The organism is Mesorhizobium sp. ORS 3428, from assembly GCF_001854785.1.
In the GTDB taxonomy this organism is placed as follows: domain Bacteria; phylum Pseudomonadota; class Alphaproteobacteria; order Rhizobiales; family Rhizobiaceae; genus Mesorhizobium.
In genome coordinates, this window is record NZ_MDFL01000135.1 from 1 (window position 1) to 54,992 (window position 54,992).

54 protein-coding genes and 1 pseudogene are annotated in these 54,992 nt (G+C 65.3%); 23 read left to right on the forward strand and 32 right to left on the reverse strand.

The genetic code is table 11. From position 1 onward, the window contains the following. The 3 genes from ORS3428_RS22865 to ORS3428_RS22875 all read right to left on the reverse strand — a co-directional run. Positions 1–304: hypothetical protein (locus tag ORS3428_RS22865; protein WP_071100563.1), on the reverse strand; the 304-nt coding region annotated here is incomplete at its 3' end. Positions 305–456: 152 nt separating this feature from the next. Beyond that, positions 457–777, reverse strand: a complete 321-nt coding sequence (locus ORS3428_RS22870) for a hypothetical protein (RefSeq protein WP_071100564.1) — start codon at positions 775–777, stop codon at positions 457–459. A gap of 212 nt (positions 778–989) precedes the next feature. After that, the gene (locus ORS3428_RS22875; protein WP_071100565.1) at positions 990–1,295 is read right to left on the reverse strand and encodes a hypothetical protein; all 306 of its coding nucleotides are present in this window, start codon (positions 1,293–1,295) and stop codon (positions 990–992) included. 269 nt (positions 1,296–1,564) lie between these two features. On the opposite strand from ORS3428_RS22875, the gene ORS3428_RS22880 reads away from it, so the two are divergent. Continuing rightward, positions 1,565–1,918: a cupin domain-containing protein gene (locus ORS3428_RS22880; RefSeq protein WP_071100566.1), complete on the forward strand. Its 354-nt coding sequence runs from the start codon at positions 1,565–1,567 to the stop codon at positions 1,916–1,918. A gap of 214 nt (positions 1,919–2,132) precedes the next feature. Here the strand turns inward: ORS3428_RS22880 and ORS3428_RS22885 are convergent, their stop codons facing one another. The 3 genes from ORS3428_RS22885 to ORS3428_RS22895 all read right to left on the reverse strand — a co-directional run bounded on the left by ORS3428_RS22885 (position 2,133) and on the right by ORS3428_RS22895 (position 5,510). Beyond that, positions 2,133–4,091 (reverse strand): acyltransferase family protein, encoded by a 1,959-nt coding sequence (locus tag ORS3428_RS22885; RefSeq protein WP_071100567.1) that lies wholly within the window; start codon positions 4,089–4,091, stop codon positions 2,133–2,135. A gap of 357 nt (positions 4,092–4,448) precedes the next feature. Further along, positions 4,449–4,931 (reverse strand): RidA family protein, encoded by a 483-nt coding sequence (locus tag ORS3428_RS22890; protein WP_071100568.1) that lies wholly within the window; start codon positions 4,929–4,931, stop codon positions 4,449–4,451. A 357-nt stretch (positions 4,932–5,288) separates the two neighbouring features. Beyond that, a complete protein-coding gene (locus ORS3428_RS22895; RefSeq protein WP_071100569.1) occupies positions 5,289–5,510 on the reverse strand; it encodes a hypothetical protein in 222 nt (73 codons plus the stop codon). 288 nt (positions 5,511–5,798) lie between these two features. Between ORS3428_RS22895 and ORS3428_RS22900 the strand changes: the two genes are divergently transcribed. The 3 genes from ORS3428_RS22900 to ORS3428_RS34260 all read left to right on the forward strand — a co-directional run bounded on the left by ORS3428_RS22900 (position 5,799) and on the right by ORS3428_RS34260 (position 7,678). Next, a complete protein-coding gene (locus tag ORS3428_RS22900) occupies positions 5,799–6,731 on the forward strand; it encodes a hypothetical protein (protein WP_071100570.1) in 933 nt (310 codons plus the stop codon). Between the two features lie 81 nt (positions 6,732–6,812). After that, a complete protein-coding gene (locus ORS3428_RS32625; protein ID WP_108723145.1) occupies positions 6,813–6,905 on the forward strand; it encodes a putative RiPP precursor in 93 nt (30 codons plus the stop codon). Between the two features lie 650 nt (positions 6,906–7,555). Further along, positions 7,556–7,678: a hypothetical protein gene (locus ORS3428_RS34260; RefSeq protein ID WP_274534822.1), complete on the forward strand. Its 123-nt coding sequence runs from the start codon at positions 7,556–7,558 to the stop codon at positions 7,676–7,678. Between the two features lie 255 nt (positions 7,679–7,933). Here the strand turns inward: ORS3428_RS34260 and ORS3428_RS22905 are convergent, their stop codons facing one another. Then, on the reverse strand, positions 7,934–8,827 hold the full coding sequence (locus ORS3428_RS22905; RefSeq protein WP_071100604.1) for a LysR family transcriptional regulator: 894 nt from the start codon (positions 8,825–8,827) through the stop codon (positions 7,934–7,936). A gap of 136 nt (positions 8,828–8,963) precedes the next feature. Here ORS3428_RS22905 and ORS3428_RS22910 point away from each other — a divergent pair, with 136 nt between their 5' ends. The 4 genes from ORS3428_RS22910 (at position 8,964) to ORS3428_RS34325 (ending at position 13,476) form a co-directional block, all read left to right on the forward strand. Next, positions 8,964–10,418: an MFS transporter gene (locus ORS3428_RS22910; RefSeq protein ID WP_071100571.1), complete on the forward strand. Its 1,455-nt coding sequence runs from the start codon at positions 8,964–8,966 to the stop codon at positions 10,416–10,418. A gap of 352 nt (positions 10,419–10,770) precedes the next feature. Then, positions 10,771–12,348: an alpha/beta hydrolase gene (locus ORS3428_RS34100; protein ID WP_244508073.1), complete on the forward strand. Its 1,578-nt coding sequence runs from the start codon at positions 10,771–10,773 to the stop codon at positions 12,346–12,348. A gap of 118 nt (positions 12,349–12,466) precedes the next feature. After that, entirely contained in the window at positions 12,467–12,910 is a 444-nt protein-coding gene (locus tag ORS3428_RS22920; protein ID WP_071100572.1) for a helix-turn-helix domain-containing protein, read from the forward strand. 230 nt (positions 12,911–13,140) lie between these two features. Continuing rightward, positions 13,141–13,476 carry a hypothetical protein gene (locus tag ORS3428_RS34325; protein WP_338011955.1) on the forward strand — a complete coding sequence of 112 codons (336 nt, stop codon included), beginning with the start codon at positions 13,141–13,143 and terminating at the stop codon, positions 13,474–13,476. A 41-nt stretch (positions 13,477–13,517) separates the two neighbouring features. On the opposite strand, the gene ORS3428_RS22930 is transcribed toward ORS3428_RS34325, so the two are convergent. The 5 genes from ORS3428_RS22930 to ORS3428_RS33385 all read right to left on the reverse strand — a co-directional run bounded on the left by ORS3428_RS22930 (position 13,518) and on the right by ORS3428_RS33385 (position 17,648). After that, a complete protein-coding gene (locus ORS3428_RS22930) occupies positions 13,518–13,973 on the reverse strand; it encodes a MaoC family dehydratase (protein WP_083355266.1) in 456 nt (151 codons plus the stop codon). A 2-nt stretch (positions 13,974–13,975) separates the two neighbouring features. Then, entirely contained in the window at positions 13,976–15,280 is a 1,305-nt protein-coding gene (locus ORS3428_RS22935; RefSeq protein WP_157895985.1) for an NAD(P)/FAD-dependent oxidoreductase, read from the reverse strand. 11 nt (positions 15,281–15,291) lie between these two features. Next, positions 15,292–16,518 carry a flavin-containing monooxygenase gene (locus ORS3428_RS22940; protein ID WP_071100574.1) on the reverse strand — a complete coding sequence of 409 codons (1,227 nt, stop codon included), beginning with the start codon at positions 16,516–16,518 and terminating at the stop codon, positions 15,292–15,294. A 65-nt stretch (positions 16,519–16,583) separates the two neighbouring features. Next, positions 16,584–17,162, reverse strand: a complete 579-nt coding sequence (locus ORS3428_RS22945) for an OsmC family protein (protein ID WP_071100575.1) — start codon at positions 17,160–17,162, stop codon at positions 16,584–16,586. Positions 17,163–17,411: 249 nt separating this feature from the next. Then, complete coding sequence (locus ORS3428_RS33385) at positions 17,412–17,648, reverse strand: DUF1127 domain-containing protein (protein ID WP_071100576.1); 237 nt, start codon at positions 17,646–17,648, stop codon at positions 17,412–17,414. Between the two features lie 222 nt (positions 17,649–17,870). Here ORS3428_RS33385 and ORS3428_RS22955 point away from each other — a divergent pair, with 222 nt between their 5' ends. Further along, positions 17,871–19,283, forward strand: a complete 1,413-nt coding sequence (locus ORS3428_RS22955; RefSeq protein WP_071100607.1) for an NfeD family protein — start codon at positions 17,871–17,873, stop codon at positions 19,281–19,283. Next, positions 19,280–20,053, forward strand: coding sequence for a slipin family protein (locus tag ORS3428_RS22960; protein WP_071100577.1), 774 nt, complete (start codon positions 19,280–19,282; stop codon positions 20,051–20,053). The genes ORS3428_RS22955 and ORS3428_RS22960 overlap by 4 nt, the downstream gene beginning before the upstream one ends. A 354-nt stretch (positions 20,054–20,407) precedes the next feature. Here the strand turns inward: ORS3428_RS22960 and ORS3428_RS22965 are convergent, their stop codons facing one another. From ORS3428_RS22965 to ORS3428_RS22975, 3 genes are read right to left on the reverse strand one after another with little or no spacing between them, the layout of a single operon-like run. After that, positions 20,408–22,696, reverse strand: coding sequence for a xanthine dehydrogenase family protein molybdopterin-binding subunit (locus ORS3428_RS22965; RefSeq protein ID WP_071100578.1), 2,289 nt, complete (start codon positions 22,694–22,696; stop codon positions 20,408–20,410). Continuing rightward, the gene (locus ORS3428_RS22970; protein WP_071100579.1) at positions 22,693–23,676 is read right to left on the reverse strand and encodes an FAD binding domain-containing protein; all 984 of its coding nucleotides are present in this window, start codon (positions 23,674–23,676) and stop codon (positions 22,693–22,695) included. The genes ORS3428_RS22965 and ORS3428_RS22970 overlap by 4 nt, the downstream gene beginning before the upstream one ends. Continuing rightward, the gene (locus ORS3428_RS22975; RefSeq protein WP_083355262.1) at positions 23,673–24,173 is read right to left on the reverse strand and encodes a (2Fe-2S)-binding protein; all 501 of its coding nucleotides are present in this window, start codon (positions 24,171–24,173) and stop codon (positions 23,673–23,675) included. Before ORS3428_RS22975 ends, ORS3428_RS22970 begins: the two co-directional genes overlap by 4 nt. A 462-nt stretch (positions 24,174–24,635) precedes the next feature. Here ORS3428_RS22975 and ORS3428_RS22980 point away from each other — a divergent pair, with 462 nt between their 5' ends. Next, positions 24,636–25,259, forward strand: coding sequence for a TetR/AcrR family transcriptional regulator (locus ORS3428_RS22980; protein ID WP_108723142.1), 624 nt, complete (start codon positions 24,636–24,638; stop codon positions 25,257–25,259). 139 nt (positions 25,260–25,398) lie between these two features. Here ORS3428_RS22980 and ORS3428_RS22985 read toward each other — a convergent pair whose 3' ends face one another. The 3 genes from ORS3428_RS22985 to ORS3428_RS22995 are packed head-to-tail and all read right to left on the reverse strand — an operon-like array spanning position 25,399 to position 30,426. Continuing rightward, a complete protein-coding gene (locus tag ORS3428_RS22985; protein ID WP_071100580.1) occupies positions 25,399–25,779 on the reverse strand; it encodes a response regulator in 381 nt (126 codons plus the stop codon). Beyond that, entirely contained in the window at positions 25,776–29,372 is a 3,597-nt protein-coding gene (locus ORS3428_RS22990) for a CheR family methyltransferase (protein WP_071100581.1), read from the reverse strand. Before ORS3428_RS22990 ends, ORS3428_RS22985 begins: the two co-directional genes overlap by 4 nt. Continuing rightward, entirely contained in the window at positions 29,326–30,426 is a 1,101-nt protein-coding gene (locus ORS3428_RS22995) for a chemotaxis protein CheB (RefSeq protein WP_071100582.1), read from the reverse strand. The genes ORS3428_RS22990 and ORS3428_RS22995 overlap by 47 nt, the downstream gene beginning before the upstream one ends. Positions 30,427–30,579: 153 nt before the next feature. Here ORS3428_RS22995 and ORS3428_RS23000 point away from each other — a divergent pair, with 153 nt between their 5' ends. Next, the gene (locus tag ORS3428_RS23000; RefSeq protein ID WP_071100583.1) at positions 30,580–31,410 is read left to right on the forward strand and encodes an aldo/keto reductase; all 831 of its coding nucleotides are present in this window, start codon (positions 30,580–30,582) and stop codon (positions 31,408–31,410) included. A 136-nt stretch (positions 31,411–31,546) separates the two neighbouring features. Here the strand turns inward: ORS3428_RS23000 and ORS3428_RS23005 are convergent, their stop codons facing one another. Next, positions 31,547–31,870, reverse strand: a complete 324-nt coding sequence (locus ORS3428_RS23005) for an endonuclease domain-containing protein (RefSeq protein WP_244508074.1) — start codon at positions 31,868–31,870, stop codon at positions 31,547–31,549. A 334-nt stretch (positions 31,871–32,204) separates the two neighbouring features. Between ORS3428_RS23005 and ORS3428_RS23010 the strand changes: the two genes are divergently transcribed. The 5 genes from ORS3428_RS23010 (at position 32,205) to ORS3428_RS23030 (ending at position 36,770) form a co-directional block, all read left to right on the forward strand. Beyond that, positions 32,205–33,209: a LacI family DNA-binding transcriptional regulator gene (locus tag ORS3428_RS23010; protein WP_071100611.1), complete on the forward strand. Its 1,005-nt coding sequence runs from the start codon at positions 32,205–32,207 to the stop codon at positions 33,207–33,209. Between the two features lie 282 nt (positions 33,210–33,491). Then, entirely contained in the window at positions 33,492–34,283 is a 792-nt protein-coding gene (locus tag ORS3428_RS23015; protein ID WP_071100584.1) for a 3-methyl-2-oxobutanoate hydroxymethyltransferase, read from the forward strand. An 8-nt stretch (positions 34,284–34,291) separates the two neighbouring features. Then, positions 34,292–35,302 (forward strand): sterol desaturase family protein, encoded by a 1,011-nt coding sequence (locus ORS3428_RS23020; protein ID WP_071100585.1) that lies wholly within the window; start codon positions 34,292–34,294, stop codon positions 35,300–35,302. 137 nt (positions 35,303–35,439) lie between these two features. Next, positions 35,440–36,387, forward strand: coding sequence for a substrate-binding domain-containing protein (locus ORS3428_RS23025; RefSeq protein WP_071100586.1), 948 nt, complete (start codon positions 35,440–35,442; stop codon positions 36,385–36,387). Between the two features lie 68 nt (positions 36,388–36,455). After that, positions 36,456–36,770, forward strand: a complete 315-nt coding sequence (locus ORS3428_RS23030; RefSeq protein WP_071100587.1) for a MocE family 2Fe-2S type ferredoxin — start codon at positions 36,456–36,458, stop codon at positions 36,768–36,770. Between the two features lie 105 nt (positions 36,771–36,875). On the opposite strand, the pseudogene ORS3428_RS31780 reads toward ORS3428_RS23030, so the two are convergent. Next, positions 36,876–37,010, reverse strand: a pseudogene (locus tag ORS3428_RS31780) (DUF559 domain-containing protein); the annotation flags it as partial. 177 nt (positions 37,011–37,187) lie between these two features. Then, positions 37,188–37,487: a hypothetical protein gene (locus tag ORS3428_RS23035; RefSeq protein WP_071100588.1), complete on the reverse strand. Its 300-nt coding sequence runs from the start codon at positions 37,485–37,487 to the stop codon at positions 37,188–37,190. Between the two features lie 184 nt (positions 37,488–37,671). Here ORS3428_RS23035 and ORS3428_RS23040 point away from each other — a divergent pair, with 184 nt between their 5' ends. Both ORS3428_RS23040 and ORS3428_RS23045 read left to right on the forward strand, forming a co-directional pair. Then, positions 37,672–38,571, forward strand: coding sequence for a VOC family protein (locus ORS3428_RS23040; protein ID WP_071100589.1), 900 nt, complete (start codon positions 37,672–37,674; stop codon positions 38,569–38,571). Between the two features lie 53 nt (positions 38,572–38,624). After that, positions 38,625–39,227, forward strand: a complete 603-nt coding sequence (locus ORS3428_RS23045) for a sulfotransferase family protein (protein ID WP_071100590.1) — start codon at positions 38,625–38,627, stop codon at positions 39,225–39,227. 141 nt (positions 39,228–39,368) lie between these two features. Here the strand turns inward: ORS3428_RS23045 and ORS3428_RS23050 are convergent, their stop codons facing one another. Then, on the reverse strand, positions 39,369–40,100 hold the full coding sequence (locus ORS3428_RS23050) for a DUF2270 domain-containing protein (protein WP_083355264.1): 732 nt from the start codon (positions 40,098–40,100) through the stop codon (positions 39,369–39,371). A gap of 110 nt (positions 40,101–40,210) precedes the next feature. Beyond that, on the reverse strand, positions 40,211–40,417 hold the full coding sequence (locus ORS3428_RS31785; protein ID WP_083355265.1) for a hypothetical protein: 207 nt from the start codon (positions 40,415–40,417) through the stop codon (positions 40,211–40,213). 181 nt (positions 40,418–40,598) lie between these two features. Between ORS3428_RS31785 and ORS3428_RS23055 the strand changes: the two genes are divergently transcribed. After that, positions 40,599–42,878 (forward strand): cation:proton antiporter domain-containing protein, encoded by a 2,280-nt coding sequence (locus ORS3428_RS23055; protein ID WP_071100591.1) that lies wholly within the window; start codon positions 40,599–40,601, stop codon positions 42,876–42,878. Positions 42,879–43,076: 198 nt separating this feature from the next. On the opposite strand, the gene ORS3428_RS23060 is transcribed toward ORS3428_RS23055, so the two are convergent. After that, the gene (locus ORS3428_RS23060) at positions 43,077–44,288 is read right to left on the reverse strand and encodes an MFS transporter (RefSeq protein WP_071100592.1); all 1,212 of its coding nucleotides are present in this window, start codon (positions 44,286–44,288) and stop codon (positions 43,077–43,079) included. Positions 44,289–44,769: 481 nt separating this feature from the next. On the opposite strand from ORS3428_RS23060, the gene ORS3428_RS23070 reads away from it, so the two are divergent. Further along, on the forward strand, positions 44,770–45,189 hold the full coding sequence (locus ORS3428_RS23070; protein ID WP_071100594.1) for a VOC family protein: 420 nt from the start codon (positions 44,770–44,772) through the stop codon (positions 45,187–45,189). A gap of 96 nt (positions 45,190–45,285) precedes the next feature. Here the strand turns inward: ORS3428_RS23070 and ORS3428_RS23075 are convergent, their stop codons facing one another. Further along, positions 45,286–45,510 carry a hypothetical protein gene (locus ORS3428_RS23075; RefSeq protein ID WP_071100595.1) on the reverse strand — a complete coding sequence of 75 codons (225 nt, stop codon included), beginning with the start codon at positions 45,508–45,510 and terminating at the stop codon, positions 45,286–45,288. A gap of 121 nt (positions 45,511–45,631) precedes the next feature. After that, positions 45,632–45,859: a DUF1127 domain-containing protein gene (locus ORS3428_RS23080; protein WP_071100596.1), complete on the reverse strand. Its 228-nt coding sequence runs from the start codon at positions 45,857–45,859 to the stop codon at positions 45,632–45,634. 166 nt (positions 45,860–46,025) lie between these two features. Between ORS3428_RS23080 and ORS3428_RS23085 the strand changes: the two genes are divergently transcribed. Further along, positions 46,026–47,447: a LuxR C-terminal-related transcriptional regulator gene (locus tag ORS3428_RS23085; RefSeq protein WP_071100597.1), complete on the forward strand. Its 1,422-nt coding sequence runs from the start codon at positions 46,026–46,028 to the stop codon at positions 47,445–47,447. Between the two features lie 157 nt (positions 47,448–47,604). Here the strand turns inward: ORS3428_RS23085 and ORS3428_RS23090 are convergent, their stop codons facing one another. The 6 genes from ORS3428_RS23090 to ORS3428_RS23115 form a co-directional block, all read right to left on the reverse strand. Next, positions 47,605–48,498, reverse strand: a complete 894-nt coding sequence (locus tag ORS3428_RS23090; RefSeq protein ID WP_071100598.1) for a carbohydrate ABC transporter permease — start codon at positions 48,496–48,498, stop codon at positions 47,605–47,607. Between the two features lies 1 nt (position 48,499). Continuing rightward, positions 48,500–49,351: a carbohydrate ABC transporter permease gene (locus tag ORS3428_RS23095; RefSeq protein WP_443136870.1), complete on the reverse strand. Its 852-nt coding sequence runs from the start codon at positions 49,349–49,351 to the stop codon at positions 48,500–48,502. A 193-nt stretch (positions 49,352–49,544) separates the two neighbouring features. Continuing rightward, the gene (locus tag ORS3428_RS23100; protein ID WP_071100600.1) at positions 49,545–50,870 is read right to left on the reverse strand and encodes an ABC transporter substrate-binding protein; all 1,326 of its coding nucleotides are present in this window, start codon (positions 50,868–50,870) and stop codon (positions 49,545–49,547) included. Between the two features lie 37 nt (positions 50,871–50,907). After that, positions 50,908–51,984, reverse strand: coding sequence for an ABC transporter ATP-binding protein (locus ORS3428_RS23105; RefSeq protein WP_071100601.1), 1,077 nt, complete (start codon positions 51,982–51,984; stop codon positions 50,908–50,910). A gap of 452 nt (positions 51,985–52,436) precedes the next feature. Next, the gene (locus ORS3428_RS23110; protein ID WP_071100602.1) at positions 52,437–53,030 is read right to left on the reverse strand and encodes a DUF922 domain-containing Zn-dependent protease; all 594 of its coding nucleotides are present in this window, start codon (positions 53,028–53,030) and stop codon (positions 52,437–52,439) included. A gap of 92 nt (positions 53,031–53,122) precedes the next feature. Continuing rightward, complete coding sequence (locus ORS3428_RS23115; RefSeq protein WP_071100603.1) at positions 53,123–53,506, reverse strand: endonuclease domain-containing protein; 384 nt, start codon at positions 53,504–53,506, stop codon at positions 53,123–53,125. A 203-nt stretch (positions 53,507–53,709) separates the two neighbouring features. Here ORS3428_RS23115 and ORS3428_RS23120 point away from each other — a divergent pair. Next, the coding region (locus ORS3428_RS23120) for an ABC transporter substrate-binding protein (RefSeq protein WP_172833719.1) at positions 53,710–54,992 on the forward strand (1,283 nt) is incomplete at its 3' end.

Genomic DNA, 54,992 nt, shown 5'->3' on the forward strand with positions numbered 1-54,992 from the left:
TGACCAAGTGGTTATGGTTCCGGCGCCTCACCGTTTCGATCCGGCAGTGGCGGCCGCTGGGGGCATAGGGCAGCGCGAAACTGCTGTAGCCGCCCTGGTAGCCGGCGCCCCTATACTGGTCGTAATAGGGGCCGCCGTAATACGGGCCGTAGAACGGATATCCGCCGTAGCTGTCGTAGAAGTCGCCGAAGGGGCCGAAGCCGAAATAGCCGCTGCCGAGGCCGAAGAACACATGCGCGTCCGCTGGCGCGACGGCCACAGCAGCCGCGACGGCGATCACGGATGCAAAGAGAAGCTTTCTCATGGCAACCTCCTCCCGAAGGTTCGCCCTGATAACGCCCGCCGCGCCGAAAGGCTTCCGAACGCCGCCGCGCTCGCGCGAATATCGAGCGGGATTTGACGCTGCTTGAAACTGCCGATCTCCCCCGCGAGGGGGGAGATTAGCTGATCGCAGGCTCAGTACCTGCAGACGCGGACTGYCTCGTACACCCTGTGATGGTGCACGTGGTGCCTCACATATTCGACGTGGCAGCGCCTGTGATGCCGATAGTAGTAGTAGTGCCTGGTGTAGTAGTGMGGCCTGTAGCTGTAATATTCGCCATAATACGGGCGATATATGTAGCGATGGCTGTAGTAGGGCGCGTAATCGTCATAATAGTCATTGTAGTAGCCGTCGCCGATGCCGATCCCGAACTCGAGGCGGCCGGCGTTGGCCGGGCCGATCGTGGCGGCCGCCGACGCAATGGCTATGACGGAGGCGAGCAGGAGCTTTTTCATGGCTAAACCTCCTCCTTGAGGCTGATTACCTCATAAACGCGCCGGAGGCAGCCTATGTTCCCGATCGCTAATGTTCGCGAGCCCATCGCGGAAATAAACGGGAGTAAAAGCGAATGATAAAGAAATGTCCCACCCATCCCCCGCAGAAGCTGCGGAGGGTGAGTGGAACATCTCGCCCCTATGGGGGAGATTAGCCGTCACTCGGTCGAGTGCTAGTCGCAGACGCGCACTTCTTCCACCACACGGCGGTGATGGCGCCAGTGCTTCACGAGCTTGATCCGGCAATCATCGCTATAATACCCGCTACGATAACGAACCACATAGCGATCACGGTAGGGAGCGTAGTAGTCGTCGTCATAGACGTGTCGGTAATAGCGGTAAGGGTAATACCCGCCATAATAGTCTCCGTAGTCGTAGCCGGGACCCACGCCGATACCGAGCTGGACGCCGGCGCTGGCCGGCGCGATCGCAAACGCCGAGGCGATGGCGATCATCGAAGCAAGCAGAAGCTTTTTCATCGCTGCCTCCTTGAGGTTTCGAATGGATGCCCCTTCGAGGGATAAACGGTTTCGGGTTGGGCGGTGTTCCCGGGAAAATCGGGGTGTCCCGTCGGCGGCCGCGACGGGGAACTGCCGGAGCCTCCCCCCACAAGGGGGATTGGCCAATGCATGTTGCCCAAGTGTGCAGTCGCCATCCCCGTCGCGCCGTGTCGCGATATCGCGGTCACGGTCCGGCGCCATGCGCTATTCAACCGCCCAGCCAATCCCGGCAACCGCAGGAGCCACCGATGACCAAGCAGACCATCCTCAAATTCGGCGCCGTCGAGCATGCCGAGGCCGGCGACTTGCCGGGCTGGATCGTCGTCGAGGGCTCGCCGACCATGCAGACCGCCGTCCAGCACACCACCGAGGACGGCAAGGTGATGTCCGGCACCTGGCGCGCCTCGCCCGGCACCTACCATGCCACCTATACCGACTATGAATTCGTGCACATGATCGCCGGCCGCATCATCATCACCCCCGATGGCGGCGAGCCGGTCGAGGTCGGCCCCGGCGACGCCTTCGTGGTCGAGGCGGATTTCAAGGGTACCTGGAAGATCCTTGAGCCGGTGACCAAGCATTTCGTGGTCGTGGTAGGGTAGAGCGCCATCGCCGAAGCCGCCGATCTCCTCCCTTGCGGGGGACATGCCCGGCAGGGCGGAGGGGGGTGTGAAGGATCGCCGACGCTTGCGTTGAGAGCCCTCAATTGCCGGGCTTATGGCCTTCAGGGTGACACGCTGGCGGGACAGCACCCCCCTCTGGCCTGCCGGGCATGTCCCCCGCAAGGGAGGAGATCACTCGCTCGATCGCCCCGCCCTACCTTCCCACCTTCGAAATCACCCTCTTCTCCACCTCCGGTTCCAGCGATGCCGCGAAAGGCGTGGCCAGATGGTGCTGGTCGCGGAAGGCGAGCTTGCCGTCGATGAAGACGTGGCAGGTGGTGGCGTTGCAGAAGCGGTCGGTGAGGTCGACATAGGTGGCATTGGGCACGCTTTCGACGATCTTGCGCTCCTGGCCCGCCATGGCGTCGTTGGCGGCATAGGCACGCGTCTGGTCGCAAAGCGAGGGCGACTGGTTGCGCCACAGCGCGCGCGACACGCAGGTGTCGATATTCTCGTCGTTGAACGGCACGTCGCGGATGAAGGCGACCTTCAGCCCGGCCCTGGTCAGCGTGGTCAGCGTCGAGCGCAAGCCGGCCCGCCAGGCGGCGTCAGGCGTGTCCGGCACGCCCTTGCCTTCCCCCATCTTGCGCGAGGAGGTGAGCGCGATTTCCGAGATCACCACCAGGTCGGGCCTCGCCTGGATGATCTCCTTGATCGCCTGCTCGCGCCACTGGTCGCATTCGCTGTAATAGCGCTTCAGCTGTGTTGCCCAGATGGTGTAGCGCGAGGCCCGGCACGAGCTCTTCAGCCAGGTCACCACGCGGTAGCCCTTCTTCCCCGCCGCCTCGATCAGCGGCGTCGACCAGTGGTCGGCATGGGAATCGCCGAACAGCGCGATGGTGCGGTGGCCGGCGCCGAACACGCAGGGTTTCGGCGTCACCGGCTCGTAGCTCTGCACGCAGGCCCWGGCGCGCGCGGTGGCGGGCACCTCGGCGCTGGCCGCGACGCTGCGCTGCTCGGCGTCGAGACCGCGCACGACAAACTTGGCATTGCCGTAGGCGGCTGCGACGCCGGTGCCGGTCAGGAGGAGGGCCGGCACCAGCGCCCGCGCCGCACTGGCCATCAGCCAGCCGTTGCGACGGATCGGATTCTCGATGAGATGATAGCTGAGGGCCGAAAGCGCCAGCGTCAGCCCGAAGCAGGCGAGGCGTTGGGCGAATGTCAGCTCCTCCACCAGCATGCCGGCATAGACGATGATCGGCCAGTGCCACAGATAAAGTGAATAGGAAAGTTTTCCGATCCACTGGAAGGGCGGCAGCGCCAGAGCGGCATTTACGCCAACCCTGGCGCCGGCCGCGCCCGCCAGCAGCAGGAGGACCGTGCCGGCCACCGGCAGAAGCGCCAGAAAGCCGGGGAAGGGAGCGTCCTCGCTGAAGCTGAGATAAGCGATCGCGATCATCGCAAGTCCGGCCGGGCCGAATGCCCGGACGAGCCGCGGGCGGCCCTCGAAGAGCCGCGCCGGCGCCATCGAGGCCAGCCCGCCGGCGGCGAACTCCCAGGCGCGCAGCGGCGAGAAGTAGAAGGCCCAGGGCTGCGAGATGTAGGTCAGCCAGGCGCAGACGGCGAAGGAGACGAGGCCGACAATGGCCATCACGAGAACGATCGCGCGCCTGCCGGGCCGCAGCCATGCCGCCAGCATCAGCAGCGCCGGCCAGGCGAGGTAGAACTGCTCCTCCACCGACAGCGACCAGTAATGGATGAAGGGATTGTTGACCGCGTCGCTGGCGAAATAGTCGAACGACCAGCGGATCAGCCACAGATTGATCATATAGGCCGAGGCGAACATCGCGCCCTTGGAGTAGAGCACCTGCTCCTCCGGCGACAGGATGATCGCGCCGGCGGCGAGCGTCGCGGCGATGACGAAAAGCGCCGCCGGCAACAGCCTGCGCGCGCGCCGTGCATAGAAGCGCAGGAAGTCGAGCCGGCCGGTCTGCGAAATCTCGGCCGTGAGAAGGCGCGTGATCAGGTAGCCGGAGATGACGAAGAAGATGTCGACACCGACGAAGCCGCCCGGCAGTGCGGTGAGGCCGAAATGGAAGGCAACGACGCCCGCCACGGCAAGCGCGCGCAACCCCTCGATGTCTGGCCGGAATTCCGGCGATGGTGATGACACGAAGACGGACCCTCGCAACGGTCGTTCGCATCCCGCCCTGAATGCAAGAGTTGCGCCGATGCTTATATATCGCAATGCAACAAATCTAACGCAGTGCAACATAAGGGGAGAAAATCTCCCCCCTTGTGGGGGAGATGCCCGGCAGGCCAGAGGGGGGCGCTGTCCGGTGATTTCGTAATCCTAGGGCGAAGCAAGGAGCGAAGCGACGCGCGCAGACCCTAGGATGACAAAGTGAAAGCGCCTCTTCAGCAGCGTGCCGTTGCTGTCTTTTTCCGGTGGCGTCTGTCATGGCAGGTCTTTCATCGGTTGGATGCRGTGCGTCCGCCTATCGCGTCGGCGACGGCCCGGACAAGCCGTTCACCCCATCAACACCTCGGCCTCGATCTCGACCGGAAGATCGAAGGGCAGGGCGGCGACCCCGACAGCTGTGCGGGCGTGGYGACCGATCTGCGGCCCGAAGACCTCGAGGATGAGCTCCGAAAAGCCATTGATCACCGCGGGCGTCTGGGTGAAGCCCGAGCCTGCGTTGACCATGCCGTGCACGCGGCACCAGCCGGCGATCCTGTCGAGGCTGCCGAGCTCCCGCCTGAGGCTGGCAAGCATCGACAGGCCGACCTTGCGGGCCGACAGCCGCGCCTCCTCCAGCGACACGCGCTCGCCGACGGCGCCGAACGGGCCGGCGAGCGAGCCGTCCGGCTCCTGCGGCCCATGGCCGGAGATATAGGCGCGGTCGCCGCGCACATTCACCCAGGGAAAAGGCAGCACGACGTTCGGCGGCAGTTTCAGCGGCGGCGGCAGCACGATGCCGAGCGAGGCAAGCCTTTCGTTAGCACCCGGCATGGCAGGACCTCCCGAACGCATGGCCGCGCCGTTTCCCGCAACGTGGCTGCGATGCGGCAGCTTTCCGGTTCACCGTTCCTTCGTCAAGCTGGTGTGAGGGTTGGCCGGTCTGAGGGTTGGCCGGACCGAGGATTGGCCGGTCCGAGTATCGGCAGGGCCCGCGCCGGACTGCGGCGTTTCGCAGCTGGCGCGGGCGGGCGCCGGTCCCCGCGGCGCCAAGCCTCCCAAACCCCAGGCTGGCCGGGCGGCTCAAGCGGTTCGGCACTGGCCCGGCCGTTTGCCTCGCCGATCCCCGGAGACCGCCATGCTGTCGCAATTCCGGACGGAAAACCGCCAAGCGCTTTTTCCCGGAACTGCCTAAAAATGCAGGTCCAGCGCCGGCGGATAGGCCTGGCCCGGTTCGGCGGCCTTCGCCGACTGGCCGGGCAAAGGCACGATGCCGCCGGTGGCTTTTTGGTCGAGCAGCGGCCGGTTTTTTTGGCAGTTGGTCTTTGTCTCGGTCACCGGGATTTTCGTCCTGGCCTCGGCGGCTTGCGTCAGCGCAAGCGCAAGGATAAGTCCGGACAGAACGGCTTTCATGGCAGCTTCCCCTGCACCCGCCCGACGCGACCCTAGCGCCGGCCGCGCGGCTGCAAAGGCTGCGTGCGCGGAAGGCGGTGGAATTCTCTGGAATTCCTGGAATATTAGCATGTGGAAAATCGGCGTGGAGGCGCGGCGCCGGCGCGTGGTAAGGTTAGAGCAATTCCAGGAAAAGTGCTCAGCGGTTTTCCGTCCGGAATTGCGCACGGAACAAACGGTTGGAGCAGTTCGGYGGTTTGCCAAAACGCCGGCCTGCTTTTAGCCGCGAAACTATCGGGGGCTTACGGCATGGCGCAGCATATCGCGCAAAAACTGCGGTTGACGTCGGCCTTGCTGGGCACGGTCAYCCGCAAGGACCTGGCGGCGGCGTTCCGCGCCGTCAATCCGAAGACGGCGTTCGACCTCGGCCGCGCCGACAAGTGGCTGCAGGGCCGTGCGCGGCCGCGCGAGATGCGCGTCTATGACGACTGGGCGAGGGTCCTGCAACTGGAGCAGCCGGGCGCCTGGATCGCCGAGAGCGACCTGTCGAGCTTCACGGCCGCGATCTGCGCCCGCCACGGCATCGAGAGCGCCGAGCTCGAGCGTCGCGCCGGCGCGCAGTTCGAGGCATCGCTGGCGCATGACGATCGCGGCCTGAGCATCGCGCTTGTCGGAAACTACGCCTGCTATTCCCGCGCCTGGTCGCCCTACTATCGCGGCCAGTTGATCAAAGGCCGGCTCGAGATCGAGGCGGGACCCGGCGTGCACGGCCTCACCGCCACCTATCGCGAGGCGCTGCCGACCGGCCAGCTGGCGCTCGGCGGCCCGGTCACGCCGGCCAAACGCGGCCTCTATATGCACCTCAGGGAAGTGGGCGGCGACGCCCAGTTCTTCTTCAGCCTGTTTCCGCAGTCGCAGCCGGGCAGCGTGCTCGGCGGCTATATGTGCGGCACCGCCATCATCGGCCCGGAGGCGCAGCCTTCGCTGACGCGGATCCTGATGATCCGTCTGCGCAATCCGGTGCCCGACGCCTCGTGGGGCGGCTATCTGCTGCCGGGAGGTTCGATCGCCGACGACCTGGCGAGCCTCGGCATCGTCCTTGAGCATCCGCAAGCGGTCGACCGGCAGCTGGAGCAATTCCTCGCCGCCGACAGCGGCGGCGGCGCCAACCAGATCCCGCCGGCCGAATTCCGCGCCATCCTCGATCTGTTCGACCGCCACTGGCTGCAGCAGGCGGGATAGCCAGGAAAAACCCGCCGACCTTGACAGGGCGGACGCATCGCGTTCAGCTTGGCCGGTCGTTGACCCGCGCAGGAGCGGATGATGAAGAAGACCTACGAGAAGCCCACGCTGCAAAAGCGCGGCAGGCTCTCGGCAGCGACCTCGGCCGCGCCGGCGTCCGGCTTCTCGTTCTGAGGTCTGGCGGACAATCCGGCAATCGAAGCCGATCGTCGCCGCTCGCGGGCAAGACGCAAGAATCCGTAAGCGCACAGGAATTCTGCACCGCTGCGCTCCGCGCTGCGTCGCTGCGCTCCTTGCTACGCCTGGAATGATGAAGCCTGGCCAGGAGCGGGCGGCACTGCGCAGGTGCCCGCCCGTCCGGCGCCGCCGCCAAGCTGCTGAAACCCCGTCCGTCCCCAACAGCAGCGGTCATGGCGTGTGACCAGTGACTGCGCAGTGCCATCGGCCGGCCCTGCTGTCAACGTCGCCGCTGAGCCCTGCCGAAAGCGCATTTTCCCGTTGTGCAGTGTCGAAACCGGCCTGCCGCGATCACGCTATTGCCGTTGCGAAAAGCCCGGAAATGGCGGATTTCCGGGCTTTTCGACCACTTCCTGGGGCGATGCTGGCTTATATGCGTATCTGCTTGAATAAGCTCACCTTTCGCCGGCTGAGGTGTTTTGAGGCCCCGTTCTCAACCTGACTTTTTTTGGGTGCATTTCCCCTGCGGAACATCGCCGCCAGCGCGCCTTTAATCACCGGGTGGCGCCATCGCTTCTGTGTGAACCGCCTCATGGTGCCCTGCTGCCGGCATGCTAGGATGCAGGCCGCAGGCAGGGGAGGGTACGATGGGCGATCGGCTGCTCGAAGTGCTTGCCAGGCGCAGGTCCTGGCTGGATCGGATTGCGTTGGGGCTGCTMATCTTCCTTGCAACGCTGATTGCCGCGCTGACCGGCGGCGCCGGCGCGTAGCGTCGCAGAGTGGCGAAAGCGCTGACGCGCTAATCTCCCCCCAAGTGGGGGAGATGGCCGGCAGGCCAGAGGGGGGCGCGAAGGAACGCTAACGTTGCCTGCTACATCGCCATGGCAGTCGCGAAGGTTGCAGTTGTGAGATGCTGCCAGGCCGGCGGGACAGCGCCCCCCTCTGCCTTGCCAGGCATCTCCCCCACAAGTGGGGAGATCAGCTGTCGCGCCCGCTTTCGCCAATCGCAAGTGTTGCTGCGCGCCTCAGCGAACCCCACACACCTCGCGCACGATCCCCCGCAGCCAGCGATGCGCGGGGTCGGCGTCGAGGCGCGGGTGCCACAGCAGCGAGATGGTGAGCTCGGCGAGCTTCACCGGCAGCGCGAAGGTGAACAGGCCTTCGCGCAGCTTGCCGGTGTAGCGCTCGGGCACGGTGGCTATAAGGTCTGAGCCGCGCGCCAGCGCCAGCGCTTCGGCAAAGCCGCCGACCACGGTGGCGATCTCGCGGGTCAGTCCGGCAAGCGCCAGCGCATCGTCTACCGGGCCGCGATCGAGCCCGCGGCGCGAGATCAGGATGTGGCGGCCGGCGGCGAAACGGGCGGCGGTGGTTCGACCCTCGCTCAAGAGATGACCCGGCCGCACCACGCCGACGAAGCGATCGCGAAACAGCGCCTGCGCGCGCACCTCCGGGCCGGTCGAGCCGCCGACCACGCCGGTCTCGAGATCGACGCCGCCCTCGCGCATTGGCGCACTGTCCTTGTCGGGTTTCGGCACGAAGCGCAGTTGCACGCCGGGCGCCTCGTCGGCGACTCGGGCAATCAGCGCCGGGCCGAAATTCTCGACGAAACCGTCGCTGTTGCGCAGCGTGAAGCTGCGTGTGAGCCGCGTGAGATCGAGCCGCTCGGCGGGGCGCAGCACGGCTTCCGCTTCCTTCACCAGCCGGCCGACTTCCCCGCTCAACTCGATTGCGCGCGGCGTCGGCACAAGGCCGCGCCCGGCCCGCACCAAGAGCGGATCGCCGGTCGCCTCGCGTAGCCTCGCCAAGGCGCGGCTCATCGCCGATGGGCTGAGCCTCAGCCGCCGCGCCGCCCTGGCGACGCTGCCTTCGGCCAGCAGCACATCCAGCGTGACGAGYAGGTTGAGATCGGGTCGGGCCATGGCACGACCATAGCACGGTTGCGGCGCCATGACATGGCGTTCCATGCACCGATTGAGTGCAAATGCTGCGCGTTCCGCCATGTTCGGCAGGCGCCTATCTTCCCGGCAAGTTTCACCAGAGCCGGGAGAGAAGACCATGGCCGACATCGCCAGCACGCATGCCGTATACGCAAGACGTTCGACGACCGGCGCGCTGGCCAGCCTGTCGCTGGCTATGCTCTTGTCCTCGCTCGGGACCAGCATAGCCAATGTCGCGCTGCCGACGTTGAGCATGGCCTTTGCGGCCTCCTTCCCGGCGGTGCAATGGGTGGTGCTTGCCTATCTGCTTGCCATCACCTCGCTCATCGTCAGCGTCGGGCGCCTCGGCGATCTGGTCGGCCGCCGGCTGATGCTGGTCGCGGGTCTCGCACTCTTCAGCGCCGCCTCGCTTGCGGCAGGGCTCACGCCCTCGCTGCCGCTGCTGATTGCGGCGCGCGCGGCACAGGGGCTGGGTGCCGCGGTGATGATGGCGCTGACCGTCGCCTTCGTCGGCGAGACGGTGCCGAGGGAGCGCACCGGCAGCGCCATGGGCCTGCTCGGCACCATGTCGGCCATCGGGACCGCGCTCGGCCCATCGCTCGGCGGCGTGCTCATCGCCTCTCTCGGCTGGCGGGCGTTCTTCCTCGTCAATGCCGCGCTCGGCATCGCCGCTGTCCTGCTCGCCCGGCGCTTCCTGCCGGCCGACCAAGCGGCGAAGTTCGTCCGCCCAGCGGCGAAGCTCGCCCGCAAGGCGGGGAGGGGAGAACGGCCGCGTTTCGACATACTGGGCACGATCCTGCTGGCGCTCACGCTCGCCGCCTACGCACTGGCCATGACGATCGGGCGCGGCCACTTCGGCGGCACGAACATCGCGCTGCTTGGCATGGCCGCTCTCGGCGCCGGCCTGTTCCTCTATGCCGAGGGCAAGGTGGCGTCACCGTTGGTCAAGCTCGCGCTGTTCCGCGACCCGGTGCTGGCGCCTAGCATCGCCATGAATGCGCTGGTCTCGACGGTGATGATGGCGACGCTTGTCGTCGGCCCCTTTTTTCTGTCGCGCGCGCTGGGCTTGAGCGATGCGGCGACCGGCGCCGTGCTCTCAATCGGCCCGGTCGTCTCGGCGCTCTGCGGCGTTGTGGCCGGCCGCATCGTCGACCGTCTCGGCGCCGCCGCGATGGTTGTCGCCGGGCTGGCGATGATGGTCATCGGCTGCGTCGCACTTTCGCTGCTTCCGGCGCTCTTCGGCGTCGCCGGTTACGCGGCGGCGATCATGCTTCTGACACCCGGCTACCAGCTCTTCCAGGCGGCCAACAACACCGCCGTCATGGCCGATGTCGACAAGTCCGAGCGCGGCGTGGTCTCGGCCATGCTGAGCCTCTCGCGCAATCTGGGACTGGTCACCGGCACGGCGGTGATGGGCGCGGTGTTCGGCCTTGCGGCGGGGGCGAGGGACATCGCGACAGCGGCGCCGGAGGCCGTCGCCAGCGGCATGCGGCTTACCTTCGCGGTGGCGGCGGGGTTGGTGATGGTAGCGGTGGCGATTGCGGTGGTTGGAGAGTGGCGAAGGACGAAATGACAGCCAATCTCCCCCCTTGCGGGGGAGATGTCCGGCAGGACAGAGGGGGGTGTGAAGGAACGCCAGCGTTTCAGCCAAGATCCGACAAAACCAACCAACGCCGTGATTCCGGTCGATTGACCCGTCGGCGGRACAGCACCCCCCTCTGGCCTGCCGGCCATCTCCCCCGCAAGGGGGGAGATTGGCAGTTTCGGCGACGGCGCTTTTCTCCTCCGCAGATCAAATGTAATCCATCACACATTCCCCGCGCCCGTCATACCGTATCGACTTTCGTAAATTAGCTGATTTTGATATTGCGATGCGGCTGGCGTTCGATGAGGAGCCAGATGGCTGTTGAAGGGTGTCCGGCCGCATGACCGACGGTCCGCATAAGGGGCTGCTGGACTTGCGCGTCCTCGGCGATTTCCAGGTGGGCCGCGACGGCGTGCTGGTCGACCTGCCGCCCTCGCGCAAGACCAGGGCCCTGCTTGCCTATCTCGCGGTCACCGGCAGGCCGCACCAGCGCGAGCGGCTCTGCGAGATCTTCTGGGACATTCCCGACGACCCGCGCGGCGCTCTGCGTTGGAGCCTGTCCAAGATCCGCCAGGTGCTGGGCGACGACGAATGCGCGCTCAGCGCCGACCGCAACAGCGTCGCGCTGAAGGTCGAGACGGACTATGCCCGCCTGCTGCCGTTGGTGAAGGCCGATCTTTCCAGCCGGCCGACGGAAGAGCTCGAAGCCGTCCTCGCCTCGATCCGCGGTGATTTCCTTGCCGATCTCTCGATCGAGCGCTGCTTCGGATACGAAGCCTGGCGCAAGTCGATCGCCAGCGAGGTCGAGATCGTCGAGCTCGGCATATTGCGCGAGCTGGTCGAGCGCCTCGCCGGCGAGCCGCGGCGGGCGCTGCCGCTCGCCCAGCGTCTGCACCGGCTGCTGCCGGAGGACAAAAGCCTGGCGGGCGAGATCAGGGCGCTCGAGGACAAGGTGAGAGCGGCGGCCGCCCAGCCGGCCGGACGCTCCGCGCAACCCGTCGCGACCGGCGCGGCCCAGGCGCAATCGCCTTCGCCTTCGCCCGCAAGGAGCCAGACGCCCGCGCAGGACCCCGGCCGCGCCGTGCATTTCTGCCGAGCCCTGGACGGCACCAGGCTGGCCTATGCCACGACTGGCAGCGGCCCGCCCATCCTTCGGGCGGCGCATTGGATGTCGCACCTCACCTTCGACTGGGACAGCCCGATCTGGCGGCACTGGATGGCGGAGCTGTCGCGCCACAATGAGCTGGTGCGCTATGACGAGCGCTGCAACGGGCTCTCGCAGCGGGAGGTGGTCGACGTCTCCTTCGAGACCATGGTTTCTGATCTCGAATGCGTGGTCGAGGCGGCCGGGCTCGACCGCTTCACCTTGCTCGGCCTCTCGCAGAGCTGCGCGGTTTCGATCGCCTATGCCGTGCGCCATCCCGAAAAGCTGTCGGGCATGATCCTTTACGGCGGCTATGTCAAAGGCTGGCGGCTGCGCGGCGACGCCGGCGAGATCGCGACGCGCGAGGCCGCGGCGACGCTGATGCGCGAAAGCTGGGGCAAGAGCAACTCGATGTTCCGCCATGCCTTCTGTTCCATGTTCATCCCCGGCGCCACGCACGAACATTTCGCCTGGATGGACGATCTGATGAAGCGCACCGTGTCGCCGGACGACGCCTGGCGCCTGCAGAACGCCTTCTCCGTGATCGATGTCAGCGACCTGCTCGAAAAGGTGCGGGTGCCGACGCTGGTGCTGCATGCGCGCGAGGACAATGTCGCCCCGGTCGAGTCCAGCCGCACCATGGCGGCAGGCATTCCCGGCGCGCGCTTCTTCGAGCTGGAAAGCCAGAACCACATCATGCTCGAAGGCGAACCCGCCTTCGAGGAGTTCATCGCCCATGTCCGGGCCTTCGTCGCCGAGACGGCGGGATCGTAGAGGCCCGCGGGCGGATGCCGGCCGCCCGTCGTGAAACCACATCAACGGTTCACTTATTGCGTTTATTTCGGATATTGCGGATAATGGCGGCATCCGATGCCAATCAGGGACATGGACAATGACCAAGCTGCTCGGACGACCGGTCGTGCCATCGGTGGACGACGCCGAACTCGCCGCTCAGGCCAGCCGGGTTCTTTCGYGCACCCAGCGCGACAACGCCGAATTGAAGGTTCAGGTAGGCAAGGAAACCTTGCGCTTGCCGAAGAGCGTCGGCGACCTGCTTTACCGTCTTCTGACCGAAATGGGCCAGGGGAACGCGGTGACCGTGATCCGGATCCATGCCGAGCTTACGACGCAGGAGGCGGCGGACTATCTCAATGTGTCGCGTCCCTATCTCATCCGGCTGCTGGAGGAGGGCAGGTTGCCGTTCAACATGGTCGGAACCCATCGGCGCGTGAAATTCTCCGATCTGACGGCATACCGAAACAGCGAGGAGGAAGAGCGCAGAAAGGTCATGGAGGAGCTGGCTGCCCAAGCCCAGGAACTGGGGATGGGCTATTAAGACCTCTTCCTACACCGCCGTCCTGGACGCTTGCGTTCTTTATCCGGCCCCGCTGCGGGACCTTCTCCTGGAACTGGCCGCTGGGGGCGGTCTCTATCGCGCCAAATGGACAGAGGAGATCCATGACGAGTGGATACGCAACCTGTTGCGGGACCGCCCGGATCTCAAACCTGAGCAGGTCTACAGAACGCGCGACCTGATGAACCGCGCGGTCCCGGATTGCCTGGTTGATGGCTATCAGGAACTGTTGCCAAGCTTGGCGCTTCCCGACGAGAATGACCGCCATGTTTTGGCGGCCGCCATCGTCCGATGCCATCGTCACCTTCAACTTCAAGGACTTTCCAAAACCTGTCCTCGACAAATACAAATTGGACCTGATCCACCCCGACGATTTCATTTTCCATCAGATCGGCATCGACAATGCTGCAGTATTGGTCTCGGTTCAAAAATGTCGCGCAAGGCTGAGGAACCCTCCCAGAAGCGCCGCTGAGTATCTCGATACGCTGGAGAGGCAAGGCCTTCCCAAAACAGTCGGCCATCTCCGTGCTTATGCCGGAGTGATCTAAGAGTCCCAGCGTGGCTTCGCCAATACCTCATTGCTCGCTGCTCAGCTCTTCGCCAGCGGCACGGTGAACACCGTTGCTGTGCCGGTCAGGCAGAGCTCGCCGGCCTCGTTGCGCACCGAGGTCTCCAGCTTTGTGATCGGCTTGTCGGGGCGCACCTCCTTGACCTCGACGCGGCCGGTGATCAGCTCGCCGACGCCGACCGCCTTGACGAACCTCCAGCCGACTTCGAGGAACACCGAGCCGGGGCCGGGAAGGTCCTCCGCCACCAGCGCGTTGAGGATGCCGGAGGTGACGCCGCCCTGCACGATCAGCCTGCCGAACACCGAGGCCTCGGCGAGCGCCTTTTCGTAATGCAGCGGGTTGCGGTCGCCGGTCATTTCGGTGAACGCTTGCACGTCCGCAAAGCTGGTGCGCCGCGAGCGCTCGGCGAAGGCGCCCACTTGCGGGCGGCCCTTGGCAACGCCGATCCATCCGTCCTTCATCATATGCGCGGTCATGGTCATGCTCCCGTTCGGTTGCGATAGAGGCTCGAGCCGGCGCCGGCCGGCGGCTTGTCCTGGTTCGCTGGCGCCCGATAGGTCGTCGGCCGCGAGGCGGGCATTGAGCTGGGCGTGGTGYGGCGGAGCGGCATCGGCTGCCGCTCGGCCAAAGCCTTGACCTCGGCCTTCATCGCCGCGCTGAAGCGGCGGTGCCGCTCGCCGATATCGGCCAGCGTCCAGTCGAAACTGGCAATCGCGTCCGTGGTGTCGAGGATCTGGTTGGCGAACAGGTCGCGCTCCTGCCGCCAAGCCTCGAATGCCGCCTCGGAGCCGTCGAGCACGGCGCGCGCCAGTCCCTCGGCGTCGCGCAGCGCATCGGAAATGCCGTGCGAGGTGATCGGGTCGCGGAAGAAGCCGGCATCGCCGACCAGCGCCCAGCCCGCGCCATGCGCCTGGCGGATATAGCCCGGCACGCCGCGGAACGCCTGCAGGCGCACATCCTTCGGCGCCCGGCTCGCCTGTTCGGCCAGCGTTGGCGAAACCGCCTCCAGCACCTCCATGCGGGCGCGGCCGTGGCCGAGGCGGAAGCGCTGGTCGAACAGCCTTGTCGGCACCGAGGCGACGATGCAGGCGAGACCGTCATTGGTGGGGATGAGGGAACCGGCGATGCCGTTGCGGAAATACCAGTGGTATCCGGCACCGGGTTCGACCGGCGCGTAGCCATAGACATGGGCGGCCGAGACGGTGCCGGTTCGCAGCAATTGCGCGTCGCAGCATTTGGCCACCGTCGAGCCCATGCCGTCGGCGCCCACGACGATTTCGGCGCTCACCCGCAAGGCGGCGCGGCCGGCGCCGCGGATCTCGACGCCGCGCACGCGTCCGCGCGTGTCGGCAAAGAGGTCGCCGACCGCCATGTCGTGCAGGAACTCGGCGCCGGCCTTGCGCGCGGCGTCGACGAGGATGCGGTCGAGCACGGTGCGCCGCGGCGCGATCAGGCCGGGAAGGTCCGGCCCCGCATTGAGCGGGATGGTGATCTCCTCGTCGCCATAGTGGAAGGTGGTCGCCGTAATCAGCGGCGTGCCGGCCTTGAGCAGCGGATCGAGCAGGCCCCAGCGCGCAAGCTGCAGCACCGCGGGCCGCATCAGCGCATGCGTCGACAGCGTGTCGGAGCCATAAGGCCGCCGGTCGATCGCCAGCACTTTCAGGCCGGCGCGGGCGAGCAGCAGCGCCGTCGAGGCGCCGGCGCAGCGCGCGCCGACGATGATGGCGTCGTAATGGGCGCGCTTTGGCGTGGGTGGAAGGGAACGGATCGGGGTTATCGGCATCGGCATTGTCCTCAGGCGGCCCGCAGGCCATTGCGGTCGAGATAAAGGGAGATCTCGGCGGCGATCGCCCGCGCGTCCGTGCCGACGCCGCCGATGAAGTTGGAATCGCGCTTGCGCAGGAAGCGGAAGCCGAGCGCATAGAGGCCGGGCACGCTGGTGACGCCGCCCTGATGCGCGAGCTCGCCGTCGGCGCCGAGTGCTGCCGGCTCCAGCCAACCGAACGACCGCGCATAGCCGGTCGCCCAGACGATCGTGTCGATCGATCCGTCGCCCAGCGAAAGCCGTCGCGCGGAGATCGAAGGCACGTTCACCGGCTGACGCCGGATCGGCCGCGCGGCGCCGGCGAAGCGATCGATCTCGGCGAGCAGGCGCGCCTGCTTCGCCTCCGCTGCCGCGACCTGCGCGGCAAGATCGTCGGCGAAGGCGACGGCGCCGTCGGCGATTGCGCGAACCCGTCCGGTCAGTTCCACGCCGAGCGCCTGCAGCGTGGCGAGGTCGACATCGGCCTTGTCCGGCCGCCCGGCGAGTTGCAGGGAAGGCTGGCGCCTGGCGCTTTCCGGATTGGCGAGGTCGTCCGGGCGCTGCGCCATGAAACCCATCTCGCAGAGCCAGTAGAAGATGTCCCTGCCGCGCCAGCGCCGCGGCAGGCGCGTGTGCTTGCCGACCGCGAGCACGACGCGCCGTCCGGCCCGCGCCAGCTCGTCGGCGATCTGCACGCCGGAGGAGGAGGCGCCGACCACCAGCACGCCGCCGCGCGGCAGTTCGTCCGGGCAGCGATAGCGCGAGGCATGGATGCTGAGCGGTCCGCGATTGGTGCCGGGCGCGAAGGGAACGGCCGGCCGGTCGCAATGGCCCGTGGCCACCACGACGGCCTTGGCCGACCAGTCGCCGGCGCTGGTGGCGAGCGCAAAGCCGTTGCCGGTGCGCCTGCAGGAAAGGACCTCGACGCCGCATTCGACCGGCGCCTGCCAGCGCCGCGCATAGGCCTCAAGGCTTTCCACGAAGGCGCCCTTGCACATGAAGCCGTCGGGATCGTCGCCCTGATAGGGCGAGCCCGGCAGCCCGTTCAGCCAGTTCGGCGTCAAGAGCCGCAGCGAGCGCCAGCCCTCGGAGCGCCAGCGTTCGCCGATGCGGCCGCGCTCCAGCACGGCATGGTCGATGCCGATCTGGCCGAGGCAATGGCTGAGCGCAAGGCCGGCCTGGCCCGCGCCGACGATGATGACGTCAGCCCGTCTCATGGTTCCGTTCCGCTGGCAGGGAAGGAGGCGGTCCCGTCCGGACCGTCTCCCCGGCCGCTACAGGATCACTGGATGGTCTTGATCCCGACCGTGACCGGCACGCCCTTGGTCAGCACGTCGAAGACGGCCGAGCGGGCGCGGGCCTGTTCGATGAGCTGTTTGAGCTTCTCGGCCGGCGCATCGCCTTCGACCTCGAACGACACCTGGATGTTCTGGAAGCCGTTGCGCACCTCGTCGGAGATGCCGAGGATGCCGCGCAGGTCGATGTCGCCGTCGACCGAGCATGCGACCCGGGTCAGCTTGATGCCGCGCGCGGCGGCGATGTTGGCGACGCCCGCCATCAGGCAGCTTGCCAGCCCATGCAGCAGCCACTCGACCGGCGTCGGCGCGTTGTCGGCGCCGCACAGYACGCCCGGATGGTCGCTGTCGGCATAGAAGGGCTTGGCATGCGTCAGCTCCTGGCCGGCGCCGTGGAAGCCATGCATGACGCTCTTGCTGTGGGTGCCCTCGACCCATTCATTGTGGGCGCGGAACTGGAACTTCGCCAGCTCCGGCTGGCCGGCCACGACATTGATCGTCRCCAGAAGGTTCGGCGTGTCGACGCCGTTGAGCGGAAGTCGTACAGGTTTGGTGCTGGGTTGCATGTTCTCTGCTCCAAAGGTGGTTTGCGGCTTGGTCGCCGGACGGCCTTCCTTTGGCGGTCGGGCGTTTGAGCGAGAGTGGGTGTCACCGTGGAATTTTTGATGCACCCACCGTGGAAATCGCATCGCGCGTTTCATTTGCGAGGGACGTTCGCCGCCGCAATCCAACGGTCGGTGACGTGAGGCCAAACGCGAAAAACCCCGGCGATGCCGGGGCTCTTCGATCGGCCTTGAACCATTCCGACCGCCGCATCAGGCGTCCATCCCGTCCGTGTCGGAGGGCATAAGGCGCACCGAGGTATAATGCTCGATCTGCGAGCGGCTGATGCCGAGATCCTTGAGCAGATAGTCCGGCATCGCATGCAGCGCGGCGCGTTGGCTGCGCATCCTCATGGCGTGCAAGGCCAGRCCGAGGGCGCGGCCGGCGAAGCCGGACAGGCTGAAGCCAGGCCGGCGGGTTTCATAAGCGGTTCGAGCCAAGATTGACATCGTTCGTCTCCATCGTTCRCTGGCGCGGTCGACGCCGACAATGCGGGAAGGGCAATGGAACGGGCGTTGGAGCCCGCGTCGRAATTGCCGTGGAATCGTGAGGGGAGGGTAATCTCCCCCACAAGGGGGGAGATTGAGCGCTTCGGCGTCTTCGCCCTCCATCGCTCCCCTCATTGGACTTGCCCCGGCACAACCCCATATTGAATCCAAGGAGCATTGAGCGTGAAACTCGCGCGGGTGGCCCTTCTTGCAGCGGCTTTCGTGGCCGTTGCGGCGCTTTTCCCCTGCTCCTCGGCCGGAACGGCGGGGGAGAGGTTTGCCTTGAGCATCGCGATCGACGGCGCCATCGGTCCGGYGAGCGCGCGCCAGCTCAAGGAAGCGCTCAAGACCGCGACCGAGCGCAACGCTGCCGTCCTCATCCTTCAGCTCGACACGCCGGGCGGCCTGGTCACCTCGATGCGCGAGATGATTGCCGACATCCTGGCGTCCCGGATTCCCGTCATCGGCTATGTCGCGCCGGCCGGCGGCCATGCGGCGAGCGCGGGAACCTACATCCTCTACGCCACCCATGTCGCGGCGATGGCGCCCGGCACCAATCTGGGGGCGGCGACGCCGATCGAGATCGGCACGCCGCCTCTGCTTCCCGGCGGCGAGAAGGACGAGAAAGGCAACGGCCAGCCGTCCGGCGAAGCGATGATGGCCAAGGTGACCAATGACGCGGTGGCGCTCATCCGCTCGCTCGCCGAGCTGCGCGGGCGCAACGGCGACTGGGGCGAGAAGGCCGTGCGCCAGGCGGCGAGCCTCTCGGCAAGCGCTGCGCTTGACCAGCATGTCATCGACTTCGTCGCCCGCGACACGGCCGAGCTGCTGCAACTGGCCGACGGCCGCACCGTCGATGTGGCCGGCAAGAAGGAGGTGCTGGCGACGAAGGGGCTGGCCGTCGTGCCGCTGGAGCCCGGCTGGTTCATCCGGCTTCTCTCCGTCATCACCGATCCCAACGTCGCCGTCATCCTGATGCTGCTCGGCGTCTATGGCCTCGTCTTCGAGTTCCTCAGCCCCGGCGCGGTGGCGCCCGGCGTCATCGGCACCACCTGCCTGGTGCTCGGCCTCTACGCGCTCGACCTGCTGCCGATCAACTATACCGGGCTCGCCCTGATGCTGCTCGGCGTCGCCTTCCTCATCATGGAGGCCTTCAATCCGACGGTCGTGATGGGACTCGGCGGCGTGGCCGCCTTCCTGCTCGGCTCCGCCATGCTGCTCAAGGTCGAGGGGCCGGGCTTCGCCATATCCTGGGCGATCATCGGCCCCGCCGCCGTGCTGACGCTGGGGCTAGCGCTGCTCGCCGGCACCTATCTCTGGGCGGCGCGGCGCAGTCCGCCGCGCACCGGCGGCGAGGCCATGCGCGGCCTGTCCGTCGACATCCTCGACTGGGAAGGCGGCCAGGGCCACGTGCTGGCGCTCGGCGAACGCTGGCGGGCAAAGGCCGACGAGCCGATCGCGCCGGGGGATCGCGCCGAGGTGACCGCCGTCAGCGACCTCGTGCTGACGGTACGGCGGCGCAGTGCGGGGAAAGAGGGAGCGGCAGACAAGCGGGCAGGGAACGACGGGGCGGCAAACGACGGAGCAAAACAATGATGGTCGGTTATGTGGCCTATCTGGTCCTTGCGCTGCTGGTGATCATGTTCCTGACGGCGGCCATCCGCATCCTCAGGGAGTATGAGCGCGGCGTGGTCTTCACGCTCGGCCGCTTCACCGGGGTCAAGGGGCCGGGCCTCATCCTGCTGGTTCCCTTCATCCAGCAGATGGTGCGGGTGGACCTGCGCGTGGTGGTGCAGGACGTGCCGCCGCAGGACGTCATCTCGCGCGACAACGTCTCGGTGAAGGTCAACGCGGTACTCTATTTCCGCATCGTCGACGCCGAGCGGGCGATCATCCAGGTGGAGGACTTCCTGACCGCCACCAACCAGCTGGCGCAGACCACGCTGCGCTCGGTGCTCGGCAAGCACGAGCTCGACGAGATGCTGGCCGAGCGCGACAAGCTCAACAACGACATCCAGGAGATCCTCGACCAGCGCACCGACGCCTGGGGCATCAAGGTCTCCAATGTCGAGATCAAGCATGTCGACCTGAACGAGAGCATGATCCGCGCCATCGCCAAGCAGGCCGAGGCGGAGCGGCTGCGGCGCGCCAAGGTCATCAACGCCGACGGCGAGCAGCAGGCCGCCGCGAAACTGGTCGAGGCCGGCCGCATGCTGGCTGCCGAGCCGCAGGCCATGCAGCTGCGCTATTTCGAGGCCCTGCAGGACATCGCCGGTGAGCGCTCCTCCACGGTGGTCTTCCCGCTGCCGGTGGACCTGCTGCGACATTTCGGAAAGCGGGAGGGTGGAGATGGCGCAAGCGGCTGAGCGAAAGGTGGGAGGCCGCCGAAGCTGCTGATCTCCCCCCAAGTGGGGGAGATGCCCGGCAGGGCAGAGGGGGGCGCTGTCCCACCGGCATCTCAGCGCTTGGGTTGCTCGCCCCCATTAGAGGCGCGGTGGCCGCGAAGCGGCCGGAGACGGGGCCCGCGACCTTGGCGGGTTAAGTCCTAATCCTACGGAACTCTTCCCCTCTCCGTCTCGGCTTCGCCGAGCCACCTCTCCCCCACTTCGTGGCGGCGAGGAACCCGAGCTGAATCGATGCCGCGTTCCTTCGCGCCCCCCTCTGGCCTGCCGGCCATCTCCCCCACTTGGGGGGAGATCGGCAGTTTCGGCGCCGGCGCCCTAAATCAACTTCTCCAGCGTGATCGGCAGGTCCCGCACCCTTTTCCCCGTCGCGTGGAACACCGCATTCGCGATTGCCGGCGCCACGCCGACGATGCCGAGCTCGCCCACGCCCTTGCCGCCGAGGGCGGAGGAATGCGGGTCGGGGATGCCGACCGAGATCGTCTGGATGTCGGGGATGTCGGCATTGGTCGGCAGCATGTAGTCGGCGAGGTTGCCGTTGACGATGCGGCCGTGGCGGCGGTCGACGATGCCTTCCTCGAGCAGCGCCTGGCCGATGCCCATGATGATGCCGCCCTTCCACTGGCTCTCGGCCAGCTTCGGGTTGTAGAGCCGGCCGGAATCCAGCGCCGACACCACGCGCGAGACGCGCACCGTGCCGAAATCCTCGTCGACGCGCACCTCGACGAAATGCGCGCACCAGGAATGGCGCGAATAGTCGCCCTCGGTGTGCGGCAGCGCCATGGCGATGGTGGTGTAGTTGTTGTAGCGCTGCTCCGGCGTGAAGCTCGCCGGAACGGTGTCGCCCTTGGCTTCGATCCCCTCCCGGCCGAGCGCCGACAGGAGCTCGCTGATCGACAGCTCCGGCCCCTCGCCGCGCGGCGAGGCGATGCGGCCCTCCTTCACGACAAGCGTGTTCGCCTGCAGCCCATGGAAGGGCGAGCGCGGATCGGAGAGGGCGAGCCCGATCAGCTCGTCCAGCGCCTGGCTCGCCGCCTTGTGGACGGCGCCGGTCATGATGCCGGCGAGCCGCGAGCCGCCGGTCACGCCGGCCCGGGCGAGGCGCGAGTCGCCGAGCTTGACCAGGACCCGCTCCACCGGAACGCCGAGCGTCTCGGCCGCGGTCTGCGCCAGGATCGTGTAGGTGCCCTGGCCCATGTCGATGGAGGAGCTTTCGACCTCGACCGAACCGTCGGAGAGCAGCTTCACCACCGCCTCGCCATAGGCGCGCCGCACCGGATAGGTGCCGGCCGCCATGCCCCAGCCGATGAGGTGATGGCCGTCGCGCATCGAGCGCGGCTCGGCCGAGCGCTTCGCCCAGCCGAAGGCTTCCGCGCCGGCGGCGAAGGCCTCGCGCAATTGCCTGGTCGACCACGCCTTCTTGGTGTGCGGGTCCTGCTCGGCATAGTTGATCAGCCGCATCTCCAGCGGGTCCAGCCCAAGCTCATAAGCGAGCTCGTCGATGGCGCATTCGATGCCGAAGGCGCTGGGGTTCTCGCCCGGCGCGCGTTTTGCCCCCGGTACCACCGTGTTCACCCGCACGACATTCTGCTTCGAGGAGAAGTTGGGCGTGGCATACATGATCGAGGTGACGGCGCCGAGCGGCTCGACCCACGTGCCGTCGACCGCCGTCTCGTTGACGCCGCGATGCACGATCGACTGGATCTTGCCGTTTCTGTCGGCGCCGATCGCGACGGTCTGCCGGGTGGCCGCGCGGCCGCCATAGGAGGTGAAATTCTGCGGACGCGTCAGCACCAGCTTCACCGGCCGTCCGAGCATCTTTGCCGCCGCCGCCGCGACCGCGCTGTGCGCGAGCGCCAGCGCCTTCGAGCCGAAGCCGCCGCCGATATAGGGCGAGACCAGCCGCACTTTCTCGAACGGTATGCCGAACCATTCCGCATAGGTGCGCGCCATGCCGTCCAGCCACTGGCTGGGCTCCCAGACGGTGAGCTCGTCCCCTTCCCAGCGGGCGATCAGCCCGTGCGGCTCCATCGCCGCCTGGAACTCGCGCGGCGTGTTGTAGGCCGCGCAGATGCGCACCGGCGCCTCGGCAAAGGTGGCTTCGGCGTCGCCCCATTCCTTGGTCATGGCGTCGATCGGGATGCCGTCGCCGCCGTCGCCGAGGTCGACGATCGCCGGCGCCTCGTCATAGCTGACCTTGACCAGCGCCGCCGCGGCGACCGCCTGTTCGAAGGTCTCGGCCACGACCGCCGCGACATGCTGGCCCGAATAGGTGACCTCGCGGGCGAGGGGGCAGTAGGTTTTTCTGGATGGCGGGCTGCCGAACCAGTCCGAGGCGCCCCTCAGTTCCATGATGGTGTCGGGCGTCAGCACGGCGAGCACGCCGGGCGCTGTCTCCGCCGCCCTGCTGTCGATCGCGGTGACCTTGCCGGCGGCGATTGTTGCGCCGATCAGCACCGCATGCGTCAACCCTTCGAGCTGCTGTTCGAAGGCGTAATGCGCCGCACCCGTGATCTTGGCCGGGCCGTCGACGCGCGACAGCCTTCCGCCGACGGCTTCGAGGCGCGCGCTGTCCGACGCTGCGTGTTTCATCTCATGAACGGTCATGCCGTCTCTCCCAATTTGAGGATGGCTCTGGCGACAACGCGAGGGGCAAGCGCGATCTTGTAGTGGTTGGCGCCGTGGTCGACTGCGCCCTCCATGGCGAGCTCGCTCGCCTTGCGCACGGTGGCCTCGTCGAGCGGCTTGCCCTTCAGCGCCTCCTCGACGGCGCGCGCCCGCCAGGGCTTGGTGGCGACGCCGCCGAGCGCGACGCGGATATCGCGGATGGTGCGGCCGTCACCCTCGAGCTCCAGCCCGACGGCGGCGCTCGCCGCGGCGAATTCATAGGACTGGCGGTCGCGCACCTTGAGATAGGTCGAGCGTCTGGCAGCCGCCGAACCCGGGATCTCGATCGCCGTGATCACCTCGCCCGGGCGGATGTCATGCTCCTGCTCGGCCGTGGCGCCGGGGGCGAGGAAGAAGTCCTCGACCTTGAGCTTCCGCTCGCCGAGATCGACTTCGGCGTCGAAGGCGACGAGCGCTATGGCGAGGTCGCCCGGATAGGTGGCGATGCAGGCCTCGCTGACGCCCAGCACCGCTTGGCCGCGCGTCACGCCGCCGATCGCCGAGCAGCCGCTGCCCGGCGTGCGCTTGTTGCAGGCCGGGAAGTTTTGCGGATCGCGGAAGTAGGGACAGCGCGTGCGCTGCATCAGATTGCCGCCGATGGTCGCCATGTTGCGGAGCTGCGCCGAGGCCGCCTGCCAGAGCGCTTCCGAGACCGCCGGGAAATGGCTTTTCACCTGGCTATGGTCGGCGACATGGCTCATCCTGGCCAGGGCGCCGATCACCGCGCGCTCGGCGCTGACATCGATGGCGTTGAGCCCCTCGATATGGCTGATGTCGATGACGGTGGCAGGTTCCACGACGCCGCATTTGGCGAGGTCGACCAATGTCGTGCCGCCGGCAAGCAGCATGGCGCCGGGAAGCACGGCCGCATTGCGCGCGGCCTCGACGCTGTCGGCGCGGAGGTAGAAGAAATCCTTCATGAGCGGAGCTCCCTGGCTGCCTGGCGGACGGCGGCGACGATGTGCGGATAGGCGCCGCAGCGGCACAGATTGCCGGCCATGTATTCGCGGATTTCCTCGTCGGAGCCGGCATGGCCTTCGCGGATGCAGGCGACCGCCGACATGATCTGTCCCGGCGTGCAATAGCCGCACTGGAAGGCGTCCTGTTCGAGGAAGGCCGCCTGCACGGCATTGAGCGTGCCGTCCTCGTCGGCCAGCCCCTCGATGGTTGTGATCGAGCGGCCCTCGACCTGTGCCGCCAATGTCAGGCAGGCCAGCACCCTTTGGCCGTCGACATGCACGGTGCAGGCGCCGCACTGGCCCTGGTCGCAGCCCTTCTTGGTGCCGGTCAGATGCAGCCGCTCGCGCAGCGCATCGAGCAGCGTCACGCGCGGCTCGATGTCCAGCGCATGATCGCGCCCGTTGATGGTGAGGTGGATGGAAAGCGTGGTGGGACTGATGGTGGCYTGGTCATTCATAGGGCGTCGGGCTCCGATTGCTGGACGCTAGGCGGATGGAAATGGGGCTTGGCGGGAGAGGGGCAAGGGCGAGGTCGAAGTCGGGCGAGGGCGTAGAAGCTGCCAATCTCCCCCCTTGCGGGGGAGATGCCCGGCAGGGCAGAGGGGGGGGTGTGAAGGAATGAGGCGTTTGCGATCTACATTCGTGGTGAGAATCTGTCGGAAGGAAGCGCCTGTCAGAAGCTGATACGCTGGCGGGACAGCACCCCCCTCTGTCCTGCCGGACATCTCCCCCGCAAGGGGGGAGATCAAGCTCGTCGTCGCCTCCGCCCTTCTCCAGCGAACCGGTGAAGCTTTCCGTCCTTCAACACGTGACATACCGCTTCCCCTGATTATATGATAAAGATGCTCCACTAAGCGGAGGAACCTCCGCTTATCTACGTGGGGGCTGGGCCGCTTGCGTTCAAGCCCGATATTGCGAGAGTGGAGAAAAAACTGTCCGACCAGCCGCCAGAAACGCCCGAACGGCCAGCGCGAAAGCCGCTGCGCGCCGATGCGCAGCGCAACCGCGACAAGCTGGTCGAGGTGGCGGCGCAGGCTTTTGCGAGCGATGGCGTCGATACCTCGCTGGAGGAGATCGCAAAGCGGGCAAGGGTCGGCATCGGCACGCTCTACCGGCACTTTCCGACGCGCGAGCATCTGGTCGAAGTGGTCTACCGCCGCGAGGTGGAGGGTCTCTGCCAGGCGGCGGAGGAACTCGCCCGCGAGCATCCGGCCGATGTCGCGCTGGARCTATGGATGCAGCGCTTCGTCGACTACATCGCCACCAAGCGCGGGCTCGCCACCAGCCTTCGCATCCTGCTCACCACCAACTCGACGCTGTTCTCCGACACCTCCGGCCGCGTCTCCAACGCGCTGCGCGGGCTGGTCGAGCGGGCTGCCGCTTCGGGAAAAATCCGCGCCGATGTCGATGCGTCCGATGTGCTCCATGCGCTGGGCGGCATCTACTCCGCCCCCAACACCCCCGACTGGCGCGAGCGCTCGGGCCGGCTGGTGAAGCTCTTGATGGACGGCTTGCGCTTCGGGGCGATGAATTCGTCATCCTAGGGTCTGCGCTGCGTCGCTTCGCTCCTTGCTTCGCCCTAGGACGACGAAATCACCGGACAGCGCCCCCTCTGTCCTGCCGGACATCTCCCCCTTGGGCGGAGATTGGCACCTTCGCCCAAGGCGCTTCCCCTCCGTCGCCTCACTGTCGATGCTCGGCGAAGCGCGAGACCGCCTCGATGAGTAATTTGGACTCGACGGGTTTCGACAGCCGCGGCGAATCCCGGAATCGATCGGGGAAGATCGTGGTGCTGTCGTAGCCGGTGAGGAAGACGAAAGGGACATCTCGCGTGGCGAGATGTTCGGCGATGGGAAAGCTGCGTTCRCCGCGCAGGTTGACGTCGAGCACCGCGCCGTCGAGCGTAACCCCGTCGATGCTTTTCAGCGCCTGCTCCACCGAGGGCTCCGGGCCGATCACGGTGCACCCCGCCGCTTTCAACTCGTCGGCCAGGTCGCAGGCAATCAGGAAGCTGTCCTCGACGACGAGGATCCGCAGCCCTGGTATGGGAGTCATCTCGTTCATGTTTTGCCTGGGCGAAAGATGTGGTCGGAAACTTCCATCCGACGCAACGGAATCTCAAGGAGACACTCGAGGCCGGAAGGCTTGAAGCTCAGTCCGGCGCTGCCGCCCAATTCATATTCCAAACTCTGCTGGATGAAGGTTGTTCCGAAATTCCTTCGTGACGGCTCCTCGACCGGCGGCCCGCCGGTTTCCTTCCACTTGATCGAGAACATACGCGGTTTTTCGATTGCCCAGGAGACCTCGACGCGGCCGTTTTCGGCCGAAAGCGCTCCATATTTGGCGGCATTGCTGGCGAGCTCGTAGAACACAAGGCCGAGCGTCGCGGCCGTGCTTGCGTTGAGGTGGAACGGGCGGCCCCGCAGGACGAGGTTCTGGCGCTCCTCGCTGATATAGGGGGAGAGCGTCGCCCTGATCAGCTGCTCGAGGTCGGCGTCTCCCCAATTGTGCGCCGACAGGACCTCGTGCGTGCGTGCCGTCGCCTGCAGGCGCTCCTGGAAGGACGTCGCGAAATCCGCCATCGAACTCGACGAGCGCATCATGCGTGAGCTGAGCGAGGTGATCGTGGCGAGGACGTTCTTCACGCGATGCTGCAATTCATGCAGCAACCTTTCCTGGCTGCGCTCCGCGTCCTTGTTGCTCGATATGTCGACCAGCGCCGCGATGGCGCCCCGGACCTTCCCGGATTCGTCGAACAGCGGGTTGGCCGACATCTTCACGTCGATGCTGCTGCCGTCGTCATGCTCGATCCGCGCCTCATAGCCGTGGATGGCCTTGCCCGTCCGTATCGCCTTCTGCAGGGGTTGATCGTCCCTTTCCACGGCCTTGCCGTCGACAGTGAGAGGCAGGACGGCCGAGACCGGCGTCAGCTTGCCGTCCGTGGCATGCCGGCCGACGAGTTCCACGGCACGGCGATTGGCGCGTATCTTCTCGCCATGTCCGTCCTCGGCGATGAAGATGCCCACAGGCACCACGTCAAAGAGCGTTTCCAAGCTGTCGACACGGTTGCGCAGGTCGTGTGTGAGAGCATCGATCTTTTCCTCCGCCCGCGCGATCTGGGTGACGTCGACGAAGGTGACGACGACGCCGGCAATGACATTGTCGACCGTGCGGTAGGGCAGCACGCGCATGATGTAGCGCCTGCCATTGTCGACACCCTCGATCTGCCGCTCGATGGTGCCGAGCCGCTGCAGCACCWGTTCCATGTCGGTCTGAAGTCCGTCGGCCGGAAAGCGCGGCCGGACATGTGCGAGCGGACGGCCGACATCGCTTTCGACCAGTCTGAACAGGTCGCGCGCCGTCGGCGTGAAGCTCTTGATGCAGAGGTCGCGGTCGAGGAACACTGTGGCGATCTGCGTGCTTTCGAGCAGGTTCGCCATGTCGTTGTTGGCACGGCTGAGCTCGTCAACGCGGATGTTGAGCTCGGCATTGACGGTCTGCAGCTCCTCGTTGATCGACTGCAGCTCTTCCTTGGAGGTTTCCAGCTCCTCGTTGGAGGATTGCAGCTCTTCATTGATCGACGACAGCTCCTCATTCGAGGATTTCAGCTCTTCGTTGGCGGATTCGAGCTCCTCCGTCGTGATCTGCAGCCGTTCCCGGGTTTCTCTAAGCTCTTTTTCGAGCTGGCTGACATTGGCGCTCTCGACATCATCGGTGGTGTGGACCGGCTCGTCCTCGGTCTCCGGCTTGATGCCGCCAATGTCGCGGAACACGACCAGGTAGAGCGGATCGGAGGGGCCGTCAGACGGCAGCGGCTGTACGGCGAGGCTGATAGTCTGGCGCCCACCATTGGTGCCGATGCTGATCTTGTTCTGGACCGTGACCTGTCCCGTGCTGACCGCCTTGTGGAGCGCCGCACGCAAATCCATGCGCAACCCGCGGCGCGCCATGGAAAAGATGTTGTGGTCGGGGGCGCCAGCGGCGAGCTCCAGATATTTGCCTGTCCCGGCCGAGCTGTGCATCAGTTCGCCGGCGGCATTGATGACCACATAAGCCGGCGAATAGCGCTCGATGAGGTAGCGCTCCGCGACATCTTGCAAGGTTACCGTCGCGGTCCTCTGTCGCGCGTTCGGGGCCGTCTGCCTGCCTGCGGCGGCGAGCGGAAATTCCGGCAGCCGCTGCGCCGAGCCCACGCGCTTCTGGAAGATGCGGCTCGACTTGTCGATGGTCGAGAACAGGCGCACATGGCGCGTGACGTTCTCCGAGGAGCCGAGAAAAAGATAGCCGCTGCTGCGCAGTGAATAGTGGAAGATCGGAACGATCTTCTCCTGCAGTTCTGGGCCCATATAGATCAGGAGGTTCCGGCAGGCGATCAGGTCGAGCTTGGAAAAGGGAGGATCGCGCAACAGGTTGTGCGCCGAGAACAGGCAGATTTCACGCAGATMGGAGGCGACACGATAGGTGCCGTCCTCGCGCGAGAAGAACTCCTTCAGCCGCTTCGGCGTGACGTCGGTCGCGATCGTCGCCGGATAGCGCCCGGCGCGGGCTACTTCCAGTGYGCCCTCGTCGATGTCGGTGGCAAATATCTGCAGGCTGGGCGAGGCAGCACCGCGCGGCGCGGTCTCCTTGAGCAGCATGGCGATCGAATAAGCCTCCTCGCCGGTGGCGCAGCCCGGCACCCAGATCCTGATCGTCTCGTCCGGCTTGCGACCCTCGAAAAGCTTGGGGATGACGAGCCGCTCGAGCGCTTCGAAAGCCTGCGGGTCACGGAAGAAACTGGTCACGCCGATGAGCAGATCCTGGAACAAGAGGTCCACCTGCTGCGGCTCGTCGCGCAGTCGTTCGTAGAAGGCTGTGGGATCGTCGATCTGCAGCACCTGCATGCGGCGTTGGATGCGTCGCAGGATGGTGTTGTCCTTGTAGCCGCTGAAATCATGGCCGGTGCGCACGCGAAGCAGGGCCGCGATGCGCGAAAGCTGTTCGGCAACGTCGCGCTTGCGGCGGTCGCGCTCGCTTTCGGTACGCTTGGCGTGGCTGAAATAGCCGACCAGCTTTGCCGCCATCTCCTCCGCGGGAAGCACCATGTCGATCATGCCGCTCTGCACGGCGCTTCGCATCATCCCGTCATATTCGGCACTTTCCTGCGCAAGCGTCAGCCCGCCGAGTTCCTTGATCGCCCTCAGTCCGATGGTGCCGTCGCTGCCCGTCCCGGAAAGAATGATTCCGGCCGCATCCTCTCCTTGAWCCCGCGCCAGCGAGGTGAAGAAATCGTCGATCGGGGTCCGTTTGGCACGCGTAGTGGTCATCTTGGCCACGTGAAAATGCTGCCCCTCGACGGTCACCGAGACGCCGGGAGGGGTGACGTAGATGTGGTCCGGCTCAATCTCGAGGCCCTCGGCCGCCGTTTTGGTTTCGATTGCGGTTGAGCGCTGGATGATGCTTGCGAGCACGCTTTCGTGCTCGGCGTCGAGGTGCTGGATCACCACATAGGCAAAACCGCTGCCGGCCGGCACTTCGGGAAAGAATTTCTGGAGCGCTCCGATCCCGCCTGCCGACGCGCCGATCCCGATGATTGGGAAGGGTGGGGGCTCTTTCGCGCTTTCGCGCGAATTAGCCCTCACCTTCCTGGTGCTTGCCTTCCTCGCCGACTGCGCCATCGTCTGTTGCCTGCACCCGCCTGCTTTCGAGAATGCGCTCGATCAGAGCGGCATCCGCTTCGTATTCCTTTGCCCGCCGGCCAAACTCGCTGGCGAGTTGGGAGCGATGCTGTGTCTTTTCCCGCTCGGCCATGCGCCGGGCAAACTCAGCCCGCTGCTGGTGCGACCGCAGCAGGCTCCACAAGATCTCGTCGGCCTCGATCGCCTGCGCTTCCATAACCGCGTCGGCGGTAAAGGCGTGCCCGGTATGGCACCGGTAGCGCAGCATGTCACCATCTTCGATCTCCCACAGCGGCCCGTGGCATTCCGGGCATGTAAACACCGACAGTTCGCCAAGTCGATCTTCATTTTTCATGGTCGAATGCTCCTGTGCGGCGACGGCCGCTTCCAGCCTGACAGCGGGCGGCGCGGGCAAGGTTTTGCCGGCCGGCTCGGCTGCCAGCTTTGCAAGTAAGCTGCCGAGCTCGGCTGCCGGCACGCAATGGTCGATCTCGACATAGTGCAGCGCGCTTTCCACCATCGCAGGCACTAGCGTGTCCCTGGGGTGCTGGACGACAGCAACGCCGCCGACAGCCTTGACGGCCCTCAGGCCTGCGGTGCCATCGGAAAGCGAACCCGAGAGCAGCACGCCGATGACGCTTGCGCCGTAGCTCAGCGCCGCCGAGCGGAGCAGCGGATCTATCGCCGGCCGGGCGAGGTTCTCGCGCGGGCCGCGCCGCAGCATCATGTGATCGTTGTGCAGCAGAAGATGGAAGCCGGGTGGCGCCACATAGATGTTGCCGGCCTTGAAGGTCGCGCCGTTCTTGGCAACCGAGGTTTTGAGGGTTGCCGCGTGGGCGAGGATTGCCGGCAGATAGCTGACCTGGCCGACATGGACAACGACGAAGACGGCTGCCGGCAGATCGGGCGGCAGGTCGCTTGCGATCGTCTTCAGCGGCTCGATTCCACCTGCCGACGCGCCGATGACGATGATGAAGCGGTTGCGAACCTGTCCTTGCGGCGAGCTTGTCTCATTCTCGCGAGCAGATGAAATACGCTTTCTAACGTCTGCCATGGCACCCGTGGTTCGCGCCCCCCGCTTAACCATAAGTCGGCCAAGGGCGACTAGGTTCCACGGTGCGGTGGGCAGCTTCGGTGTCATCGACTCGCATTCATCAGCGTGCAGCCTAGATAGAGCGGGGCAAAAAACGTGCAGAAGGAATCACCMATGCCTGAACAGCTGACATTGAACGACGGCGCCTCCATTCCCCAGATCGGGCTTGGCGTGTGGCAGGTCGATCCGGGCATCACGGCAAAAGTGGTGCGCTGGGGCATCGAGGCCGGCTACCGGCTGATCGACACCGCCGAAGGCTACCAGAACGAGGAAGGCGTCGGCGAGGCGATCCGCGCCGCCGGCGTGCCGCGCGGCGAGCTGTTCATCACCTCGAAGCTGCGCAACGGCGGGCATCAGCGCGATGCGGCGCTGCGCTCCTTCGACGACACGATGCGAAAACTCGGCATCGACGAGATCGACCTCTTCCTCATCCACTGGCCGGTGCCCAGCCAGGGCAAATATCTCGAGGCCTGGAAGACGCTGGTCGAGCTCAAGCAAGCCGGCCGCATCAAGTCGGTCGGTGTCTCGAACTTCAACCAGGACCATCTGGAGCGCATCATCGGCGAGACCGGCGTGACGCCCGCCGTTAACCAGATCGAGCTTCACCCGCGCTTCCAGCAGCGCGGCAGCAGGGAGTTCCACAAGCGGCACGACATCAAGATCGAAAGCTGGAGCCCGCTGGGCAGCGGCCGGCTGCTCGCCGACCCGACGCTCGGGGAAATCGCGAAGAAGCACTCCAAGTCGGTGGCGCAGGTCATCATCCGCTGGCACCTGCAGGAGGGCCTGATCGTCATCCCGAAGTCCATCCACCAGGACCGCATCGCCGCCAATTTCGACGTCTTCGATTTCGAACTGKATGCAGGCGATTTGCAGACCATCCGCGGCATGGATTCCGCCGACGGCCGCACCGGACCGGACCCGGCGACCGCGGCGTTTTTGTTCTGAGGCGTGGTCCTGCAACGCCGGCGATTGGCGAAAGCGGCCGCGACGTCTGATCTCCCCCCAAGTGGGGGAGATGTCCGGCAGGACAGAGGGGGGCGCTGTCCCGCCGACCTATCGGATGAGACCGCTCGCCGACCTCTCACGTCGGACCAGCCAATCCCGCCACAATAACAATGTGCTGACAGACATTGTCGATGTCGCGGATCACATCGTTGTTCCAGAAGCGCAGGACGGTCCAGCCATCCTGCTCTAGCCGCTTGGTTCTGCCTTCATCGGCTTCCGCATGACCCGCGTCGCCATGCTGCGAGCCATCGACCTCCACGATCAGCTTCTTCTCCGGGCAAGCGAAGTCGACGATGTAGCCCGCGATCGGAAATTGCCTGCGGAAGCCAAGACCCATGAGCCGGTGGGCTCGGAGTTCGTTCCACAACTTCAACTCCGCGTCAGTCATGACCTTGCGCATGGATTTCGCATTGGCGCGATGTCTTGGCGGCGGGGGTGTGTGGGGCATGGTCAAGCTGCGGACTGAGTTTGTGTCGCCGGCATTTCTACCTACGGCGCCCCCCTCTGTCCTGCCGGACATCTCCCCCACGAGGGGGGAGATTGGCAGCTTCGCCGAAGGCGCCATTCCTGCATCGCTGGCGATTGGCGAAAGCCGATGGGACCTCTGATCTCCCCCCTCGTGGGGGAGATGTCCGGCAGGACAGAGGGGGGCGCGAAGGAACGCCAACCTTGCCTTGGAAACCGAATGGCTGCTGGCTACTTTGTCCTCACAAATATCCCCAGGAGCCCCGCCCATTCCAAAGCCGACCTTTCTCGAAATTGCCCGCCGCGCTGGCGTCGGCACGGCGACGGTTGAGCGCGTGTTGAACGGCAGGGGCGGGGTGCGCCCCGAGACCGTCGAGAAGGTGGTCGCCGCCGCCCGCTCGCTCGATTATCCGCGCCGCCTGCCGGAGGCGCATCGCGGCGTCATCCGCATCGAGGTGATCCTGGTGAGGCCGGACGCGACCTTCTTCGCCAGGCTGTCGCGCGCCTTCGAGCGCATTGCCGCCACGCTCGACCGCACCATCGCCGTCCATCGAACTTTCCTCGACGAGGCCAACCCGGCGGCAATCGCGAAGCGCATCCTCGAGCCTGACCTGCGCCGCGCCGCTCTCATCCTCGCCGTGCCCGATCATCCGCTGGTGAGCGCCGCGCTCGCGAAACTGGAAGCGCAAAACATCCCGACGGTGCAGATCGTCACGCAGATCTCCGGCTCGAAGAGCACTTATGTCGGCATCGACAATTACGCCGCCGGCCGCATGGCGGGACTGCTGATGGCGCRCATGCAGCGGCAGCCCGGGAAGGTGGTCGCGATCTGCCACAGCCAGATCTACCGCGTCCACCGCGACCGCGTGCGCGGCTTCTTCGACTACCTGATCGAGCAGGGGCGAGACTTCGAGCCCATAGCAGCGCTCTTCGGTTTCGACGACGGCGACCGCAACGCCGAGCAGCTGCACGAGGCGTTTGTGCGTTGGCCCGACCTTGCCGGCCTCTACAATGCCGGCGGCGCCAACACCGCGCTGAACGAGGTGCTGCGCCGCCATCCACGTGGCCGCGAGATCTTCTTCGTCGGCCACGAACTCACCGAGCGCAGCACGCGGGCCTTGCGCGACGGCACGATGGATGTCGTGCTCGACCAGGCGCCGGAAGCGCAGGCGCGCCGCGCCATCGACCTCGTGCTGGCCGCGCTCAACCTGCACGACCTGCCGGTCGAGAATCCGCCGATCCGCTTCGTCACCTTCACCGCCGAGAACCTCTGATCTGATTTGATCAACGTAGCGCGAGCCTTTGGCGCCGGCGTGGTGCTAACTCGACTGCGAACGGGAGGATGAGCGCGTGTGAATTCTCCCCCTCATCCGGCCGCTTCGCGGCCACCTTCTCCCCGAGGGGATAAGAGGGCCGGCACCGACGTTGCGGCTCCTCTCCCCCGGGGAGAGGTTGGATTGCCCCGAATTGCCCTTCGCAATTCGGTCGGCAATCCGGGTGAGGGGGGACTTTCACGAGCGCGATCGTCCCAACCCGCCAAACGAGGAGGATCACCGGTGACAAGACGGCTGACGGCCTACGACCTGCAGAGCGCCAAGGGCAGCAAGAAATGGCTGCAGCTTCATGTCGACACGCCGGCCGAGGCAGCCGCGGCGGTCGCCTGCGACATCGTCATCCTGTCCTGCGAGCCAGACCATAATCTCGAAGCCATCCGCCAGGCGGCGCCCTTCGCCTTCCTCTCCGTCGGCATGCCGCATGGCGCGGTCGCTTCGCCCGAGGAGGCGGTGCGGCTCGGCTTCGCCATGATGAAGCGCGGCGCCGATGCGGTTTATTGCTCGCATTCGCCGCGCTTCATCGAGGCCATGGCGGCCGAGGGCATTCCCGTCACCGGCCATGTCGGCCTGGTGCCGAACCGCGCCACCTGGACCAACTTCCGCGCCGTCGGCCGCTCGGCCGAAGAAGCCTTCAAGGTGCTGCGCGCGGCAAAGGACCTGGAGAATGCGGGCGCCGCCTGTATCGAGGTCGAGGTGGTGCCGGTGCGCCTCGCCCAACACATCACGCGCTCCACTCCGCTGATCACCATGGGCATGGGTTGCGGCACGGCCTGCGACACGCAGTATCTGTTCTCCTGCGACGTGCTCGGCACCCACACCGGCCACTATCCGCGCCACGCCAAGCGCTATGCCGACTTCGTCACGCTGGAGGCCGAGCTGCAGGAAAAGCGCATCGCCGCCTTCCGCGCCTTCGGCCGCGACGTCGCCGGCGGCACCTATCCGGAAGCGAAGCACCAGGTGGACATGGACGATGCCGCCTACGACCGCTTCCTCACTCTTTCCCAGTCCTTGTGAGGCCAGCCATGGACGATTTGCAATTCGGCACGCGCAACAAAAAAGGCGACTGGGCTCCGAACGAGCCGGCCGGCACCGCGCCGCTCTTTGCCTTCCCGCCGCGCCCGCTGGCGGTGCTGAAATGGCTGCCGCATTACTTCCTGCCCTACAATCTACTCTTCGCCGTCACGGCGGTTGTCTGGTGGCGCTTCGTGCTGCCGGATGTGGAGGTAATGAAGACGCTCTCCCTCGGCTGGATCCTGCGCCTCTTCATCGTCAACTGCGCGGCGCTGCTCGTCTTCTTCGGCGCCTTCGAGCTTCGACTCTACATTTTGAGAGCCCAGGGCAACCGCTTTAAATACAACGGCAAATGGCCGTCGGAGCAGAAGAGCAAGGCCTTCTTCTTCGAGAACCAGAACATCGACAACATGCTGCGCACCTTCGGCACCGGCATGCCGATCTGGACGGCGATCGAGGTGGCGATCCTCTACGCCTACGCCAATGGCTMCGTGCCTTGGCTGACCTTTGCCGAGCACCCGGTCTACCTGTTCTGCATCGCGTTGGTGGTGCCGATCATCCACGAGACGCATTTCTTCCTGCTGCACCGGACGATTCACTGGGGCCCGCTCTACAAATGGGTGCATTCGGTGCACCACAATTCGGTCAACCCGTCGCCCTGGTCGTCGCTGTCGATGCATCCGGTCGAGCAGCTCGGCTATCTCGGCGTCGCCCTCTGGCATCTGATCATCCCGTCGAACCCGCTGCTGGCGCTCTACCAGCTCCACTATGCCGGCTTCGGCGCCATTCCGGGCCATGTCGGCTTCGACAAGGTGGAACTGACCGAGGATCGAGCGGTCGATAGCCACGCCTATATCCACTACCTCCACCACAAATATTTCGAGGTGAATTACGGCGACGGCCTGATCCCGTTCGACCGCTGGTTCGGCACCTTCCACGACGGCAGCAAGGAAGGCGAGGCCCGCATGCAGGCCCGCTACGAGAAGAAGAAGGCGCGCGCCAACGCCGCCGCCGCAAAGTGACGCCCGTGAAGACAGCCGCGTGACGGCCGCGACCGTCCGCCGGTGAGATGGCCTTCGGCCATCCACCCAGGCCATCCCGAAAGGGCCGGAAAGATAAGCGGGGTGAACCGGCACCCATCCGCAAAGGGAGGAAACCCGTGAAGAAGCTTCTCATCTCGACGGCGCTCGCCGCTTTGATGTCGATGCCGACCAGCGCCTTCGCTGCCAAGCTCGGCGTCTCGATCGTCGACTTCGACAATAATTTTCAGACGCTGCTGATGCACGGCATGGAGGCCCGCGCCAAGGAAAAGGGCGCCGACATCCAGATCGAGGACGCGCATAACGACGTCGCCAAGCAACTCGACCAGGTCAAGAACTTCATCGCCAGYGGCGTCGACTCCATCATCGTCACGCTGGTCGACACCAATGCCTCGAAAACCATCAGCGAGGAGGCCGCCAAGGCCGGCATCCCGCTGGTCTTCGTCAATCTCGAGCCGTCGGACATGAAGAACCTGCCAGAGAAACAGGTCTATGTCGGCTCGAACGAAGTCGAGTCCGGCACGCTGGAAGCCTTCGAGGTCTGCAAGATGYTGCGCGCCAGGGGCAAGTCGGCCGGCGCCAGCGCCTACATCATCATGGGCAGCCTCGTGCATCAGGCAGCGCTGCAGCGCACCAAGGATGTCGAGCAGATTTTCGGYACCGACATGTGCAACTTCATCAAGGTCACCGACAAGCAGTCGTCGGAATGGTCGCGCGACAATGCGCAGAACCTGATGACCAACTGGCTGACCGCTGGCGCCGCACCCGACGCCATCATCGCCAACAACGACGAATCCGCCATCGGCGCCATCCTGGCGCTCAAGGCCAACGGCATCGACATGAAGAACGTCGTGGTCGGCGGCATCGACGCCACGCAGGACGGCCTGCAGGCGATGAAGGCCRGCGAGCTCTCTGTGACGGTGTTCCAGAACGCCAAGGGCCAGGGCGGCGGCGGCGTCGATGCAGCGCTTGCGCTCGCCAAGGGCGAAAAGGTCGACCGCGTCGTCTACGTGCCCTTCGAACTGGTCACGCCGGCGAACGCGGCGGAGTACATCAACAAGAACTAGGCTTGGAGCGAGTTTCTGCCGGGGCGGCAATGGCCGTTCCGGCAGCATTGAGATCAAGGAATGCGACAATGACCGGCTGGATCAGGGTCTGCGGCCTCGACGACATCGAACAGGAAGGCGCCCGCCGTTTCGATCATGGCGGCAGGACCTACGCCATCTTCCGCTCAGCCATCGACGAGGTGTTCTGCACCGACGGCCTTTGCACCCATGAGGCGGTGCACATCGCCGACGGCCTGGTCATGGATTACGAGGTTGAATGTCCAAAGCATGCGGGTGCCTTCGACTACCGCACCGGCGCCGCCAAGCGCCTGCCGCCGTGCATTAATCTCAAGACCTATCCGGCAAAGGTGGAGGCGGGCGAGGTGATGGTGGCGTTGGGGTGAAAAGGGCTCCGTCCTCGATTGGCGAAAGCCGTCGCGACGGCCAATCTCCCCCCAAGTGGGGGAGATGTCCGGCAGGACAGAGGGGGGCGCTGTCCCGCCGGCCTCTCAGATCGGACCAGCCAATCCCGCCGAAATAACAATATGCTGGCAGACATTGTCGATGTCGTGGATCACATCGTCGTTCCAGAAGCGGAACACAATCCAGCCGTCCTGTTCCAGACGCTTCGTCCGCAGTGTGTCGGACTCGGCAACACCCGTGTGGGTCATCGCCGGAGGCGCTCAAGACTTAGCAACTCACTGAAGCTTTCACTCTACGGCGCCCCCCTCTGTCCTGCCGGACATCTCCCCCACTTGGGGGGAGCTCGGCTGTCGCCGCCGCTTTCGCCAGTCGCCAGGGGGAGAAGGAGAGGGGGTCGCCTAAATCCCTTCCCCATCCACCAGCGGCACGTCATCGCCTTCCCAAGGGCTCGGCATCGAACCGCGGCCGGCCGTGGGCAGCGGCATCCAGCATCTGAGCTCCGGCTCGGCATATTCGACGATGCGGCCGGGCGAGGAGTCGGACGCCCGCCAGCCTTCCTCGCCGAACTGGTCGGCGCGCGACCAGTAGGCCATGTCGACCTCGGCCGGCCCCTGCTCGGACGAGCGCACCGTGACCAGGATGCGGCTGCCGTCCCTCGGCGCGCTCGCCATGTTGCGCCAGYGATCGGGCTCGTCCATGTGAATTCCTCCTGCCTGAAGCAATCCGGGAAAACCGTGCAGCGGCTTTCCATCCGAAATTGCCTAAATCGAAATACCTCGGCAATACTCGCCRCCAGCCGGGGAGGGGTCAACCCGAACTTGGCGCGAGACAGAAATATCATTCACGGCTAATATTGATCGACTGCAATCGGGGTTGGCGACAATGGGCGAAGGATTGCTGTCTGGCGCCACGCGCCTGGGGCCAGTGCATCTCAGGGTGACCGACATCCCGGCGGCCCTGGCCGTCTGGCGCGACACGCTCGGGCTTGGGCTCGACGGCGAGGACCGCGCGATCGCCAGGCTCGGCGCCGGCGGCAGGACGCTGATCGTGCTCCATGCCGGGGCGAATGTTCCCCTGCCGCAGAAGTCGCGCGGTCTCTTCCATGTCGCGATCCATGTGAAGACGCGCCGCGACCTTGCCCACGCCGCCGCCCGGCTCAAGGCGTCGGGCTTCAGATATAGCGCGCAGGACCACCTCGTTTCGGAATCGCTCTACGTGTCCGACCCGTCCGGCAATGGCATCGAGGTCTGCTTCGACACACCGGCGCGTTTCCTTCGCCGGGAAGTTTCGGCCGACGGCCGCGTGGCGCTGATCGCCGCCGACGGCAGCGCGCATTCCGGGCTGGAGCCGCTGGATATGCCGGGCCTGCTGCGCGATCTCGGCAATTCCGGCCATGTCGAACCCCGGATGGCGACGGATGCCTTCATCGGCCACATTCATATGCGCGCCCGCGCGCCCGAAACGCTGATGGAATTCTACCTCGGCGTGCTCGGCTTCACGCCGCACATCCAGTCCAGAAGCTTCGGCATGTTCGACTGCGGCACCGGGCTGCGGCCGCATATGGTGGCCTTCAACATCTGGGCGCGCGAGGAACTGCGCGAGCCGCCGCCGGGCGCCGCCGGCCTCGACCGTTTCACGGTGGAGCTTGCATCGGCGGAGGAACTGGCCGCCGCGGCGCTGAGGCTCGAGGCCGCCAATGTGCCATCGAAAAGGGCGGGCGGCGCGATCGAGACCGCGGATCCGGAGGGCAATCGCTTGCGGCTCGTGGCGCAGCGCGGTTGACCGGGCGCACGCCGGCCGTGCCAGGGAGAGGCCGTGCCAGGGAGGAGAGGGTTATGACCATCAGGGTGATTGGAGCCGGCTTCGGCCGAACCGGCACGGATTCGATGCGCGAGGCGCTGACGATACTGGGCTTCGGCCCTTGCCATCACATGTCGGAGGTGATGGCGCATGAGGAGCAGAAGCGGCTCTGGCGGGCGCTGGCCAAGGGCGACGCCCCCGACTGGGACAGGCTCTTTGCCGGTTACAAATCCTGCGTCGACTGGCCTTCGGTGCATTACTGGCGCGAACTGATTGAAGTCTATCCGCAGGCACGCGTCATCCTCACCTGGCGCTCGCCGGAGAGCTGGTGGGAGAGTTTCGCAAAGACGATCCTGCCGGCCGTCAGCGACAGCCAGGATCAGGAATCGCTGGGCGTCGCGCTGATCACCAAGCAGGTCTTCGGCGGCCGCCCRCAGGACCGCGACCATGCGATTGCTGTCTACGAAGCCAATGTCGAGGCGGTGCTCAAGACCGTGCCGGCCGAGCGCCTGCTGGTCCACAAGCTGGGCGACGGCTGGGAGCCGCTCTGCGCCCATCTCGGCGTTCCGGTGCCGGACGAGCCCTATCCGAACCGCAACACGACGAAGGAGTTCCGTACGGCACTGTCGTTGAATTGAAGGGGAGTAGGGCAGTAAGGGAGTAAGGGAATAGGGCAGTAGGGGAGTAAGGGAATAGGCAATAGGGAATGGAAGTCGCGGCGTCCACGCAGTGGTCTTCCTACTCCCTTACTGCCTTACTGCCCTACTCCCCTACTCCCCCTATACATGCACATCGCCGAACGACAGTTCGCCGTCGTCAGCGCGTATCAGGAAGGCGGCGGCAAGCATCGCGATGTAGAAGACGGCGACGCCGCACACCACCACGACGCCGGGGATGGGCCCGAGCGTCGCCACGCGGAAGGTGTCGAGCAGCGAGGCGCTGAAGCCGATCGGCGAGCCCTCGCGCGACAGGCTGGGTGTGGTGATCTTCAGCACCCAGGCGAGCAGCAGGATCGTGTACATGAAGATGTAGTTGCGCCGCAGCCGCCGGATCAGCGCCGCGCGCTGCGTTATGAGGAAGCGCGGCGAGCGCAGGCCTTCGCCCAGGATAGCCAGCCAGTTGGAAGCAAAATCCGGTTGCGGCGAGAAGATCTGTGCGAAATAATAGCGCTCGAACTGGCGCACCCGGGCTCGGTAGACGTCGAAGAAGCGGTAGCGTCGCGCCTCGATCCACAGAAGCAGCGTGATCAGAAGCATGGCGAAGAGCAGCACGCCGTGATGTGCGCTCGGCGTGGACAGCGACACCGAGAGCATCGCCGCCACCACGGTGATCGCCCAGTTGCTGGTGCGGTCGAGCCGGTCGCGCCAGCCGGCCATGCGCGCGATCTCGGCACGGTGGAAATGCGACATCGTGGTTGCGAATTCGGAGGAGGTCAGCTTCAGCGCGAAGGTGTCGGATCCGCGCGGCGGCGGCGCCGCTTCCACCGGTTTTATCGTCTGGGCCTGGGACATTCCCCGCCATGCGCCTCCCGTCGCAATGGCCGGCCGAGCAAGCCGGCCACACCCCCTTATAGCACAAATGTGCGGCCGGCCGAAATATTCCCGGTTTTCAGGCAGATAAGTCAGGATGCGATGGTTCGCAATGTCCGCTTCAAGTCGGTTGGAAATGGAACCACTTGAGCCTCGGGACGGGCATACTGGGCGGCCGCCACCGCCTCTATCACAAGGTCGAGCGCGGCGAGCGCGGCGCGGCTGGTTTCGTCGTCGCCGCGCAGGTAATGGCACGCCCGGTCGAGGTGCAGGTGGGCGGCGGCAAAGTCGCTTTTCATTAGCTTCTCCTTGTTGCCCGCCGTGTCTCGACCATGCGCGAGTCGCTTTACGCAAAAGCAAAGATTGGCGGTGGCATTTGAATTGAATTGTACGTTGCAGCTGCCGCAGCTTGCCGTGCAACCGAAGCCCGTGCGAACCGTTATGGCGAGACATAATCGAGGGGTGCAGAAATTGTCCTTCATGCTCAATCGGCAATGGACGGCCGCGCTTGCGGCGGTTGCGGTCTTTTTGATGCCGGCCGTCGCCTGGGCCGCCGAAAAGAAGGGCATGTCCAGCGAGGGCATTTTCGTTTTCGAAGTCATCCTGCTGCTCATCGTCGGCCGCGGCATCGGCGAATTGCTGGAGCGCCTCGGCCAGCCGGCGGTGATGGGGCAGTTGATCGGCGGCATCCTGCTCGGGCCCTCGCTGCTCGGCTGGCTGTGGCCTCAGGCCGAGCGATTGATCTTTGCGGGCGATGCCGCGCAGAAGTCGATGATCAACGCGATCGCCCAGCTCGGCGTGCTGATGCTCCTGCTGCTGACCGGCATGGAGACGGATCTCAGGCTGGTGCGCAGGGTCGGCCGCGCCTGCTTCTCCATCTCCGCCGCCGGCGTCGCCGTGCCCTTCGCGCTCGGCTTCGTGGCGRCACAGTTCATGCCGACGTCGCTGCTTGCCGTCGACGGCGAGCGCATCGTCGCCGGCCTCTTCCTCGGTACGGCGCTGTCGATCTCGTCGGTCAAGATCGTCGCCATGGTGGTGCGCGAGATGAACTTCATGCGCCGCGACCTCGGCCAGATCATCGTCTCCTCGGCCATCATCGAGGACACGATCGGCTGGGTGATCATCGCCATCACCATCGGTATCGCAACGCATGGCCGGGTCGAACTCGGCAGCCTGACCTTCACGCTGGCCGGCGTCGCCCTCTTCATGGTCTTTTCCTTCACCATCGGCCGCCGGATCGTCTTCGACGCCATCCGCTGGACCAACGACACCTTCCATAGCGAATATGCGGTCGTCACCGTCATCCTCGCCATCATGGGTGCCATGGCGCTGATCACCGATCTGCTCGGCGTCCACACCGTGCTCGGCGCCTTCGTCGCCGGCATTCTGGTCGGCGAGTCGCCGATCCTGTCGCGCCACATAGAAGGCCAGCTGCGCGGCGTCATCACCGCATTGTTCATGCCGGTGTTCTTCGGCGTCGCGGGCTTGTCCGCCGATCTCACCGTGCTCATGGATCCCGAGCTTGCGCTGCTCACCGTGGCGCTGGTGACGATCGCCAGCATAGGCAAGTTCGGCGGCGCCTTCGTCGGCGCGGAAGTCGCCGGCATGAGCCGCAGCGAGGCGATCGCGGTCGGCTGCGGCATGAATGCGCGCGGCTCGACCGAGGTCATCGTCGCCTCCATCGGCCTGTCGATCGGCGTGCTTTCGCACAACCTCTTCACCATGATCGTCACCATGGCCGTCATCACCACTTTGGCGATGCCGCCGACACTGCGCTGGGCGCTCGGCCGGCTGCCGGTGGGCGAGGCCGAGAAGAAGCGGCTGGAGCGTGAGGAGATCGACCAGCGCGGCTTCGTCGCCAATCTGGAGCGGCTGCTGGTGGTGGTGGACGATGGCGTCGTCGGCCGTTTCGCCGCCTACCTCGCCGGCGTGATCGGCGCCGGCAAGCCGACCACAGTGCTGCGCGCAAGCGGCGAAAGCGACGCCGAGACGGGCGAGGCGGCGCATGTCAAGGAAATCGAGAAGGGTACGGAGGACAGCCGTGAGGCGGCCAGGGAGGCCGACGAGCAGCCGACGCGCGAGGCGCCGCTCACCCGACGCCGGAACGATGTCCCGATCTCGGCCGAGTCGGTGGCCAAGGAGGCGCGCAAGGGTTACGGCATGCTCCTGATCGGCTTCGGCCGCGCGGTGAGCGCGAAGGGCGCCTTCTCGCGCCGGCTCAACGAAATCGCCGGCGCCTTCGACGGTCCGCTCTGCCTGGTGCTGAAGCCGTCCAGCGCCGGCCGCCACATGCCGCATCTCGGGCCGCGATCCGGCAAGATCCTGGTGCCTGTCAACGGCACGGCGATCGCGCGCCGGGGTGCGGAACTTGCGCTTGCCATCGCTTCCGTCACCGCCGCGCCGGTCAGGGTGCTCTATGTCGCGCGGATCGGCCGCGATGAGCTGCGCGACACCGTCTCGCATCGTCGCAGGGAGGCTGTGCTGAAGGACATTGTCGCGCTTGCCGACCGCTACGGCGTCGAGGTCGAGACGGCCATCCGCAGCAGGGCCGCCGCCGCCGATGCCATCGCCCGCCAGGCCGGCAGGAACGCAGCGTTGATCGTCATGGGCGCGGCGCGGCGGCCGGGCGACGAGCTTATCTTCGGCGAGACGACGAGCGGCGTGCTGCAGCGCTGCCCGTGCCCGGTCGTGCTGATCTCCGACTCGCGGCTGCGCCGCGACGACGAGGAGAGGGAGGCGATGCGATCGGGCAATGCGTGAGGAGGAAGGCGGCTGGCTTTCCTCGCCCCCGCAAGGCGGGGGAGAGGTGGCCGCGTAGCGGCCGGAGAGGGGGCTTCGTAGGGCAGATGCCTTTGCCCGGTACTGTGTGCGCAATGTCGGCGCTGTCCCCCGCTCCGTCTCGGCTTCGCCGAGCCACCTCTCCCCCACTGTCGTGGGGGAGAGGAAGAAGGGTTGCACTCAGGCCATCTGCAACCGCTGCCTGCTCGGCTGCGGCGGGAAGGCGATGGCGATGCCGGCGGCGCCGAGGCCCACCAGCGCCGAGCCGATGAACAGCCAGGAATAGCTGGCATAGGCGTCGTAGATCATGCCGCCGGCAAGCGGGCCGAACGACATGCCGAGGCTGGAAAGCATGGTTGCGGCGCCGAGCACGGTGCCGATGATGCGGCCGCCGAAATATTCGCGCGCCAGCACCGCGTAGAGCGGCATGACGCCGCCATAGGTGGCGCCGAAGATGACGGCGAGAACGTAGAAATGCTCCAGCCGCGCGGCCGCGAGATAGGCGGCGATCACCACGCCCTGGATCGCCAGCCCCGCAATCAGCACCGGCTTGACGCCCAGGCGGTCGGCGAGCACGCCGTAGAGCACGCGCCCGCCGAGGCCGGCCAGGCCCTCGACGCTGTAGATCGAGACGGCGGCCATCGGCGCCACGCCGCAGGCCATGGCGTAGCTCACCATGTGGAAGATCGGCCCCGAATGCGCCGCACAGCAGGCGAAGAAGGTGAGCGCCAGCACGATGAATTGCGGCGAGCGCAACGCCTGGCCGACACTCATGCCGGGATCGCCGGCGGCCGGCGCCGGCATGCTGCCATCGCTCGCCGCGACCGCCGCCGGCGGCTGGCGGACCAGGAGCACGGCGGGAAGCAAAAGCACCCAGGCCATGACGCCGATGTCGAACATGGCGGTGCGCCAGTCATAGGCTGAGATCAGCCAGCGCGCGAAGGGCGAGATCGTCATCGGCGCCACGCCCATGCCGGCCGAGACCAGCGACACGGCGAGGCTTCGGTTGGTGTCGAACCAGGTGGTGGTGAGCGCGATCATCGGCGCGAAGAAGGCGCTGGCCGCGAGGCCCACGATCACGCCGTAGCTCAGCTGGAAGGTAAGCAGCGAGCCGGCGCGGCTCGCCACCACCAGCGCCAGGCCGAGCAGCACCGCGCCGGCGAGAACGACAAGGCGTGCGCCGACGCGGTCATAGATCGTGCCCCAGGCGAATCCGCCCACGCCCATCACCAGGAAATTCAGCGTCATGGCGCTGGAAATGCCGGCGCGCGACCAGTTGGTATCGAGCGACATCGGCTCGAGAAAGATCGCCAGCGAGAACATCGCGCCGAGCGCCACACAGGTCATCAGCGCGCCAGTCGCGACGATGACCCAACGATAGGAAAGCTTCATGGTTTTCTCCCATGCCGTAAGGCATCCTGTTGGACCATGATTTCGATTTCGCGTCATGGCCCTGGTCGGTCGATACGGCACGGGATTTTCGAGGTTCGCCGTGCCGCTTGCGTCCGAAGGACGCCGGCGCCGGCGTCGTTCCTACAATCCGGTTGCATTTTTTATCCGGATTTTTTTCGACCGACGAATATCTGGCCATGGCTAGAAAGGTCGTGTTCCTTCGCGCCCCCTCTGGCCTGCCGGCCATCTCCCCCATTTGGGGGGAGATCAGCCTTCACGCGGCGCTTCGCTAATCTGCGRCGTTGCAGAAACGGCGCCGGCGCCGGAACTGCCAATCCCCCCCAAGTGGGGGAGATGTCCGGCAGGACAGAGGGGGGCGCTGTCCCGCCAGCGTTTCAGTATGTCAGCAATGGCAATGGCCCCTCATTGACCGCACGCCGGTCCCTTCTAGACTGGCCCCCCTTCAACCAGGAGCACACCCATGGAACTCTATCGCGGCCGGCTCATCGACCACCTTCATCTGGTGGTGCGCGACCTGAACGAGAGCCGGCGATTCTACGGTGCGGTGCTTGAGGTGCTGGGCATTCCGGTCGGCGGCGAGGCCGAGGATTATTTCTGGGCGGACGAGCTCTTCGTCTCCAGCGCCGACAGCCGCGCAGCCCTCGGCGTGCTCACCGGCCGTCATCATCTCGCCTTCCAGGCCAAGGACCGCGCCATGGTCGATGCCTTCTACACGGCGGGGCTGGCGGCCGGCGGCAAGGACAACGGCGCACCGGGCGAGCGCCCCTACCACCCCGGCTACTACGCCGCCTTCCTGCTCGACCCCGACGGTAACAACATCGAGGCGGTGTTCCATGGGCCGGCCAAGCGCAGTGCCGATGCGGTGGCGGTGAGCTTTTAGAAACTGGAGCGGTGCCGCTGATCTGTAGCGTCGGGCCCTAGCCCCATCGACACGCTCGATTGCGCGTCTCCATGGGAGCGGCGGATGCCGGTAAGATCAACCGAAGAGGCTGCGCAAGCGAAGCCACAATCCGGGGCGTTCGACGGGCGGCTCGGCCGTCTCACTCGATGTCAACTCGCCGGACCCGAGCAGGTAGAGCCAGGCCAGCATTTCGGTGGCCTCGCCGCAGCATGGCCCGGCGATGCCCGCGGAAAGGACGCTCAGCGCTTCCCCTCGCGAAAGCCCCGTTGGTGCAATCGGCGTCTCATCCCTGACATGCATGATTGGCCTCCATGGTTGGCGGCGGCAACGTAGTGCCGGGTGAACCATCGGCCGCAAGCGCAACCATCGCTGCGGCGGGGGTTCGTCCTGAACAGTTGCCTTTTTGCTGAATCTGTGCCGCCTAGCGGCGCCAGAACGGCTTGGCGAGTTCCTCCGCCACATCGTCCACGGTCAGACCCATGTCGCTTATCAGATGCGGAGTGTCGCGTGCCTTGAGCGCGAGCTCTTCGCGAAACCGGGCACGCTCGCTCCATTCCGAGAGCAAAGCGAAGAGACCCGGCCGGCGACCGATGAGACTGGCGTTGGCATCATAGAGACCGGACCTGGTGTTGAGCATCGTATTCATCATCGGCTCCCCTCGTTTGAAGCGCTGTCCTTGAAGAAGGGCACGCGAGGAGCCTGAACCCTCGCCCTCGGCCGAGCCATCGGCCGCATGCAGTGTTTTGGGTCCTGCATTTGTAGTATTTTGCATTCTCCACTGTTGCACGCAGTCATATGCGCTGACAGGACAGGTCATGAACCGTATCGTGACGACCTCGGATGCATTGTCGGAGCGCGAGCGTGCGGTGGCGGAAAAATTCGCCTCCKGTATGACCTATCGCGAAATCGGCGAGGCGCTGTTCATCGCGCCGTCCACCGTGCGCACTCACCTCGCCGCGATCTATGAAAAGCTAGGGGTGAGGAACAAGGTCGAGCTCGCCAGGCATGTCAACGACGGGGGCAGGGCGGGRCCGGCTGCGTTGCCGGCGGATCCTTCGCCGGTGCTCGCCCTGTTCCCGATCGAATGCCTGAGCACCGACGAGCGCTGGCGCCGTTTCGCCGACGCCCTGTCGTCGGACATCACGGTCGATCTCGCGCGCTATGCCGACATCCCGGTCATCGCCTTCCACACCATGAAGTCGCTGGGCAGTAAGCCTGCCGACTTCGCTGCCGACGGCCGAACGCTTGGCGCCACCTATATCGTGTCGGGCCAACTGCGCACCGATGATGCCCGTATACGGCTGACCATCGAACTCGCCGACGCTACCTCCGGCGTCAGTCTGTGGAGCGAGCGCTTCGATCGCCCTGTGGAGGACGTATTCGCGATGCAGGACAGCCTGACCGAAAGCGTGATCAACGTTCTTGCCGGCTGCTTCGGCGCCATCGCCACGGTCGGCCGCAATGCGAGCCGTCGCAAGCCCCCGGCCAGCCTGCATGCCTACGACTGCTACCTGCTCGGTGTCGAACAGCACAATACCTTCAGCCGCAGCGGCAACAGGGAAGCCATCAGGCTGTTTTCACGCGCGCTCGAGCTTGATCCGACACTGGTCAGGGCCTGGACCGAACTCGCCTATGCCTATTCGATCGAGGCGTGCAACGGCTTCTGCGAAGATTTGAAAGCCTCGATCGCCAAATGGCGCTGGGCGGTCGAGAACGCGCTGCGGCTCGACCCGACCAACAGCGCCGCATGGCTGTGTTACGGCGATGTCATGGGCTGCTTCGGCGACCTCGAAGCGGCCGAGCGAGCCCACCAGCGGGCTTTCCAATACGGCTCCAATCACGCCGACACGCTGGCGCTGCTTGCCGGCAGCAAGACGTTGGTCGCTGGCGATCCGGCTGAAGCGATCCCGCTGATGGAGCGCGCCATGCGTCTCAATCCCTTGGCTCCGCCTTGGTATTTCGGCATGCAGGGTCGCATCCTGTTCGTAGTCGGCAGGCACAAGGACGCTATTGCCGCTCTGCGCCGAARCACGCCGGACTCGCCCCACGTGCTGATGTTTCAGGCACTTGCTTCTGCTGCGTCGAACGAGAACGCCGAGGCGGTCAGATTTGTCGCCCGGCTGGATGACGAGTTCCCCGACTTCTCGGTCGAGGGTTTCATATCGGGCTACCCGGTCAGCAATCCGGTCGCCGTCCGAGCCATCCGCGAGGCGGCAATGCTGGTGCCGATCCGTTAAAGCACGTCTCCCGAAARTGAGAGCCGGTTTCGGGACAAAGACATGCGTAAAATCAAAACCTAAAGCGCATGGAGCGAATCTGAAAGATCGCGGCGCGCTTTGGTCTGGCGTTCATCGACTGACGTTGCTCCCTGAAATAGCAAGCGCCGTGGCGCGGCTATTCCTTCACGGCGCCCGTCATCGACGAAACATAGTGCTCGACGAAGAAGGAATAGAGTACCACCACCGGCAGCGAGCCGATCAGCGCACCGGCCATCAACGCTCCCCATTCATAGACGTCGGAGCGCACCAGTTCGGTGAGCACGCCGACCGGCACCGTCTTCTTTTCCGACGATTGGATGAAGGTCAGCGCGTAGATGAACTCGTTCCAGGAAAGCGTGAAGGCGAAGATGCCGGCCGAGATCAGGCCCGGCACCGACAGCGGCAGCACGATCTTGGTCAGGATCTGCCAGCGGGTCGCCCCATCGATGAGCGCGCATTCCTCCAGCTCGAACGGGATCGAGCGGAAATAGYCCATCAACAGCCAGGTGCAGAACGGGATGAGGAAGGTGGGATAGGTGAGGATCAGCGCAAACGGCGTGTCGTAGAGGCCGAGGTTGAACACCATCACCGACAGCGGAATGAACAGGATCGACGGCGGCACGAGATAGGCGAGGAAGACGGCGAGCCCGACCTGTCGCGCCCCCGAGAACCTCAGCCTTTCGATCGCATAGGCGGCCAGCACGGCCGCCAACAGCGACAGGAAAGTAGAGGCGGTCGAGATGATGACCGTATTGAGCAGCCAGCCGGGATAGGATGTCTCGAACAGCAGATAGCGTATGTGCTCCAGCGTCGGATGCACGACCCAGAGCGGATTGTAGTTCACATAGTCCGTCATCTCGGCGTTCGGCTTAACCGCCGTGATCGTCATCCAGTAAAACGGAAACAGAAGCACGACGACGAACACCAGCAATGGCAGATAAACCGTCACCACCTTGCGCGGCAGGGTTTGCAGGTAGCCCATGCCGCCTTCGTCGGTATCCAGGCGCTCGATTTCCTTGATCGCGGCCATGTCAGTCTCCGCCGCCTTGCTGCCACCTGCGCCGTTGCAGGCCGAAATAGCTGAACAGGATCGCTGCCAGCAGGAAGGGGATCATGGCGACCGCGATCGCCGCGCCTTCGCCGAGCTGGCCGCCGGCAATGCCGCGCTGGAAGGACAATGTCGCCATCAAGTGCGTGGCGTTCACCGGCCCGCCGCGGGTCAGCACATAGATCAGCTGGAAATCGGTGAAGGTGAACAGCACCGAGAAGGTCATGGTGATGGCGATGATCGGCGTCAGCAGCGGCAACGTCACATAACGGAACAGCTGCCACCGGCTGGCGCCGTCGAGCGTGGCGGCCTCGTAAAGCGACTGCGGGATAGTCTGCAGGCCGGCAAGCAAGGTGATCGCGACGAACGGGATGCCGCGCCAGACATTGGCCGCGATCACCGAAGCGCGAGCATTGGTAGGGTCGCCGAGGAAGTTGATGYGGTGGTCGATCAGCCCCATCTGCTGCAGCGCCCAGGATAGGATCGAGAACTGCGAGTCGTAGATCCACCAGAAGGCGATGGMCGACAGCACCGTGGGTACCACCCAGGGCAGCAGCACCACCGCGCGGAAGAACGATTTGAAGGGCAGCTTCTCGTTGAGGATGAGAGCCAGCCACAGGCCGAGCACGAATTTCAGGATCGAGGCGCTGACCGTGTAGAGCAGCGTGTTGAAGACGGAGAGCCAGAATACGCCGTCGCTCCAGAGATATTCGTAATTCTCGATGCCGATATAGATGCCGGGCCGGCCAATGCGGGTGTCGGTGAAGCCGAGCCAGACGCCCAGCCCCAGCGGATAGGTGAGAAAGACCAGGAGCAGCGCTGCTGCCGGCAGCATGAAGCCAAGACCGAGCGCGTTGCGGCTCCCGGCAAAACGCGACAGGATCGACGGACGCCGCTGAACGGCAACGGATGGCACGGCCATGGCGTGGCTCCCTGCGAGGTCTGGCGGAACGGCCGGGGCGACAGCCTTTCTTCTCCCGGATGCCTCCGAAAGACGCGGGYGCGGCCCCCGGCTCAGGCGAATGCGCTCAGACGCGATAGTAGCGGTTGGCGCGCTTTTCGGCCTCTTCCATTGCTTCCTGCGGCGTGGCCTGGCCCGTCACCGCCTTGGCGAACATGTCGACCAGAACATAGTCGGCCATCGTCGCGGCCGAAGCATAGCCGAGCGGCCCGGCATAACCGTTGGTGCGCAGCGTCGCCGAGGCCTTCGCGTAGGCCGCATTGTTGGGATCGGCCTTCCACACCGGATTGTTGTCGAAGGCCTTCAGCGTCTGGCAGCAATACGCAGCCGACGACGTGATCCAGTCCGGCATCTGCGGATTCTCGAACATGAACTGCAGATAGGCTTTGGCCGCATTGGGGTAGGGCGTATAGTTGAAGATCACGGCCGTGGTCACCTGGAAGAGCTCGACCGATTTCCCGACCGGACCGATCGGCAGGTTAGTCGTGCGCATGTCCTTGGCGATTTCGGCGAGCTTCGGATCGTTGTCCTTATTGACCTTGGCGGTGTTGTAGACCGAAATGCCGTTGGCGATCACGCTCACCTCGCCGGCCAGGAAGGCGCGGTTGTTGTTCACGTCGAGCCAGCTTTCGGTGCCGGGAATGAAGGTCTTGTAGAGCTCCTGCGCATACCGGATCGCTTTCAGCGTCTCCGGGCTGTTGATCGTTACTTTCCCGCTTTCGTCGACCATCTTCCCGCCATGGCTCCACAGCAGCCAATGCGCGTAGTTGTTGCCGTCGCCGACGCCGTGGCCATGCGTGAAGCCGGCCGGATGGCCTTTCGCCTTCAGCGCCTTGCAGAGCTCGAGGAAGCCGGCCGTGTCCTTCGGGAATTCCGAGAAGCCGGCCTCCTTGACCCAGCTTTCGCGATAGACGATAGCATTGCCGATGGTGGCCAGCGGCAGGCCGAGGAACTTGCCCTCGCGCGTCGCATACTGCCGCGGTCCGTCGTACCAGCCGCCATATTTCTTGCCGAGATATTCGCCGAGTTCAGTCACGTCGAGCAGCTTGTCGGGATATTGGTGCGGGTCGTCGAACCAGACGAACATCAGGTCCGGACCGGAGCCGACATTGGCGGCGACCGCCGCCTTGGGACGAATGTCTTCCCAGCTTTCCTTATCGATACGGACCTCCACGCCCGTCGCCTCGGTGAACCGCTTCGTATTCTTCAGCCACTGATCCTCGTCGCCCTGCACGAAAGGCGCCCAGCGCAGCAGCCTGAGCTTCGCACCGTCCTCCGGCTTGTACTTCAACCCCTCCTGGGCGAAGGCCGGGGAGCCGACCAAGCGGCTGCCCAGGGCTCCGGCGGCCGCGCCGGCGGTCGTGCGGATCACGTCGCGTCTGGTGAACTTCATGCTCGTTTCCTCCTGTTTGTTTCCTCGTTGCGTGGCTCTAGCGCGCCGCTTCGATCCGCTGGCCGGTTTCGCCGTGGAACAGATGAATGGGGCCGGGCTCGACCGACAGCCGGATGGTTTCTCCCGGCGCGAAGGCATGGCGCTCGCGGAAATTGGCGACGATGTCCTCGCCGCCGGCCGTCCGGCCGATGATCTGAACTTCAGAGCCAGTCGGCTCGATCACCACCACCGTGACCGGAATACCGTCGTCGGCCAGCCGCAGATGCTCGGGCCGAACACCCAGGACCATGGCTTCGCCGTTGCCGATCGGCGGTGGTTTCGGCAAAGGCACGGAAATGCCGCCCGCGCCCCGGAAGGATGGTGCGCCATCGTTGGCGAATGTCMCCTTGAGCAGGTTCATGGCGGGCGAGCCGATGAAGCTCGCGACGAACAGGTTGTTCGGGTGGTCGTAGAGCTCGAGCGGCGGACCGATCTGCTCGACGATGCCGTCATGCATGAYCACGATCTTGTCGGCCATGGTCATGGCCTCGATCTGGTCGTGGGTGACATAGATCGTCGTCGTCTTCAGYCGCTGGTGCAGTTCCTTGATCTCGGCGCGCATCTGAACCCTGAGCTTGGCGTCGAGATTGCTGAGTGGCTCGTCGAACAGGAACACCTGCGGATTGCRCACGATCGCCCGGCCCATCGCGACGCGCTGGCGCTGGCCGCCTGAAAGCTGGCGCGGATAGCGCGACAGAAGCGGAACCAGCCCGAGGATTTCGGCCGCCCGTTTCACCCCGGCCTCGCTTTCAGCCTTGGGCACGCCCTTCAGCATCAGCGAGAACGCCATGTTCTCGGCCACCGTCATGTGCGGATAGAGCGCGTAGTTCTGGAAGACCATGGCCACGTCGCGCTCCTTCGGCGCAACGTCGTTGACGATACGGCTGCCGATCGAAATATGGCCGCGCGATATTTTTTCCAGGCCGGCGATCATCCGCAGCAGCGTCGATTTTCCGCAGCCCGACGGCCCGACCAGCGTGACGAACTCGCCGTCGTCTATATCGACGCTGACGCCATGCAGGATCTGGGTGGCCCCGAACGATTTGTAGACATCGCCAATCGCGACAGACGCCATCGCACTCCTCCCGATGGTCCCTGCGATGTCTCGCAGGGAGCCGTTCCTATCAGGTGTGGCTGAATCGGATGCCGGCAAGCATCCACCACTGGCGTCGGCGACGTCTGCCCCAGCTCCCCCCGGGTCACGCGACTGTGAAACGGTAGCGCCGCCCAATCCGCCTGTAAAGCGGCGCGCGCCCTTATACTTTCGTCGCTTGAGGAAAGCCTACCTCTAACCGAAGTCAAGTCGGCTCGTGCCGTGTTGCCGCCGGTCAATCATCGAATAGCGGTGAATGAAAATTAGCGATTACTAAGATATAAGTTCAATCTCGCCGAGAGAAATCTGGTCTGAGCCCGTTTCGGTGGAATGCGGATCGACCTTTGTCCGTCCAAAGTTCGGACATTGCTGGACCGGTTCTTCGATCACGGCTGTGCTGCAGCGCGGGCAGGGGACCGTACAGCCGCTGCCTCTCATCCGCCAATCAAAAACGCCGCGATCAGCTTCTGCAGGTTGCCRCCCGGGCCGAACTCGACCTTGTCGAAGTCGCGGCTGGCCTGGCGCTGGGCCTTGGACAATTGGTCGAGATACTTCGTCAGCTCGGCCCTGACCTTGGCGCAGCCGGGGTCGTCGGCGGCGGTGAGGCCGGTGCTGAAGGCGACGATCTTGTCCACCATGTCTTTGATGCCGGCGCCGTGCACCTTCTCATGCGCGGCGAGCCCGGCGGCAAAGGCATCCCAGCGCGCCTGCACGGCGGGCGCAAGCTTTCCGGCGGGTTTCGGCAGCGTGTAGGTGATGACGAGCGTTGGCCGCGCGCTCTTCAGCACGCAGGCGCCGCCCTGCGGCTGGTAGTCCCGCTGCCAGGTCAGCTTGAAATTGGTGTGCGCGATCGCCCGCCGCTGACTGCCAGCGCTGCCGACCATCGGCCCCTTGTCGCCGATCGAGACATAGAGCGCCTCCACGGTTTGCCCCGAGATCGCATAGATCTCTATCCTTTCGACCGGCTTCCAGTCGGCAAGGGCCGGCGTGGCGGGCAGCAGGGCGGCGAGCAGGAGGGCTGGCTTCATGGGGACTCGGTGGGATTGCGGGCGAGAAGCGCGGTTTTATCTCCCCCCTTGTGGGGGAGAAAGCGATTTCAACATCTTAGCGAAGCTAAGTGTTAGAAATCGCAAGAGAGGGGATTTGCTGGGGGGCTGCCCTTCCGCACTTCGGCGAGGATCGTCAGGCATACACCGTCGATATTTCGCACCACTTCGTCGTTCCAGAAGCGCAGTATCTTGAACCCTTTCATCTCGAAATGCCGATCGCGTTCGGCGTCTCGTTGCGACTCCGCATGTTGAGCGCCGTCAACCTCGACGATCAGCCTTAGTTCGAAGCAGACGAAATCGACGATATAGCCGTCAAGYGGCACCTGCCGTTTGAACTTCAAGCCTTCGAGCTGCCTGTTGCGCAGTGCCTRCCAAAGAAGGTTCTCGGCCTTCGTCGCGTCGGCGCGCATGGTTCGAGYGAAGGTGCGGTGTGATGGTGGAACCTGTTTGCGCATGGTTCGTGGAAATCCCCTCTCTTGCGATTTCTAACACTTAGCTTCGCTAAGATGTTGAAATCGCTTTCTCCCCCGCAAGGGGGGAGATACGCGCCCGCCGAAACCGCCTTTGCCCTGTTGACTCCTCCTTACTTACGCGCAATAAAATCTATACGCATGTTCATTTTTACATGCGCATTCGTATAGGAGGAGACGGAATGCCAATGCCTAGGCTCATGGGAATTCTCGCCGCGGCCACCGCCGCTTCGGCGCTGACGGCAGGTGCTGCCCTGTCGGAGGAGATCACGGTCGCAACGGTCAACAACGGCGACATGATCATCATGCAGAAACTGTCGTCGGAATGGGAGAAGGCCACCGGCAACAAGGTCAACTGGGTTGTGCTGGAAGAGAACGTGCTGCGCGAGCGCGTCACCACCGATATCGCCACCAAGGCCGGCCAGTTCGACGTGATGACAATCGGCGGCTACGAGACCCCGATCTGGGGCAAGGCCGGCTGGCTGACGCCGCTCAACGACCTCGGCGACGACTATGACTATGACGACCTGATCGCGCCGGTGCGCAGCGGCCTCACCGTCGACGGCAAGCTCTATGCCGTGCCTTTCTATGCCGAAAGCTCGTTCACGCTCTACCGCAAGGACCTGTTCGACGCCGCCGGGCTGAAGATGCCGGAAGCGCCGACCTACGACCAGATCACCGAATTCGCCGCCAAGCTCACCGACAAGTCGAAGGAGCAGTATGGCCTCTGCCTGCGCGGCAAGCCGGGCTGGGGCGAGAACATGGCCTATGTCGGCACGCTGGTGAACACCTTCGGCGGCCGCTGGTTCGACATGGACTGGAAGCCGCAGATCAATTCCGACGCCTGGAAGAAGGCGATCGGCTGGTATGTGGACACCATGAAGAAGTATGGACCGCCGGGCATCAGCTCCAACGGCTTCAACGAGAACCAGACGCTGTTCGCCTCCGGCCATTGCGCCATGTGGATCGACGCTACCTCCGCCGCGGGACGCGTCTATGATCCGAAGCAGAGCAAGGTGGCCGACAAGGTTGCCTTTGCCAAGGCGCCGGTCGCTGTCACGCCCAACGGCTCGGCCTGGGGCTGGGCGTGGAGCCTCGCCATCCCGACCTCGACCAAGAAGGCGGAAACGGCGAAGTCCTTCGTCAAATGGGCGACGTCCAAGGCCTATGTCCAGCGCGTCGGCGAGACCGAAGGCTGGGTCGCCGCACCTCCGGGAACGCGCAAGTCCACCTATGCCAGCCCGGACTACCAGAAGGCGGCGCCCTTCGCCGCGACGGTGCTCGCCGCGATCGAATCCGCCGATCCGACCAAGCAGACCAAGGACCCGGTTCCCTATACCGGCATCCAGTTCGTCGCCATCCCGGAATTCCAGGGCATCGGCACGCAGGTCGGCCAGGCGGTCGCTGCCGCCGTCACCGGCGAGCAGTCGGTCGACGACGCGCTGAACGGCGCCCAAGCCTCCGTGGAGAA

Excerpts from the sequence above, each read along its gene's own strand:
- ORS3428_RS22875 (WP_071100565.1), bottom strand. The coding sequence starts at position 1,295 with ATGAAAAAGCTTCTGCTTGCTTCGATGATCGCCATCGCCTCGGCGTTT.
- ORS3428_RS22880 (WP_071100566.1), top strand. The coding sequence starts at position 1,565 with ATGACCAAGCAGACCATCCTCAAATTCGGCGCCGTCGAGCATGCCGAG.
- ORS3428_RS22895 (WP_071100569.1), bottom strand. The coding sequence starts at position 5,510 with ATGAAAGCCGTTCTGTCCGGACTTATCCTTGCGCTTGCGCTGACGCAA.
- ORS3428_RS32625 (WP_108723145.1), top strand. The coding sequence starts at position 6,813 with ATGAAGAAGACCTACGAGAAGCCCACGCTGCAAAAGCGCGGCAGGCTC.
- ORS3428_RS22910 (WP_071100571.1), top strand. The coding sequence starts at position 8,964 with ATGGCCGACATCGCCAGCACGCATGCCGTATACGCAAGACGTTCGACG.
- ORS3428_RS34100 (WP_244508073.1), top strand. The coding sequence starts at position 10,771 with ATGACCGACGGTCCGCATAAGGGGCTGCTGGACTTGCGCGTCCTCGGC.
- ORS3428_RS34325 (WP_338011955.1), top strand. The coding sequence starts at position 13,141 with ATGGCTATCAGGAACTGTTGCCAAGCTTGGCGCTTCCCGACGAGAATG.
- ORS3428_RS22930 (WP_083355266.1), bottom strand. The coding sequence starts at position 13,973 with ATGACCGCGCATATGATGAAGGACGGATGGATCGGCGTTGCCAAGGGC.
- ORS3428_RS22940 (WP_071100574.1), bottom strand. The coding sequence starts at position 16,518 with ATGAGACGGGCTGACGTCATCATCGTCGGCGCGGGCCAGGCCGGCCTT.
- ORS3428_RS22960 (WP_071100577.1), top strand. The coding sequence starts at position 19,280 with ATGATGGTCGGTTATGTGGCCTATCTGGTCCTTGCGCTGCTGGTGATC.
- ORS3428_RS22965 (WP_071100578.1), bottom strand. The coding sequence starts at position 22,696 with ATGACCGTTCATGAGATGAAACACGCAGCGTCGGACAGCGCGCGCCTC.
- ORS3428_RS22970 (WP_071100579.1), bottom strand. The coding sequence starts at position 23,676 with ATGAAGGATTTCTTCTACCTCCGCGCCGACAGCGTCGAGGCCGCGCGC.
- ORS3428_RS22995 (WP_071100582.1), bottom strand. The coding sequence starts at position 30,426 with ATGGCAGACGTTAGAAAGCGTATTTCATCTGCTCGCGAGAATGAGACA.
- ORS3428_RS23005 (WP_244508074.1), bottom strand. The coding sequence starts at position 31,870 with ATGCGCAAGGTCATGACTGACGCGGAGTTGAAGTTGTGGAACGAACTC.
- ORS3428_RS23030 (WP_071100587.1), top strand. The coding sequence starts at position 36,456 with ATGACCGGCTGGATCAGGGTCTGCGGCCTCGACGACATCGAACAGGAA.
- ORS3428_RS23040 (WP_071100589.1), top strand. The coding sequence starts at position 37,672 with ATGGGCGAAGGATTGCTGTCTGGCGCCACGCGCCTGGGGCCAGTGCAT.
- ORS3428_RS23050 (WP_083355264.1), bottom strand. The coding sequence starts at position 40,100 with ATGTCCCAGGCCCAGACGATAAAACCGGTGGAAGCGGCGCCGCCGCCG.
- ORS3428_RS31785 (WP_083355265.1), bottom strand. The coding sequence starts at position 40,417 with ATGAAAAGCGACTTTGCCGCCGCCCACCTGCACCTCGACCGGGCGTGC.
- ORS3428_RS23060 (WP_071100592.1), bottom strand. The coding sequence starts at position 44,288 with ATGAAGCTTTCCTATCGTTGGGTCATCGTCGCGACTGGCGCGCTGATG.
- ORS3428_RS23070 (WP_071100594.1), top strand. The coding sequence starts at position 44,770 with ATGGAACTCTATCGCGGCCGGCTCATCGACCACCTTCATCTGGTGGTG.
- ORS3428_RS23075 (WP_071100595.1), bottom strand. The coding sequence starts at position 45,510 with ATGCATGTCAGGGATGAGACGCCGATTGCACCAACGGGGCTTTCGCGA.
- ORS3428_RS23080 (WP_071100596.1), bottom strand. The coding sequence starts at position 45,859 with ATGATGAATACGATGCTCAACACCAGGTCCGGTCTCTATGATGCCAAC.
- ORS3428_RS23100 (WP_071100600.1), bottom strand. The coding sequence starts at position 50,870 with ATGAAGTTCACCAGACGCGACGTGATCCGCACGACCGCCGGCGCGGCC.